The 57,671-nt window shown below is 66.8% G+C and carries 51 protein-coding genes and 2 pseudogenes (1 of these 53 running past the window's edge); 22 read left to right on the forward strand and 31 right to left on the reverse strand.

Annotation, left to right across the window (positions count from 1 at the left end; genetic code table 11):
• From EV192_RS54915 to EV192_RS30355, 3 genes are all read right to left on the reverse strand, one after another.
• A partial coding sequence (locus EV192_RS54915) for a hypothetical protein (RefSeq protein WP_424923400.1) occupies positions 1-284 on the reverse strand: 284 nt, incomplete at its 3' end.
• Between the two features lie 184 nt (positions 285-468).
• On the reverse strand, positions 469-597 hold the full coding sequence (locus EV192_RS56895; protein ID WP_279494505.1) for a hypothetical protein: 129 nt from the start codon (positions 595-597) through the stop codon (positions 469-471).
• Between the two features lie 55 nt (positions 598-652).
• Positions 653-958 carry an integrase core domain-containing protein gene (locus EV192_RS30355; RefSeq protein ID WP_165960678.1) on the reverse strand — a complete coding sequence of 102 codons (306 nt, stop codon included), beginning with the start codon at positions 956-958 and terminating at the stop codon, positions 653-655.
• A 388-nt stretch (positions 959-1,346) separates the two neighbouring features.
• On the opposite strand from EV192_RS30355, the gene EV192_RS30360 reads away from it, so the two are divergent.
• Both EV192_RS30360 and EV192_RS30365 read left to right on the forward strand, forming a co-directional pair.
• Positions 1,347-2,843 (forward strand): Fis family transcriptional regulator, encoded by a 1,497-nt coding sequence (locus EV192_RS30360; protein WP_207926291.1) that lies wholly within the window; start codon positions 1,347-1,349, stop codon positions 2,841-2,843.
• A gap of 109 nt (positions 2,844-2,952) precedes the next feature.
• Positions 2,953-3,111 (forward strand): DUF4118 domain-containing protein, encoded by a 159-nt coding sequence (locus EV192_RS30365; protein WP_132121564.1) that lies wholly within the window; start codon positions 2,953-2,955, stop codon positions 3,109-3,111.
• A gap of 21 nt (positions 3,112-3,132) precedes the next feature.
• On the opposite strand, the gene EV192_RS30370 is transcribed toward EV192_RS30365, so the two are convergent.
• The gene (locus EV192_RS30370; protein ID WP_132121566.1) at positions 3,133-3,450 is read right to left on the reverse strand and encodes a hypothetical protein; all 318 of its coding nucleotides are present in this window, start codon (positions 3,448-3,450) and stop codon (positions 3,133-3,135) included.
• Positions 3,451-3,469: 19 nt separating this feature from the next.
• On the opposite strand from EV192_RS30370, the gene EV192_RS30375 reads away from it, so the two are divergent.
• Entirely contained in the window at positions 3,470-4,825 is a 1,356-nt protein-coding gene (locus tag EV192_RS30375) for a hypothetical protein (RefSeq protein ID WP_132121568.1), read from the forward strand.
• A 237-nt stretch (positions 4,826-5,062) separates the two neighbouring features.
• Here the strand turns inward: EV192_RS30375 and EV192_RS54120 are convergent, their stop codons facing one another.
• From EV192_RS54120 to EV192_RS30435, 12 genes are all read right to left on the reverse strand, one after another.
• Complete coding sequence (locus EV192_RS54120; protein WP_243727171.1) at positions 5,063-5,527, reverse strand: transposase; 465 nt, start codon at positions 5,525-5,527, stop codon at positions 5,063-5,065.
• 298 nt (positions 5,528-5,825) lie between these two features.
• Positions 5,826-6,101 carry an integrase gene (locus EV192_RS54125; RefSeq protein WP_243727172.1) on the reverse strand — a complete coding sequence of 92 codons (276 nt, stop codon included), beginning with the start codon at positions 6,099-6,101 and terminating at the stop codon, positions 5,826-5,828.
• Positions 6,102-6,272: 171 nt separating this feature from the next.
• Positions 6,273-6,464, reverse strand: coding sequence for a hypothetical protein (locus EV192_RS30390; RefSeq protein ID WP_132121570.1), 192 nt, complete (start codon positions 6,462-6,464; stop codon positions 6,273-6,275).
• Between the two features lie 69 nt (positions 6,465-6,533).
• Positions 6,534-7,295 carry a hypothetical protein gene (locus EV192_RS30395; RefSeq protein ID WP_132121572.1) on the reverse strand — a complete coding sequence of 254 codons (762 nt, stop codon included), beginning with the start codon at positions 7,293-7,295 and terminating at the stop codon, positions 6,534-6,536.
• 1,031 nt (positions 7,296-8,326) lie between these two features.
• Positions 8,327-9,763 carry an alpha/beta fold hydrolase gene (locus tag EV192_RS30400; RefSeq protein WP_132121574.1) on the reverse strand — a complete coding sequence of 479 codons (1,437 nt, stop codon included), beginning with the start codon at positions 9,761-9,763 and terminating at the stop codon, positions 8,327-8,329.
• Positions 9,760-10,869, reverse strand: coding sequence for a M20/M25/M40 family metallo-hydrolase (locus EV192_RS30405; protein WP_132121576.1), 1,110 nt, complete (start codon positions 10,867-10,869; stop codon positions 9,760-9,762). Before EV192_RS30405 ends, EV192_RS30400 begins: the two co-directional genes overlap by 4 nt.
• Positions 10,866-11,705 (reverse strand): [LysW]-aminoadipate kinase, encoded by an 840-nt coding sequence (locus EV192_RS30410; RefSeq protein WP_132121578.1) that lies wholly within the window; start codon positions 11,703-11,705, stop codon positions 10,866-10,868. The genes EV192_RS30405 and EV192_RS30410 overlap by 4 nt, the downstream gene beginning before the upstream one ends.
• 12 nt (positions 11,706-11,717) lie before the next feature.
• Entirely contained in the window at positions 11,718-12,737 is a 1,020-nt protein-coding gene (gene argC, locus EV192_RS30415; protein WP_132121580.1) for an N-acetyl-gamma-glutamyl-phosphate reductase, read from the reverse strand.
• Positions 12,734-13,585, reverse strand: coding sequence for a RimK family alpha-L-glutamate ligase (locus tag EV192_RS30420; RefSeq protein ID WP_132121582.1), 852 nt, complete (start codon positions 13,583-13,585; stop codon positions 12,734-12,736). Before EV192_RS30420 ends, argC begins: the two co-directional genes overlap by 4 nt.
• Positions 13,582-14,883, reverse strand: a complete 1,302-nt coding sequence (locus EV192_RS30425) for a DegT/DnrJ/EryC1/StrS family aminotransferase (protein ID WP_132121584.1) — start codon at positions 14,881-14,883, stop codon at positions 13,582-13,584. The genes EV192_RS30420 and EV192_RS30425 overlap by 4 nt, the downstream gene beginning before the upstream one ends.
• Positions 14,880-15,899 carry a BtrH N-terminal domain-containing protein gene (locus EV192_RS30430; RefSeq protein WP_132121586.1) on the reverse strand — a complete coding sequence of 340 codons (1,020 nt, stop codon included), beginning with the start codon at positions 15,897-15,899 and terminating at the stop codon, positions 14,880-14,882. Before EV192_RS30430 ends, EV192_RS30425 begins: the two co-directional genes overlap by 4 nt.
• The gene (locus EV192_RS30435; RefSeq protein ID WP_132121587.1) at positions 15,896-16,468 is read right to left on the reverse strand and encodes a hypothetical protein; all 573 of its coding nucleotides are present in this window, start codon (positions 16,466-16,468) and stop codon (positions 15,896-15,898) included. The genes EV192_RS30430 and EV192_RS30435 overlap by 4 nt, the downstream gene beginning before the upstream one ends.
• 107 nt (positions 16,469-16,575) lie before the next feature.
• Here EV192_RS30435 and EV192_RS30440 point away from each other — a divergent pair, with 107 nt between their 5' ends.
• Together EV192_RS30440 and EV192_RS30445 are read left to right on the forward strand one after the other, a co-directional pair.
• Entirely contained in the window at positions 16,576-17,325 is a 750-nt protein-coding gene (locus EV192_RS30440) for a sulfotransferase-like domain-containing protein (RefSeq protein ID WP_132121589.1), read from the forward strand.
• Positions 17,318-18,193, forward strand: coding sequence for an arginase family protein (locus tag EV192_RS30445; protein ID WP_165960679.1), 876 nt, complete (start codon positions 17,318-17,320; stop codon positions 18,191-18,193). Before EV192_RS30440 ends, EV192_RS30445 begins: the two co-directional genes overlap by 8 nt.
• On the opposite strand, the gene EV192_RS30450 is transcribed toward EV192_RS30445, so the two are convergent.
• The 11 genes from EV192_RS30450 to cysC all read right to left on the reverse strand — a co-directional run bounded on the left by EV192_RS30450 (position 18,190) and on the right by cysC (position 36,559).
• Positions 18,190-18,816 (reverse strand): dienelactone hydrolase family protein, encoded by a 627-nt coding sequence (locus tag EV192_RS30450; protein WP_132121593.1) that lies wholly within the window; start codon positions 18,814-18,816, stop codon positions 18,190-18,192. The genes EV192_RS30445 and EV192_RS30450 overlap by 4 nt on opposite strands.
• Before the next feature lie 10 nt (positions 18,817-18,826).
• Positions 18,827-19,390: a GNAT family N-acetyltransferase gene (locus tag EV192_RS30455; protein WP_207926292.1), complete on the reverse strand. Its 564-nt coding sequence runs from the start codon at positions 19,388-19,390 to the stop codon at positions 18,827-18,829.
• Between the two features lie 11 nt (positions 19,391-19,401).
• A complete protein-coding gene (locus EV192_RS30460; protein ID WP_132121595.1) occupies positions 19,402-20,361 on the reverse strand; it encodes an aspartyl/asparaginyl beta-hydroxylase domain-containing protein in 960 nt (319 codons plus the stop codon).
• On the reverse strand, positions 20,358-21,311 hold the full coding sequence (locus EV192_RS30465; protein WP_132121597.1) for a transketolase family protein: 954 nt from the start codon (positions 21,309-21,311) through the stop codon (positions 20,358-20,360). Before EV192_RS30465 ends, EV192_RS30460 begins: the two co-directional genes overlap by 4 nt.
• Positions 21,308-22,099: a transketolase gene (locus EV192_RS30470; RefSeq protein ID WP_243727173.1), complete on the reverse strand. Its 792-nt coding sequence runs from the start codon at positions 22,097-22,099 to the stop codon at positions 21,308-21,310. Before EV192_RS30470 ends, EV192_RS30465 begins: the two co-directional genes overlap by 4 nt.
• Positions 22,096-25,944, reverse strand: a complete 3,849-nt coding sequence (locus tag EV192_RS30475) for a non-ribosomal peptide synthetase (protein ID WP_132121599.1) — start codon at positions 25,942-25,944, stop codon at positions 22,096-22,098. The genes EV192_RS30470 and EV192_RS30475 overlap by 4 nt, the downstream gene beginning before the upstream one ends.
• Positions 25,941-29,051, reverse strand: coding sequence for a non-ribosomal peptide synthetase (locus EV192_RS30480; protein ID WP_132121601.1), 3,111 nt, complete (start codon positions 29,049-29,051; stop codon positions 25,941-25,943). Before EV192_RS30480 ends, EV192_RS30475 begins: the two co-directional genes overlap by 4 nt.
• Positions 29,048-34,462 (reverse strand): non-ribosomal peptide synthetase, encoded by a 5,415-nt coding sequence (locus EV192_RS30485; protein ID WP_132121603.1) that lies wholly within the window; start codon positions 34,460-34,462, stop codon positions 29,048-29,050. The genes EV192_RS30480 and EV192_RS30485 overlap by 4 nt, the downstream gene beginning before the upstream one ends.
• Positions 34,459-35,721 (reverse strand): MFS transporter, encoded by a 1,263-nt coding sequence (locus EV192_RS30490; protein ID WP_132121605.1) that lies wholly within the window; start codon positions 35,719-35,721, stop codon positions 34,459-34,461. Before EV192_RS30490 ends, EV192_RS30485 begins: the two co-directional genes overlap by 4 nt.
• The gene (locus tag EV192_RS30495) at positions 35,718-35,882 is read right to left on the reverse strand and encodes a lysine biosynthesis protein LysW (protein WP_132121607.1); all 165 of its coding nucleotides are present in this window, start codon (positions 35,880-35,882) and stop codon (positions 35,718-35,720) included. Before EV192_RS30495 ends, EV192_RS30490 begins: the two co-directional genes overlap by 4 nt.
• Positions 35,883-36,016: 134 nt before the next feature.
• Positions 36,017-36,559, reverse strand: a complete 543-nt coding sequence (gene cysC, locus EV192_RS30500; RefSeq protein WP_132121609.1) for an adenylyl-sulfate kinase — start codon at positions 36,557-36,559, stop codon at positions 36,017-36,019.
• A gap of 419 nt (positions 36,560-36,978) precedes the next feature.
• On the opposite strand from cysC, the gene cysD reads away from it, so the two are divergent.
• The 4 genes from cysD to EV192_RS57180 all read left to right on the forward strand — a co-directional run bounded on the left by cysD (position 36,979) and on the right by EV192_RS57180 (position 40,255).
• Positions 36,979-37,890: a sulfate adenylyltransferase subunit CysD gene (gene cysD / locus EV192_RS30505; RefSeq protein WP_132121611.1), complete on the forward strand. Its 912-nt coding sequence runs from the start codon at positions 36,979-36,981 to the stop codon at positions 37,888-37,890.
• Positions 37,890-39,140, forward strand: coding sequence for a sulfate adenylyltransferase subunit 1 (locus EV192_RS30510; protein ID WP_132121613.1), 1,251 nt, complete (start codon positions 37,890-37,892; stop codon positions 39,138-39,140). The genes cysD and EV192_RS30510 overlap by 1 nt, the downstream gene beginning before the upstream one ends.
• A gap of 4 nt (positions 39,141-39,144) precedes the next feature.
• On the forward strand, positions 39,145-39,810 hold the full coding sequence (locus tag EV192_RS30515; RefSeq protein WP_132121615.1) for a response regulator: 666 nt from the start codon (positions 39,145-39,147) through the stop codon (positions 39,808-39,810).
• Positions 39,811-40,024: 214 nt separating this feature from the next.
• The gene (locus tag EV192_RS57180) at positions 40,025-40,255 is read left to right on the forward strand and encodes a hypothetical protein (protein ID WP_341770921.1); all 231 of its coding nucleotides are present in this window, start codon (positions 40,025-40,027) and stop codon (positions 40,253-40,255) included.
• 202 nt (positions 40,256-40,457) lie between these two features.
• Here the strand turns inward: EV192_RS57180 and EV192_RS30525 are convergent, their stop codons facing one another.
• Together EV192_RS30525 and EV192_RS56090 are read right to left on the reverse strand one after the other, a co-directional pair.
• Positions 40,458-41,231 (reverse strand): NUDIX hydrolase, encoded by a 774-nt coding sequence (locus EV192_RS30525; RefSeq protein WP_243727174.1) that lies wholly within the window; start codon positions 41,229-41,231, stop codon positions 40,458-40,460.
• A gap of 504 nt (positions 41,232-41,735) precedes the next feature.
• On the reverse strand, positions 41,736-42,557 hold the full coding sequence (locus EV192_RS56090) for a hypothetical protein (protein WP_243727175.1): 822 nt from the start codon (positions 42,555-42,557) through the stop codon (positions 41,736-41,738).
• A 191-nt stretch (positions 42,558-42,748) separates the two neighbouring features.
• On the opposite strand from EV192_RS56090, the gene EV192_RS54130 reads away from it, so the two are divergent.
• The 3 genes from EV192_RS54130 (at position 42,749) to EV192_RS30545 (ending at position 44,988) form a co-directional block, all read left to right on the forward strand.
• Entirely contained in the window at positions 42,749-43,357 is a 609-nt protein-coding gene (locus tag EV192_RS54130; protein WP_207926293.1) for a site-specific integrase, read from the forward strand.
• Positions 43,354-43,689: a helix-turn-helix domain-containing protein gene (locus EV192_RS30540; protein ID WP_243727176.1), complete on the forward strand. Its 336-nt coding sequence runs from the start codon at positions 43,354-43,356 to the stop codon at positions 43,687-43,689. The genes EV192_RS54130 and EV192_RS30540 overlap by 4 nt, the downstream gene beginning before the upstream one ends.
• A 78-nt stretch (positions 43,690-43,767) precedes the next feature.
• Entirely contained in the window at positions 43,768-44,988 is a 1,221-nt protein-coding gene (locus EV192_RS30545; protein ID WP_132121617.1) for a hypothetical protein, read from the forward strand.
• A gap of 245 nt (positions 44,989-45,233) precedes the next feature.
• Here the strand turns inward: EV192_RS30545 and EV192_RS30550 are convergent, their stop codons facing one another.
• The gene (locus EV192_RS30550; protein WP_132121619.1) at positions 45,234-45,908 is read right to left on the reverse strand and encodes a hypothetical protein; all 675 of its coding nucleotides are present in this window, start codon (positions 45,906-45,908) and stop codon (positions 45,234-45,236) included.
• A gap of 275 nt (positions 45,909-46,183) precedes the next feature.
• Here EV192_RS30550 and EV192_RS56095 point away from each other — a divergent pair.
• From EV192_RS56095 to EV192_RS56100, 9 genes and pseudogenes are all read left to right on the forward strand, one after another.
• Positions 46,184-46,522: pseudogene (locus EV192_RS56095) on the forward strand (dihydroxy-acid dehydratase); the annotation flags it as partial.
• A gap of 305 nt (positions 46,523-46,827) precedes the next feature.
• Entirely contained in the window at positions 46,828-47,481 is a 654-nt protein-coding gene (locus EV192_RS30560; protein ID WP_132121621.1) for a hypothetical protein, read from the forward strand.
• Between the two features lie 291 nt (positions 47,482-47,772).
• A complete protein-coding gene (locus tag EV192_RS30565) occupies positions 47,773-48,840 on the forward strand; it encodes a hypothetical protein (RefSeq protein ID WP_132121623.1) in 1,068 nt (355 codons plus the stop codon).
• Positions 48,841-49,232: 392 nt separating this feature from the next.
• Positions 49,233-50,024 (forward strand): hypothetical protein, encoded by a 792-nt coding sequence (locus tag EV192_RS30570; RefSeq protein WP_132121625.1) that lies wholly within the window; start codon positions 49,233-49,235, stop codon positions 50,022-50,024.
• Positions 50,025-50,802: 778 nt separating this feature from the next.
• Complete coding sequence (locus tag EV192_RS56900; protein ID WP_279494514.1) at positions 50,803-50,934, forward strand: hypothetical protein; 132 nt, start codon at positions 50,803-50,805, stop codon at positions 50,932-50,934.
• A 509-nt stretch (positions 50,935-51,443) separates the two neighbouring features.
• Positions 51,444-51,626 (forward strand): hypothetical protein, encoded by a 183-nt coding sequence (locus EV192_RS30580; RefSeq protein WP_132121629.1) that lies wholly within the window; start codon positions 51,444-51,446, stop codon positions 51,624-51,626.
• 315 nt (positions 51,627-51,941) lie between these two features.
• A complete protein-coding gene (locus tag EV192_RS30590) occupies positions 51,942-53,096 on the forward strand; it encodes a tyrosine-type recombinase/integrase (protein ID WP_243727177.1) in 1,155 nt (384 codons plus the stop codon).
• Positions 53,093-54,910 carry a transposase gene (locus EV192_RS54135; protein WP_165960680.1) on the forward strand — a complete coding sequence of 606 codons (1,818 nt, stop codon included), beginning with the start codon at positions 53,093-53,095 and terminating at the stop codon, positions 54,908-54,910. The genes EV192_RS30590 and EV192_RS54135 overlap by 4 nt, the downstream gene beginning before the upstream one ends.
• Before the next feature lie 587 nt (positions 54,911-55,497).
• Positions 55,498-55,821 (forward strand): annotated as a pseudogene (locus EV192_RS56100) (cupin domain-containing protein); the annotation flags it as partial.
• A gap of 74 nt (positions 55,822-55,895) precedes the next feature.
• On the opposite strand, the gene EV192_RS30605 reads toward EV192_RS56100, so the two are convergent.
• Complete coding sequence (locus tag EV192_RS30605) at positions 55,896-57,122, reverse strand: IS110 family RNA-guided transposase (RefSeq protein WP_243727179.1); 1,227 nt, start codon at positions 57,120-57,122, stop codon at positions 55,896-55,898.
• Between the two features lie 89 nt (positions 57,123-57,211).
• Here EV192_RS30605 and EV192_RS30610 point away from each other — a divergent pair, with 89 nt between their 5' ends.
• Positions 57,212-57,671, forward strand: partial view of an IS701 family transposase gene (locus EV192_RS30610; RefSeq protein ID WP_424923401.1) — the beginning only. 914 nt of this gene lie beyond the right edge of the window; the window shows 460 of its 1,374 coding nt (coding positions 1-460); the start codon lies at positions 57,212-57,214; its stop codon lies beyond the right edge, outside the window.

Below are 57,671 nucleotides of genomic sequence, written 5' to 3' on the forward strand. Positions count from 1 at the left end.
TCGTATGCAGCGGCCTCAGCAGCAGCTTCCTCATAAGCGCGGTTGAAGGCAACGAACGCCTCAACGCTGGAGTTCACCAGGTGAGGAACACCGCCCTCCGGCAGACACCACAGCGAGCCGTCATCACGCCGTAGGGCGAGCGCGCTCAGCCCTGGGTCGACCGCGACCAGGGCATACCGCGCACCGTCGACCGTGCGTTCCACAAAAGGGGAGTCCTGCCACACCCCGGGGTACGGGCACCGAGCACATCCGGCCAAGAGCGAGGCGACTTCAGCATCGTTCACGCCGAGAACATAGCCCGCCCCGCCGACGCCTCACCAAACCGGTGAACCTATGCGGTCACAGCACTAGCCGTAGACGCAGGTCTCGCCGAAGGGCGTTGCCTGGCCGGCCTGGCACGCCGGATCCGGACAAGGCCGAGACCGCCCGAGCAGGGAGGAGCTGGTCGCTGACGCGAACAGTCGCGCATCACCTGTCGGCGTAGCGGATGTCGTAACCAACCACGGCGAACCAGTCGCCCTTGGCCGATCGGAACCAGCCGCCGAGCTGACCTTTGACTTGGCCCTTCTTGCCCAACCCGTCCGGAACCGTGTACATGGCGGCGTCGGGATCGCGCCCGAGGTGTCAATCTCCTGGAACCGTGGAGACGGTCTTATGCCACTTCGGTCCTGACCTGCGCTGGTGGCGCTGCTCGGGCGTATGCCGTCTGATGCTCGAACGGGATCGGGGCCAGCCCATCGTTGGCGCTGTGTCGGCGTGCGGTGTTATAGAAGTCCGCGATCCAGGTCGCGACCGTGATCCAGGTCGCGACCGTGATCCGCGCCTCGGCGCGTGTAGAGAAGTGTTGTCGGTGTACGAACTCGACCTTGAGTGTGGAGTTGAATGCCTCGGCCGCGGCCACGATGCGCACCGCACCCGCCCGAAACTCCCGGTCAAAACCGGCGTCTTGTCTCTCCAACGACCTGATCATCTCGCTTAGTTCAGGTCTCCACGCTACGAGGGAAAGCACAGCCCCATTACGTCCCGCTGACCGCATCGGTGCTGATCAACTGGGCGCGATCTCCGACACGCATTCCCATCTTCGGTTCGCCGGTGGAGTTGCATTCACACTTTAAGGTCCACCCGCTCGGGTGAATTTACCACTCATCGCTAGCAACAAAGAAGAGAAATAACCCTCCACAGCAACAGGGTACACCTGAGGGTTACACGTTTGCCGATTGTTCACACTGGGTCAGAGACCGGGACTATTCGCAACTCGATCTTGTCGGTGGTTGCTTCTACGTTCGGTCTTGATCCAACCGGCCCGACCGAAAGACCGGTCAGCACGAACGGTATAGGAGACCGCAATGACCAAACAGCAACGTCCTACGACACAGCAAGACAGGCACCCAGCGCACTTTGACACTCTATGCGAGACGATCATCATCGAGCACATGACAATCCGCGACGCCGAGGTGATACGTGAGGCGCACCGATGGTCCACTGGCCAGCGAGGCCCACTGATCGACGACCCCAACCAACTCGCCGGCTCCGACCTCACGAATTACATCACCGAGGCCCTGCGGATCGGCGCACATGCACTGTCAGTGACTGGTCAAGCCCACGAAGCCAGGGCATTCGAACACATGCTGAATGACCTCGGTGACCGAACAGCAGACTCCGCGCGCCACGCAGCGCAGACGGCCGGCCGAGCAGCCACCGATGCCGCCAACGCCGTCATCAGGGCAACCAACGACGCAAAGAAGGCGATCATGGAAGCCGACGCGCAGAGCAGGAGGGAGTTCACCACAGCCGTAACCAGGGCAAGGAGAGAGTTGAGCGCCGTGGTACGCACGATCTTCGGAGGTGAAAACCCCGAACTCCTCGAACGTCTCCAACCTGTGCTGGACAAGTTCGGCACTCACGTCCATCACCAGTTCATCGCAAGCACCCACGAGTTGTTGACGAAGGCTGCAAAGCAGTTCGATCCGACCGACCCCACGTCGCCGATGGCCAAGCACACTGCCGAACTACGCGTCCGTCAGGAGAAGCTCGCCGCGCAGTTGACCAAGAACCACATCGAGATCGCTACCAAGGTCGACGACCTCTCGACGAGGCTCAAGGTCCATGAGGCGAAGACCTTGGTGGCGAAGATTACTCCCATCAAAGGTGGCTCCTATGCGGAACAGATCCATGTACTGATGCGCGGCATCGCAGCGGGCCTCGGCGCAGAATACGCTGACACCAGCGCTATAACAGGCCATCTGCCTCGCTGCAAGAAGGGCGACGGCGTACTCACCGTCGACTCAGGGACGGTACGCGTCGTCATCGAAGCAACCGACTCTGCGCGTACTGGGTGGAGCGACTACCTTGACGAAGCCGAACGTAACCGTGATGCCAGTTGCTCCCTCGGGCTTGTCCGGACACTGGCCCAGAACGGAGACCAGACCATCCGGGGGATCGGCCTCGGACGGATCGTGATGGCCTTCGATCCAGACAACGATGATCCAGAGTTCCTGCGGACCACCATAGTGCTGCTGCGTGCAGTCGCTCTCATTGCCGCAGCACCGAAGGGAAGTCATCAAATCGCTGTGGCGGAAGAAAATATCCAGGAAGCACTTGGCCATCTCCGCGAGATCGACTCCGTCAAGAAACTGGCCGGTGTCATCCACAAAAACGCCGAGAAGATTGACAGTGGATGTGTGAACCTCAACTCCAGCATCCGCAGATTGCTCGATCAAGCGCTTGCCGCCTTGGCAGGTGCGGAGCCTATCAACGCAACTACATCCTCGGTAAATGGCTCACACAAAGGAATTAAGCAGCGGAAAGAAGGTCGTCCCATGACGGTCCCGCGCCCACGGTAAGCCCACGATGGAAGCTACCAGCAACTGACCACGTCAGTGAGTACTCCGCACTCCGCTGCGTGTCCACAATTGCCACATCCAAACCAAAAATGTAGGGGACGAGACCCACATGGTCTCGTCCCCCGCATGCGACGCGCTGATGTTCAACTACTACTTCGTGCCGCCGATCTACTCATTGACCATCGAGGAACCGGAGAACCTGGTCACGGTGATCATCATGGTGATCGTGGCCGTGCTGGTGTCGCTCGTGGTCGACAAGGCGCTTTGACGGTCCGTGGGTCGTTGCCGATCAGGGCGCTAGTCGTCGGGTGCGTGTCGACGTCGTCGGGATGCTCATGACGGCCTCGGCCGTGCCTGGCCGGTACAGGGAGGTACCGAGCCGGGACGCGAGGAATTCTGCGAACGGCGCGAACGGGACATAGGCCAGCCCGGTGAGGACGCCGATCAGGAGGTTCGTGGTCCAGTCAGTGACCGTGATGGTGATACACAGGCCGTAGAACGCCTGGAATGCGCGGGCGATCCACCAGCGCAGTTTCTCCCAGCTTGAGCGGAATACCCGATCGTGTGATGTATTTCTCGAAATCCGGTCGCTAGCATCGCCTAACATGCGAGGTAATATCGTGAGGATGCGACGGTGGAAACTTCCCGTCGTCGTCGCGGTGCTGACCCTGGTGGCCCCGCTCCTACCAGCGATACCGGCCCACGCCGTCCCGCTCCGGGACGACCACCCGTCACCCGAGTGGGTGGTGCAGAATTTCATCGCGTCCCTCGGCGCCAGCGACCAGGAACTGAACCAGACCGAGGAAATTCACTGTATCGAGGCAGGCACTGCTGACTGCGGCATGACGGCGGCCGAGGTTCAGAGATTCCAGAGCGACCTTCAGGGTACTGAGCGGGAGCTGCACGACCTGGCTGAGACAATCCCGGAAGCGCAGACGCTGCGTACGGACCGCAGCGTGCGGAACATCGCGAACGTTCTGTCCAAGATCACCCGGGCCAGCAAGAACCCGGCGGTGCAGAAACTCGGTGACAAGACCGGCCAGTTCGCCGACCTGGAAGGCCGGTTGGAGACCGGGGGCGGTGCGCTGTCGGAGAACACCGCCCTGGACTACGCCAAGGGAGTGGTCTCGCTGGCGGCGAGCTTCGTGCCACCGGTCGGCGACATACTCTCGCTGGCCGACTCCATCGCCAACGGCGACATCGAGAGCGGCATCGTCGCTGTGGTCAGCCTCACCGCCACCGCCGTCGCCCTGGCGTTTCCACCAGCTGGCGGGATCATCGCCGCCGGTCTGGCCATCTACTCGCTCGGCAAGTTGATCTGGGACTTCTTCCGGGGGCGGCCCCGGGACTGGATCCAGCAGCCTCCAGCGAACCCGCAGGAGCTCTTCGAGTCCGGCGCTGACATCAAATGGGACCAGCGTAAGATCGGCGACCAAACGGCCGACCTGGTCTTCTCCGTGGAAGGTGAGCACGTCGTCGGCAGGCAGACACTGCTCCTCGATTCGACATGGACTCCAGAGAACCACGACCGTCAACCGGTCACCTACCTCGTCACCGAATACAGGAACTCATTCCCCCCGGTGTACATATTTGGCGGCTCCAATGAGCTGCCCGACCCGCCGACTGTCACGACGACCGTCTACCAAAAGGGCCTGTTCCCGGAGCCGGAACAATGCGTTACGACGATGGAAAAGTTCGGGAACGCGGAGTGGCCGAAGGTCAAATGCTCCCCAACGCCGTTCACCATAGAGTCGGGGTCGCCCGCTGTCCTCGAATTGACGTACACCTATCCGCGCAGTAAGGACATCGTGGAAGTTTGCGGCGATCCGCCATGCGTGTTCCCAAGGGATACCTTCGACAGCGTGCTGCAAGTGTATTCCGAGAACCAGGTCCCGGTTCCCATCCTGTTGCCGTTCGTGTTCGGCGCGCAAGCTCCAGCCAACAACCCACCCCGTGGCTTGAATCAGGCGTCGAATCCATGAGGGACCAGCACGGCCGCCGACAATCCTGATTCAACCGCGGCTCAACGCCCGCAGCATCCCCAGCACCGCGTCTTGAACATGATCGGGGAGCAGGTCCGCGGACGCAGGAACCCGCGCGGCGAACCTGCTGCTGGCTACCGCGATCCCGAACTGGCTGGCGAAAGCCTGTGGGGTTTCAGAAGTCGGCCCTGTGGCTTTGACCTGCGCGTTAAGCTGCCGCAGGCTCGTACTCGTTGATCAAGTCGCCGAGGATCGGCCGGCGGCGAATCTGCGTGACGCCCTCGTGTGGAATGGGCCGGTCCGGTCGTGGCGGCACGAGTTGCACGCTCGATGAGGACGGCGTTGGTTGTAGCGAGTGACATACCCCGCCAACACGGTGCGCAGGTGAAGCTCACCAATGATCAGTAGCCGGTCAGTGACCTCGCGCTGTACCGTGCCAACAAACCTCTCCGCGTAACAGTTCGCTCTCGGACACCCTGGCGGGATCTTCACGATCTTGATGCCGGCGCAGGCGAACACGGCGTCGAATGACGCCGTGAACTGGCCGGCGCGGTCGCGGATCAGGAACCGGAAGCCGCCAGCTCGCTCGCCCAAATCCATCAGGAGATTGCGCGCCTGTTGGGTGGTCCAGGCCCCGTCGGGGTGAGTGGTGGTGCCAAGGATGCGGACGTAACGGGTAGCGACTTCGAGCACGAAGAACACGTAGACGCGCTTGAGCGTGACCGCGCAGTCGATATGGAAGAAGTCGCAAACCAGCAGTGTCGTGGCCTGAGTGCGCGGGAATCGCCGCCACGAGGTGTCCGAGTCCCGGATCGGGGCTGGCGGGATCCGCACACGCTAAGCACGCGTCGAACGCTCGACGCGGACACCCGATGACCGACCTTGAGCAGCTCGCCCTGAATCCGGAATACCCCCAACCAGTGTTCTCGCGCGCCATCCGCTCGATCAACGCGACAGTAGTGTGGTCGAACGAAGGGCGGCCTGTTCGAGTCGAGCAGGTTCACCTGCGGGCCACCAAGCGACGATGCCATCGCAGGATCGCGCCCGGCGTGACCAACCGATATCCGCGCAACAGGGCAGGCAGTCGCCGGACCAGCGCGGCCAGCAGTGCACGATCGGCCCAGTCCAGCCGTGGACGTGGATTCGTGCGACGCGACACAGCAACCTCATGCCGCAGCACCAGCAACTCCACATCCTTGGACGCCGACGAACGGCCAAGCAGGACCAGCCAACCACCGAGACGAACGAAGATCAGATACACCAGTCGCAAGCTCACGCTCCACCATCATGCCTCAGCATCGAAGCCTGGATCGCCGCACGGATCGACTTCAACGCCGCCAGGGTGTTGGTGATGCCTTTTGCGCTGATGGTTGACACCCCCACAAGGTGTCATCACCGATCGAGTAACAGCCGTGGAAGTAGGTGGCACCGTCGGTGCGGTGGTAGGTCACCCGGTCGGGCCGACCGCGTTCGGCCCGCCGATGGCGCTGATTGCCGTCGGCATCAGGCTGGTGGTGAGGAACAGGTTGATCGCCTGCAACGCCACCCCACCGACCAGGACGATCGACGTGGCGATCCGGCCAGGCCCGAGCAGTTCCCGGAACGTGCCCATGGCCTGGCCGGTGGCAGTCGTAGTCATCACCTGAAGGGTGGAATCACATGTTACCTTGGGGTCAATGGCCTCGCCGGCACCTGCGATGAGGGTCGGTCAGCTGCTGTCCTCGTCGGTTTCGTCGGCCGGGCTTGATGGGCCGGTGGCCCACTCCACGCGGTACTCCTCGACATGGGACTTCTTGAGTATCGCCTCGACACTTACCCTGACCTGCTCGCCCAGCGGTTTGTTGGCCTGGAAAACCTCGGCCGTCACTTGTCCGAGCAGCGACTGCCAGACCACGTGGAAGGGAACCCGCTCCAGGGCGGTCACCATGGCACGCTCGACTATCTTGACGGCCTCTTCCAGGTCGTCGCCTGAGTAGTCGACGAGTGCGCAGACGTTCTTCACGAAGATTCCCTGGTCTCGCGCCGTGATGTCGCTTGCGGCGGGGACATCCCTGTCGAAGCGCTCGTAGTACTTCACGGCCAGCAGGTCCAACTGTTTCAGGGCCTCTCGTTCGCCGCCGCCACCCGAGGTCTTGCCCGCCTTTCGCGGGAACGCCGTATAGGCACGTTTGTTGGCGGCCCTGATGTAGTCCTGGATGAGATCCTCAAGCAGCCGGTTCTGTTCTTCACCACTTTTGGCGCCGAAGCCCATGTAGTGGACCTTGTTCGCTTGGACGATACGGTCGGCCGTGCTGGCCAACAGGGAGCTGTTTATCACCAAGTCCAGAACGACGAGAAACGCATCCTCCCTCTTCTGGTTGACAACCTTGTGTATCACCCGACGGAGCAGTCCCTCCGCGACCGTATGATCACCTTGGCCACCGGAGACATTGGTAGGCATCCGACCGGAGAACAGCAGCTCTTCGATCACTCGATCCGAGCTACTGGGTCCCGTTTGTTTCGTCCGCACTCGCGCGATCATCATATGACCAGTCAAGCACCCTCCCCCACATTTGTCTGTCGGGCGAACAGGTGCCCGTCAACAGTTCGGCTATTGACGAAAAGCGGAATAGATCGCTACTGCATGAGCGTACCGGACCGCACGACGTGGGCGATATGTGCCAGGTCGGCAAGAACACCGATATCGACCACCGAGTCCCCGTCGGGTACAAGCAGATCGGCATACGCGCCAACGTCCGCCGTGCCGATCCCACCGGCCGTGCCCAGCGGGTCGGCGGCCGTGCCGGTGACGGCGGTGGCGACCCACGAACACCGTGGCCGCCATGACCGACCAGGACGTGCCGGTGGCCGTGAGCTTCTGGCGGCTGAACGAGAGCGCGGTGGTCGCCGCCGAGCAGGCACGTACGCACGGCGCCAAAGTCTTCGTCATCACCGACACCGCCCAGACGAAGGCCGCGATCGAGGCTCAAAGGGCTGCCGTGCACTCTCATTCAACCAGCTGGACACGGCTTTGGGAGCTCGCTTCTGCAGCTCAAGTCAGCCGTGTGCCACCGGCATCGCGCGGGAGGCACACGACGACCAACATCACGGCATCGACAACGACGACTCCTCGGAGTCAGCCTGCCCGAACTTCACGACGCGGGCGTCCTCGGTGACCACGTTCTGCTTGGACAACGCGATCATCCACCGGCCGGCACACGGCCGCAGGACCGGTCTGAATGGGACGGACTTGCTCCGGATAGGAACAACCGACGGTCACGACACTACACATTCGAACTTGACACGCACAGTTCCGGCCACCGACATACCACCTACAGAGGGGAACAGGGAAGGGATCCGTTTGTAATCCCTCATTTCGAGGATGCCCTGCGGCGTACACGGTCAGTACCGTCGCTTTTGCTGGCCCAGCCGGCGGCACCTCGCCTGTGGCACCACCTTCCCAAATCGATGATTGGTCGGTGATCAATTCAGTAGCTGGCCACCGACCAAGCACCGGCGGACTCAGTCGTTGAGGAAGTGGTCCAGTGCGTCGCGGCCGACGTGGCCACGTTCGCGGTTCTGGACGGAGTGTGCGGCACCCTTGACGGTGACGAGTGTTCCGTGGGGCGCCAGGGCTACTTCTAGGCGGGCCCATTCGATGGGGGTGGACAGGTCGTGGTCGCCGTTGAGGAGCAGGACGGGGACGTTCGGGAGTTTCTCGGCGGGGTTCGGGGTGGTGCGGCCGGTTGGCCAGGGCAGGCAGGACTGGATGAAGCCTTGGGAGATGGCGATGTTCGGGGTGTAGGGCCAGACATCGCTCTGGTTGAGGGAATTCTTGGTCACGTCGAGTAGGAATGGACGTACCGGCCGTGGGGTGGCGGAGCTGCCCCAGGGGAACCGCATGTCCGTGCACAGGGTGGCGGCGTGCAGGCCGGCGCTGAACTCTGTGACCGGGTCGCCGCCGGAGGGAAGGTTGGTCACCAGTGCGTTCAGCCGGGCCGGGTCGCCGTTGCGGGCGGTGTGCAGCGCGCCGATCAGGTCGCCGCCGCCTGGTGGCAGATCGGCTGGGTTCGGGTCGCGGTAGGTGGGATCCACGAACTCGTAGCTCACGATCATGTCGAGGATGTGCACGCCGTCCGCAGTGCTTCGGTCGCGGATGACCTGTGCCAGATCGTCGGCTGGGTCGAAACCGCAGGTGGGTGGCGCCGCGCATGCGTCTCGCAACACTGTGGCCTCGGCCCGCATTGCCGACAGGTACAGCGAATCGGCGGCGGTGAAGTGGTGCGGGACCACTGAGTCGAGCACGACCGAGCGCACGTTGTGGGGATGTGCGATGGCGTATCGTTCGGCCACGAACGAGCCGTAGGACGTTCCGTCCACTGTGATCTTGTCGGCGCCGAGCGCCTGGCGGAGCATGTCCAGGTCCGCGACCGTCTGATCGGTGCCGTAGAGGCCGGCTTTGTCGCCGAGGACGCCGGCGCATTCGCCGACCGCGTCCGGAGTGGGTGTGACAATGTCCGAGCTGCCCATCTGGGCTTGGAGTTTCGGGCAGGTGATCGCGCCGAACTCGCCGGTGCCGCGCTGGTCGATCATGGCGAACCGGTAGTTCTTGGCGATCTCCGGCAGACGGTCGTGGGTGATGTGGGTGATGAATGGCGCGCCCGGCTGGCCGGGGCCGCCGGAAAGGAAGAACAGCACACCCTTGCGCGCGTCGGTGTTGTCGGCCACCGCGACCTGCAGCTTCAACGATCCCGGCCGAGTGCCCCGATGGTCGAGCGGCACGGTCAACGTCGAACAGGTGAAACCAGGCTGGCCCGCGCACGGATGGGAGTCAGTCAGTCCAGGACGTGTCCCCCGCGGTGCGGCGACCGCGGTGGCGCCACCACACAGGCCCACGATCGTTGCCACGGCGAGGGTTCTCAGTAAGGGGGTGCGAATACGTCCTTTATGGCCGTTCATGTCAACTCCTTCATGGGCAGAACTCTGATGTGGCGTGCGGGTCTGGAAGGCCGCCACGCCGTCGCGATGTCCTCCAACGCGGCCGACAGCACAGCGATGCCGTGCAGGTACTCCGCGATCACGATGTGCTCGTCGTCGGCATGGTCGAGAGTGCTGTCGCCAGGCCCGTAGGCCGCCATGGGCACGTCCCAGACCTCCGCGAGAGTGTTCATGTCCGACGTCGCGGTCTTGACCTTCATGGTCGGTTCGCCGTCCTGGGCACGGATCGCGGCGGTCAACGCGCGCACCACCGGATCCGACCGGCCCGACCGGCAGGCTGCGACCGCGTTCACCACAGCCAATTCTCCCTTGGTGACACGGTCGCCGAGCCGTGCGAGGAAGGCGTCGGTGCTGAAGCCGACGGGGGTGCGGATGCTGAACTCGGCTTCGGCGACAGTGGTGTCCCCCGTGATCGAACAGAGCGTGGCGCCGGGACGGTCGAAGGCGCCGTGGCCCGCGTCCGGACCTAGTTCGTCCAGCAGTGCCGTCCAGGCCGCCACCGCCGACTCGGACGCCTTCTCCACCGGGTTGCTCGGATGCGTCGGCGGGCAGGTCACCCGGTAGCTCAGGTCCAGCTTTCCCTTGTAGCCCAGCACGACCGACGACCAGCCGCTGGGTTCGCCGACGATCACGGCGTCCGGTCGCGCATGGGTGGCCCGGATCTCCATCGCGCCTCGGGACTTCGGGGTCTCCTCCTCGACCGCGCCGACCACGACGATCCGCCCGCGGAACCGGCTCGTTCCCAGGGCGGCACAGATCATGGCCGCCAGCGACCCTTTCGCGTCGACCGCGCCACGGCCGTAGAGACGCCCGTCCCGGGAAAACACCGGCAGGTCTCCGGGCACGGTGTCCAGGTGGCTGATCAGCATCACCGTGGGTCCGTCGCCGTTCTCGACGCTCGCGACCAGATTGCCCACGCGGTCGATGTGCGCGGCCATCCCCAGCTTCCGCACGACATCCACCAGGTACGCGGCAAGTTCGGCCTCGTGGTACGACGGGGACGGGATCTCAAGCGCACCGCGCAACAGACCGACCGCCGTGGTCTCGTCCACCGGTCCTCGTGTCATCGAGCCGCCTCCACCCGCTGCTGGGAGATCCTGATCTCGGTCGCGGCGCCGGACAATGCCGCCTGAACTGGTCGCGGCACGCGCCCGTCTCCGACCACGACATTCGGCACGCCACCCAGCAACGCCTCGCGGGCAGCGACGAGCTTGGTGCCCATACCGCCGCCGGTGATCGGTGGCGAACCGGTCTCGGGCACCTCGCATACCGTCAGCACCGAGTCCTCGTCGGCGCTGTCCGCGAGTACTCCGGGCGCCCCGGTGAGCAGCACCAGAGCCGCCGCGTCCAAGGCGGCGGCGATCGCGGCCGCGGCCCGGTCGGCGTCGACGTTGACCGGTGCGTTGTCCTCGGCCAACGCGGGCGGCGACACGACGGGCACGATCCCGGTCGCCAGCAACGTCGTCAGCACATCCGTGCTGACCGAAGCAATGCGTCCACTGTGGTCATCACGGATGATGGTCAGCCGGCCGTCGATCACCGCGCGATGAGCCGTCTTCCGGCGGGCGCGCAACAAGCCCGCGTCCAGACCGGTCAGGCCGACCGCGCGCACACCCGCTGCGGCCAGCTTGACTACCAGCCGCGGTTTGACCGCGCCGGCCAAGGCGAGCTGCACCACTTCGAGCATCGCGGCGTCGGTGTGCCGAGTGCTGACCCCGTCCGGTGCGACCAAGCGCGTGCTCGGCACCCGCAGTCGCGTCGCGAGCGCATCGATATCGGCCGACCCGCCATGGACCAGCACCACCGGTACGCCCGTGCCGGCTAGCGCGGCAACGTCCGAGCACACGTACTGCAGGTCGACCGCGGCATTTCCGCCGCACTTGACCACGACCACCCTGCGCATACCGGATCCTCCTCAGACGGGGTGCAGGCCGGGGAATTCCAGGCCGAGCCGCTCCGGCCAGCCCTGCCGGACGTTCATGGCCTGCACCGCACCGCCGGCTCCGCCTTTGACCAGGTTGTCCAACGCGCCGACGAGCAGCGCACGCGACCCGTCGACGGCGAACCCGACATCGCAGAAGTTCGAGCCGACCAGGATCTTCGGCTCCGGAAGGCGATAGTGCCCACGGCGTTGCGCCACCACCCGGACGAACGGTTCGTCCGTGTAATGCCGCTGATAGCAGGCTCGGACCGCACGCTCGTCGACGCCGTCGGCCAGACGTACCCGACACAACACCTGTACGCCGCGCACCGCGTCGATCCCAGTGGCGGTCATCCGGACAGGCATGCCCGTAGCCTGGCTGATCTCCGCCTCATGCCGATGGCCGTACGGCGCGTACACCCGCAGTACGCCACTGCGTTCGGCGTGCAGATTCCCTTGCACCGCGGACGTTCCGGACCCGCTGGAGCCGGTTCGCGCGTCTACCGAGACCTCGCCGGTGATCAGCCCGTCGACGGCAAGCGGCCACACGGCGAGGATCGCTGCGGTCGCCATGCAGCCCGGCACACTGATCCGGTCGGCGCCGCGCAACTCCTCCCGGTGGCTCTCCGGAAGACCACGGACGAACGTGCCGAGCTGGTCGGGAGCCGAGTGCGGCACGCCATAGTAGCGCTCGAACACCTCGGGGTCGGCCAGCCGGAAGTCGCCGGTGAGGTCGACCAGCAGCTTGGCCAGCTGCGCGTAGTGCGCCAGCCGACCCATGCTTTCCTTGTGCGGCACGGCAAGGAAGAGCACATCGTACTGGTCGAGTCGCTCGGGCGGGATGAACACGAGGTCCGTGAGCGACCGCAGGTTCGGGTGCACGCCGTCGACACGCTTGCCCGCCAGCCGGGTCGAGGTGGCCGCGGCCACCTCGACCTCGGGATGGCCGAGCAGCAGCCGCAGCAGCTCGCCGCCGATGTAGCCGGACGCGCCGACGATCGCCGCCCGGCTCATCCGTCCGCCCTGGCCAGCAGGTAGTCGACCAGCTGCCCGGCCACGTCGACCCGGTCGCCCAGGGCGTGTTGCAGGCCGCTGAACTCCAGGCCGTGGTTGACCTCCAGGATGAGCAGGCCGCCGTCGGTGTCCTCGATCACGTCGACACCGGCGATGTCCGCCTGGACAGCGCCCGCCGCCGCGACCGCGAGCTTGCTCAACTCCGCGGTGAGTTCGCAGTACTCCGTGGCCGCGCCTCGGGAGACGTTGGTACGCCAGTGGTCCGCGCGGCGGTAGCCGGCGCCGACGGCCTCCCCGCCGAGCACCGCGACACGGATGTCCCGGCCGGGCTTGGCCACCATCTTCTGCGCGTATACCACGTGTGACTGAGGTCCGGGCAGGGCGGCAACGTACTCCAGCACCGTCTCCGCGACCGCTCGGTCGGGCACCGCTGACACGAGCCGGCCCCACGAGCCGACGAGCGGTTTGACCACCGCGGGGTAACCGATCTCGTCCAACGCGTCGAGCGCCGACTCCGGAGTGAGGGCGAGTGCTGTCGGTGGTACGGGCAGACCAGCCTCGGTGAGGGCCAACGTGGTGCGCCACTTGTCGCCGCACAGTTCAGTTGCCGCGGCGGTGTTGACCACTGCCATTCCGTGCGCTTCCAGCGTTCGAGCGGCGTAGAGGGCACGGGTGAACGAGATCTCGCGGTTGAGCACAAGCGTGCCGGTGTTGTCCGTGCGGTCCGGGAATCCCCAGAACCTCCGCGGGTCCACGTGCGTGAACCGAACGCCACGCCGTTCCAACGTCTCGAAGATCCGCAGTTCGTCGGCTCGCAGCCGGGATGCCAGCACGATCAGCCTGGTCATGCCGCCGCCAGCCGTGCGACGACGTCGAGATGGGCCCAGACCTTCTCGAACCCGTCCGCGTAGCGGGCGAGTGCGCTGCCCGCGGCCGGGTTGAGGTGCCGTTTCTGGATCGTGAGCGAGTCGTCGAGGATCCGGCGCGTGACGGGGATGTCGGCGTCGGGCATCGGCGTTCCCGCCGCCCACGGATATCCCTTGCCGAAGCCGACCCGGTCGGTGAACACCCGCTGGTCTGGCAGCGGCATCAACTGGTAGCGCGAGACCGGAACGCCTTCCGCGCGTAGCAACCGGTGCAACGCCCGACGGAATGCCTCGGGCGTGAGGCCGGGCAGTCCGGCGGCGTCCGGGTCGAAGCGGAACCGGAGGATGTGCCAGGCATGCGTGCTGCCATCGGCCACCGTCGGCACCGTCAGGCCCGGCAATTCCGACAGGCGATCCAGGAATGTGGTCACGTTGCGCTCGCGGGCGGCCTGATAGCCGTCGAACCGGTCGAGTTGGGACGTGGTGAACGCGGCCTGCACGGAACTCAGCTTGTGGTTCCAGCCCAGGCGGTAGGAGATGTAGTCGCGGTCGCGACCGGGTTCGATGACCTCGCCGAACTCCCGTGCCATCCGGGCCTTGCCGGCCAGGTCCGCGTCGTCGGTGGTGAGAAGTCCGCCTTCGCCGCAGGTCGGCAGGTTCTTCGTGACCTGCAGGCTGAACGCGCCCATGGCGCCGATCCCGCCGACTGGCCGGCCGTGGTATGTCGCGCCGTGTGCCTGCGCGGCGTCCTCCAGGACGGCCAAGCCGTGGCGATGGGCGATGTCGAGCAACGGGTCCATGTCGGCGGGGTGTCCGTGCAGGTGCACCGGGAGGATCGCGGTGGTGGCCGGTGTGATCGCCGCGGCCACGGCCGCCGGATCGAGGGTGAAGGTGACCGGGTCGACGTCGGCGAACACCGGGATCGCCATCTGGTGCACCGGGGCGAGTCCGCTGGCGATGAAGCTCAACGCCGGCACGATCACCTCGTCGCCAGGGCCGATTCCCATCGCGGCCAGGGCGACGGTGAGTGCTGTGGTGCCGTTGGAGGTGCCGACGCAGTACGCGGTCGCGCAGCGCTCCGCCCAGCGCTTCTCCAGGACCGTGACCGGGCTCTCGCCATCCACGTTGGACACCAACGGTCCGCCGTCGAGTGTTTGGAGCACAGCTGCTCTGTCCTCGTCGGTGATCACCGGCCAGACGAGTGTGCGCAGTGGCCGCGGCACAGCCGGTTCACCGCCGAAGGCCGCGAGCGTGTCCTTCGACTTGGTCGGGGCGCTCACAGCGCACTCCGGGCTTCGGCGAGGCCGTCCACTGCGGACTCATAGGCCTGGCGGAGCGCGTTGGCGTGCCTGGCGAGTTCCTTCGCCGCGGCTTCCGGCTCCGGATGGCCATGGGCCGCACAGACACGCAGTCCGGTCCACTTGTGCGCCACGGTCTCCACCAAGCGACCGGCCTCACGTACCGCGGGAACGTCCTCCCGCAAGCCCCAGGTGCGCAGCAGTTCGCCGTGCAGCCCGGACTGGGCCTGCATCCCCCAGCCGAACGGATAGACGTCCCGGACCGTGGCCGAATCGGCGGTCTCGGCGGCCTTGAGCACCTCGTCCAAGAACTCCCCCAGGCCGGCCAGTCCGGTGCGGTCACCGTGGCTCGGCCCATGGAACAGTTCGAGGCTGTGGTCGAGTGCCTTGGCCAGCAGGGCGCGGTCCAGCGTGGGGAATTCCGCGCCGACGTCGACTGTGAGGTAGCGCCGGTCGATGCGTGAGTCGCTGAAGAACGCGTCCTGCACGTCGGTCGGGTTGGCGGAGCTCCACGAACGCAGGAAGTCGGCGACCGGGATGGGACCGGCGAAGTCGGGCGGCATCGCGTCGGACACGTGCACGTTGTGCTCGTCGATGCCGTACACCACGAGCAGGTGCGCGGCGTGGACGTCGCCGAACGCCGGCCGGAAGGGCAGGTGGAAGTTGTCCACGGCGGCGATCACCAACCGGCCACGGGATAGTTCGTCGGCGAGCGCGTCGAGTGGCCGGTCGAGTTCGTCGGCCTGGTGCCAGGCCGAACTGACCGGGTGGTGCGGTGCGAGGCTGGCGGCGAGGTCGCCGGGTGTCGCGCAGGGGTAGTAGAACTCCTCTGACCGGACGTCACCCGGCTTGTGCCGGAACTCCCAGTGCAGGCCGAGGACGTCAAGCGGATCGTGTCCTGCGTGCCGCAGGACCGAGCCGAACGTGGCCTGCAGGCAGCTGATCACGTCGCGGCACCACAGCTCCACCACGGGCAGGGCGGACGGACTGGCTGTCATGTCGACTCCTGTAGCGTCAGCGCGAAGATGTGCAGCGCACGGTTGTTCGGCAGTCGCAGGCCGGTGAGCGTCGCGTCGCGGGTGACCGGGACACGTTGGCTCCACAGCATCGCCTCCACCCGGGGCTGCACGTGGTGCGGGTAGTGCATCACCGGCGTGCGGTAGGCGAGGGTCTCGCCGAAGCACGCGGGCGCCGCCCAGAAGTCGGACACCCGGATGGCTTCGAAGTCCACCTGGCCGTCCGCGAAGTGCAGGGCCACGGTGTCCTCCACGCGCCGCTCGGCCGAGGCCAGCAGCCGGATCCAGTCGAAATGGCCGGGCGGCAGCGTGACGAACTGCCCCGCGCAGCGCGCGTTGTCGCCCGCCGAGGTGGCCGGCGGGAAGTCGAAGGGCACGCCGCCGACGGTGACCCGCTCGCCAGGCCGCGGCAGGTGCTCGGCGGGAAACGAGTTGCGCCAGACGTTGAACCGGCCGTCGCCCTTGTCATCCACAGTGGACATCGAGCGGTTGTTCCAGTGCTCGGTGATTTCCACCGGCCGGAACGTGTTCGCTGTCGTTGAAACGCTCACGCGGCCAACGCTAGGCGCCGGCTCACAGTGCCACATCCACTCACCATTGAGCGGACGTCATCACTGTGACTACCCCGAACCGGCCGCGTTTCTTCTACGGTGGAGTCATGACGCCTCCACTGCTGGCACTCTGGAGCGCGCCGCGTTCGCGGTCGACCGCGTTCCTGCGGATGATGACCGAACGCGGCGACTACACGGTCGTGCATGAACCCTTCTCACACGTGGTCGATTTCGGTGTCACCACCGTCGGCGACCGCGAGGTGCGCACCGAGGCCGACCTGACCGCCGCGCTACGCGCACTGTCGGCGCAGGAGCCGGTGTTCTTCAAAGACACCACGGACTTCCACTACCCCGGCCTGTTGGCCGACCGCCAGTTCCTGGCCGAGGCCACGCACACCTTCATCATCCGCCACCCCAGCGAGGCCATCGCGTCCCATTTCGCGTTGAACGCCCAGTTGCAGCGGGACGAGATTGGGTTCGCACGGCTGGCCGAGATCCACGACGCCGTGGTGGCGACCGGGGCCGAGCCGGTCGTGGTCGATTCCGACGACCTGGTGGCCCGGCCTGTCGAGACCGTCCGACAGTACTGTGCGTTGGTGGGCATCCCGTTCCGGCCCGAGGCGCTGTCGTGGGCGCCGGGGATCCGGTCCGAGTGGGAGAAGACCCGGCCGTGGCACGAGAACACGGGCCGTACCAACGGGTTCACTCGGACCGAGTCGACCTACCAGGCCACGACGGAGAACCATCCGCTGCTCGCCGACTACCTGCGGTACCACCTTCCGTTCTACGAGAAGTTGCGCGCCCGGCGGATGACAGTGCCGGCGGTGGATCCGCTACCATCCAGCGATCGTGGATGACCGAGGGATAGCCCTGCTCGGAGTGCCGTCGAGCGCCGGAACGCACGGACCTGGCCAGGAGAAGGCGCCCGCCGCGCTGCGGGCCGCGGGCCTGGTGGATCGGCTGGAGGCGGCCGGGATACCCGTCACTGACCACGGTGACCTGCCGGTCGAGCCGTTCCGGGCGGATCGCGAACGTCGTAACCGGCAGAACGTCGACCGGGTGGCCGCCGTCGTGCGGTCGGTCTCCGTGGCGCTGCGGCCGTTGCTGGACGCGCCCGCGCTTCCGGTCCTGATCGGCGGGGACTGCACGATCACCCTGGGCGCGATGGCGGCGTTGGTCGACAAGTGGCCGGACGCCGGCCTGCTGTACTTCGACGGCGACCTTGACCTGTCCACACCGGACTCCACGGTGTCCGGTGTGCTGGACACCATGGTGCTCGCCCATCTGCTGGGCGAGGGCACGCCGGAGCTGGAGGCGCCGGTGCTGGCGGTGGACCGGATCGAGGCGTTCGGCCACGACCCGCGCGAGCTGGGACCGGCGAGCCGGGAACGCCTGGCCCGGCATGGGTTGCGCACGACCGCGTGCACCGAGGTGACGGAGGCGAACGCGCGGGAACTGGCCGCGCGAGCCTGGACCCGGCTGGGTAGCGGCCAGGTGCTGCTGCACTTCGACGTGGACGTGGTCGACTCGGTCGACTTCCCGCTGGCGAACTTCCCGCATTTCAACGAGTGCCTGCCGGAGCGGGTCGCGATGGACTGCCTGGCCGAGTTCTGCTCCTCGCCTGGGCTGGCCGCGCTCGTCGTCACCGAGGTCAACCCGGACCGCGACCCGGACGGCGTGCTGGTGGACCGGCTCGTCGGCCACCTGGTGAACGCGCTGACCTAAGACAGCGTGCGGCCCAAGAAGTCCACTGTACGGCGCCACGCGGTCTCGGCCGCGTCGGCGTCGTACGCCTCCGGGCGGCTGGTGTTGAAGAACGCGTGCTTGGCGCCTGGATAGCTGTACAGCTCGACGGACTTGCCCAACGCCACCAGGTGCTGGGTGAACTCGCCGACCTCCTCGGCGGTGGCGAACTCGTCCTCGGTGGCCACGTGTGCCTGGATCGGCGCGGTGATCTCGGCGAGGTTCGGCGGCACGCACACGCCGTAGAACGCCACCGCCGCCGAGATCCGGTCGCGCAGTTCGGCGGCGATCTTGATGCCCAGTTCCGCCCCGAAACTGAACCCGACCACACCCACAGGACGCCCGTCGGCGAGCTCGGATGCCTGATCGACCGCGCCGAGTGCCCGGGTTCGGGCGTCCTCGTCGCTGAGGGCGAGACGCAACTCGCGGGCGCGCACCGGATCGTCAGTGTGCGCACCGCGGTACAGGTCGGCGGCGACCGTCGTGAAGCCCGAGTCGGCGAATCTGCGGGCGAGCGTGCGGAAGTGGTCGGTCAGTCCCCACCAGGAGTGCAGCAGGACCACGACCGGTCCGCTGCTCTCGGCCTGCTCCACCAGGTCGGCCATAGTCAATCCTTCAGGTCGCGAGCCGCATGACCGGTCGCGTCGGGCTGCGCCGGGCCACCTCGGCGAATCCTTCCGACCGCAGCAACGTGACGAGCCCGTGGTACGCCGCGTCCGCGGCCACCGGCCCGAGCGTGTCGTCGACCGGATACGCCTCGACCAGCTCGGCACCCTGCGAACGGGCGTACTCGACCGCGCCACGGACCAGCGCGCGGGCGACACCGGCGCCGCGATGCGGCTTGGGCACGTACAGGCAGACCAACGCCCACACCGGCTTCTGGTCGACCGGCTTGCTGATCGGTGACCGGTCCAGCCGCGAGTACTCCGTTCGGGGAGCGATCGACACCCAGCCGACCGCGGCGCCGTCGCGATACGCCACGAGGCCCGGCCGGCTGTCCGCGTCGACCAGCCGCTTGAGCGCTTTCCGGTTGCCGTCACCCCATTGTGTCTTGCGTTCCTGTGGGGTCTGCCGGAAGAACATGCACCAACAGCCGTTCACCGAGCCGCGTTGGCCGAGCATGCCCTGCACGTCGTCCCAGTCGTCGCCGGTGACCGGACGGACCGTGACGTTCTCCACAGGAGGCGATACTACCGGTTCAGTTTGAGGGGGAAGCGTTGCTCCGGGATGATCGGGCCCTGCTGGAACCCGAGCTGGGCGGCGTACAGGTCCTCCGGCACGCCTCGCACGATCACCTCGGCCTTCTCGGGGTCGTCCGCCGAGGAGAACTCCACCTCGATGCCGGGTGGCTGGCCGATGATCGAGAACGAGCGCTCGCCGACGCGTTCCATCGCGAAGGCCCGTGCGCCGTCCAGGGTGACCACGAGACGACCGTTCTCCGGGTGGCATTGGGCGACCCCGTCGCGGGCGAGTTCTTGCAAGCTGGTGCCGTGCCCGAACAGTGGCATCAGTGTCGCGGGCAGCGTGAAGTCGCACGCGAACGGGGCCAGCGTGGTGTCCGTTCGTTCGGCCTCGGCGACCAGTGGCCGGTGCGTCGAGATTCCCGTCTGTCGCTTCTCGGCCACCAGCTCGGGCGGGAACAGCCCGAGGACGAAGTCGTTGATTTGCACGTCGATGACCATGTGCACGCGGGTCACGTCGCTGTCGTTGCGCAGCCAGTGCCTGCGGGAGAAGTCTCCCCACCACAGTTCGCCCGGCTGCCAGAACACGCGTTCGCCGTCGATCACCATGATCACGTCCGGGTGCGTGACGATCGGCACGTGCAGCCGTAGCGAGCCGAACTGGAAGTTCGACCCGGCGTCGTTGTGCTCGCCGATGTCCGAGCCGGGCGGCAGGGTGAGCAGTCGGACCAGCAGCTTCGGGCAGTCCAGCTCGGCGAGGATCCGGGCGAGGTACGGCGCGTGGTCCAGCGCCGGCGTCGGGCCGAAGTGGTGCAGCCGGTCGGGCAGTTGCGCGTAGAGCTCCAGGCCGGTCCAGTCACCGTCGTGGTACGGGCCGGGCTGCGGGGCCTGCGGCAGTGCGCGCAGGCTGTCGAGGTCACGGCGCAGCAGCTCGGGGTCGTAGTCGCGGGGCAGCCGTGCGCAGATCATGATGGGATCAACTCCTCACTCGGGCGGTCGGCGAGCAGCTCAAGCGCGGCTTCGGCGACCGCTTTCCCTGTGATGCCATAGGTGTCCAGCAGATGTTCCGGCGTGCCCACCTGCGCACAGAACCGGTCGGGCATGCCGATCCGGCGCAGCCGGGCGGGTGCGTGCTCGGCGAGCACCTCGGCGACCGCACTGCCCAGACCGCCGATGACGCTGTGCTCCTCCACGGTGACCAGGCCGCCGGTCTCGATCGACGCATCCACAATGGATTCCACGTCGAACGGTTTGAGCGTGCTGACGTCCAGCACGCGGGCACTGACTCCGCTCGCCACGAGCTGTTCATGCGCGGCCAGCGCGGCGAGGACGGGATGCGGCCCGCACGCCACCAGAGTCACATCGGTGCCGGCACGCAACCTCGCCGCTCGGCCGAGCACGAACCGGGCGCCAGGTGGATGCACGTCCGGGGTCGCCTTACGGCCCAGTCGAAGGTAGCTGGGGCCGGGCAGCCCGGCCTGCACAGCCACCGCCTGGGCGATCATGGCCGCGTCACTGGGGACGATCACGGTCATGTTCGGCAGCGCGCGCATCACCGCGATGTCTTCGAGCGACTGATGGGTCGGGCCGAAATGCCCGCCGGACAGGCCGGCGTGGCTGGCCGCGATGTGCACCGGCAGCGCGTTGTACGCGATGTCGATCTTCACCTGTTCCCCCGCGCGCAGGCAGGCGAACGAGGCCATGGTGTTGACGAACGGGATCTTGCCGGACGCGGCCAGCCCGGCGGCGACGCTCATCATGTTCGCCTCGGCGATCCCGAGGTCGACGTAGCGCCGCGGGAACTGGCGGCCGAAGCCGTCCTCCAGGCCGCCCATGTCCGAGTCGCAGCACCAGATCCGTTCGTCGCGTGCGGCGAGTTCGGCCAGTGCGGCGCGGTAGGCGTCTCGGGGCGCGGTCATCCGAGTGCCGCCAGTGCCCGTTGCCGCGCCTGCGGGGTGAACGTCACGTAGTGCCCCTTCTTCCGGTTCTCCAGGAACGGGATTCCCTTGCCCTTGACGGTGTCCGCGAGCACCACTCGCGGCTTGCCGTCAGCCGGGCGCTCGGCCAGCACATCCGCCAGCGCGGACGGGTCATGGCCGTCTACTTCGGACACGTCCCAGCCGAATCCGGCCCATCGTGTGGCCAGTAGATCCAGGCCGGTGCGTCGCGCGGTGCTGCCGCTGATCTGCAGGCCGTTTCGGTCGACGATCGCGGTGAGGGTGTCCAGGCCGAGGAACGCGGCCGAGCCAGCCGCCTCCCAGACGCTGCCTTCCTGCAGTTCGCCGTCGCCGAGCAGGACGAACGTGCGGTTGTCGCGGCCGTCGCGCTGCGCGGCCAGGGCAAGGCCGACACCGAGCGACAGACCGTGGCCCAGCGAACCGGTGGGCAGCTCCACCCCGGGCACCGCCCGGGTCGGGTGGCCGCCGAGCCGGCTGCCGGCCTGGGCATAGCCACCCAACTCTCCCACTGGGAAGAAGCCGCGTTCGGCCAGCACGGCGTACAGCCCGACGGCCGCGTGCCCTTTGCTGAGCAGAAAGTAGTCGCGGTCCGGCCAGTCCGGCTGCTCCGGGCGAACCCGCATGACGTCGAAGTACAGGACGGTCAGGATGTCCGCAGCGGACAGTGCGCCGCCGACGTGTGCGCCCTCCGGCCCGGCTGCCATCTCGACGATGTGCCTGCGTACCCGCGATGCCAGTGCTGTGGTCAACGTACGGTCTCCTCGGTCAGCAGGTGGTCGAGCGCGGCGGCCAGGTGCTCGACGTGCGGCGGGCGCATCATCGAGTAGTGATCGCCTGGTACCTTCTCGATCGACAGACCAGCTCCCGCCAAGGGTTCCCACCGGTTGACCGGGCTGGTGTCCGGCGGTTCGTCGGCGGCCTGGAAGGCCACCACCCGCCCGGGGAACGGTTTCGGCTCGTAGTCGCGGACAGCGCGGACACTGGCGTCGAACGTGGCCAGCAGCCGCGCGAGCTGCTCCAGGTCGGTGCCCGGTGGCAGCACATCGTGGGCAATCGCTTGCGCCAGGACGGTTTTCGCAACCGGAGTGCCCTGGCGCAGGTCGGTCGGGTCGATCACCAGGTCACGGTTGGCCGCGCGGCCCAGCTCCCAGGCGAACCACGCGGCGATGTCGGCCTCGTAGGCCTGTTCGAAGCCGTTGTCCAGGTTCGGCGGCCCGCCGTCGAGCACTGCCAGCATCTCGACGTCTTCGCCTTCGGTGAGCAACTGGTGGGCGACGGCGAGCGCGGTGACACTGCCGACGCAGTAGCCGGCCAGCCGATACGGTCCCGGTTGGACTGTCCGAATGGCGTCGGCATACCGTTTGGCGGCGGCTTCGAGTGACCGTTCAGGCTGTTGGCCCGCGTCGAGCCCGATCGCCTGCAACCCGTAGACCGGCTGGTCGGCGGGTAGGTGCCGGGCCAGGTCGACGTAGCTCAGCGCGTTGCCTACCGCCGGCGGTAGGCAGAACAACGGCGGCCGGTCGCCCGTCTCGCGGATCGCCACAACCGGCGACCAGATTCGTGGCTCGTCGCCGCGGCGCAGTTCCCGCGCGAGGCGTTCGACGGTGGCACCGCCGGAGAACATCACCGACACCGGCAAGTCGTGGCCGTAGCGTTGCTTGATCCGGCCAAGCATCCGGATGACGCGCAGCGAGTTGCCGCCGAGGTCGAAAAAGTCATCGGTCACGCCTACCGGCCGGACCGCCAGCAGCTCCTCCCAGAGCGCGACAAGTTCCAGCTCCAGCCCGTCCCGCGCGGGCACAACCGCCGTAGGCACAGCACCAGCGGGTTCAGGCAGCGAGTTGCGGTCGACTTTCCCGTTGGCGGACAGCGGGATCTCGCCCAGCGGCACGACCACCGCGGGCACCATGTACTCGGGCAGCACCCGGGCAAGCCGCTCGCGCACGTCGGTGTCGCCGACGACGTACGCCACGAGCTGGTCCGCCCGTGCCACCACCACGGCGTCCCGCACGCCGTCCTGCGCCCGGATCGCGGTCTCGACCTCGCCCAGCTCGATCCGGAACCCGCGCAGCTTCACCTGGTGGTCGAGCCGGCCGAGGTACTCGATCGCGCCGTCCGGCCGCCATCGGGCCAGGTCGCCGGTGCGGTACATCGTGCCGCCGTGGAACGGGTTCGGCACGAACCGTTCGGCCGTTAGCTCGGGTCGGTTCACGTAGCCGGTGGCCACCTGGACGCCGCCGATGAACAATTCGCCCGGCACCCCGACCGGCGTTGGTTCGCCCACCGCGTCCAGGACGTAAAGCCGCGTGTTGGCGATCGGCCGGCCGATGGGCACTGTGTTCCCAGGGTCGCCGGGCGCACACCGCCAGTGGCTCACGTCGATCGCGGCTTCCGTCGGTCCGTACAGGTTGTGCAACTCCGCTGACGTGCCGGTGCCATGGAACCGGCGGACGAGCGCGGCAGGGAGCGCCTCGCCACTGCAGAGCACACGCCGCAGCGACGGGCACTGAGCGATGTCGGTGGCTTCCAGGAACACTTGCAGCATCGATGGAACAAAGTGGACAGTGGTCACGTTCTCCGCGCGGATCAGCTCGGCCAGATAACCGGGATCCTTATGACCGCCCGGCCGGGCGAGCACCAGGCGCGCGCCCGCGACCAGCGGCCACAGGAACTCCCACACCGAGACGTCGAAGCTGTACGGCGTCTTCTGCAGGACTACGTCTGTGCCGTCGAGCTGGAACTCGCGCTGCGTCCAGACCAGCCGGTTCACCAGCCCGCGGTGTATGTTCGCCACACCTTTGGGCTGCCCGGTCGAACCGGATGTGTAGATGACGTACGCGCAGTCGTCAGGCCCGACCGACCGTGGCAGTGGAGTCGTCGGCGCCTGGAGGTCATCCAGGTCGACCACGGTCCGTACACCGGACGGCACACTGTCGCGTGCCCGGCCGTGCGTCAGCACGATGTCGAGTCCGGCGTCCTCGGCCATGAACGCCAGCCGCTCCGCCGGATAGCCCGGATCCAGCGGCAGGTAAGCACATCCCGCTTCGAGCACGCCGAGCAGCCCGGCGACCAACTCGACGGAACGCTCCAGGCACAGCCCGATCCGACGCCCAGCGCCGAGTTCACTCAGCACGTGCGCGACCTGGTTGGCGCGCTCACCCAGCTCGCGGTACGTCAGTCGTTGCTCGCCGCAGACGAGCGCGACCGCGTCCGGGGTGGCCGCCATCTGCCGCCGGATCAACGTGGTCACGGGGATGCCGGACGGGAACTCGACGGCCGTGTCATTCCAGGCGTTCAGCACCAGGTTCCGTTCCGCGGCCGGCAGCAACGGCAGTTCGGTGACCGGACGCTCCGGGTCGTCGACGACGGCGGCGAGCAGCGTCCGGTAGTGGCTGAGGAATCGGTCGAGCCAGGTGTCGCCGAACAGGTCGGTCCGGTACTCCACGGCGATCGCCAGCTCGTCACCGGCGCGGCTGACCGTGATGTTCAGGTCGTACTTGACGCGATCGCGGTACGGTGGCAGGAATTCGAACCGCAGCTGACCACCGGACGTGCCCGGCGACGGCGTGTTGTCCACAGTGAACATCACCTGGAAGATCGGCGTCCGCGCGACCGTCCGGTCCGGTTGGACGGCGTCCACGATGTGCTCGAACGACAGGCTTTGGTGCTCGTATCCGGCGAGCGTGGCGGCGCGTATCCGACCGAGCAGCTCACGGAAGCCGAGAGCGCCGGTGAGATCCGTCCGCAGGGGGAGGGTGTTGATGAAGCAGCCGACGAGCGGTTCGAGTTCCGGACGCGGCCGGCCGGCGGTGGGCGTACCGACCACGACGTCCGGCTGGCCCGTGTAGCGGCTCAGCAACACCTGGAACGCGCCGACCAAGGTCATGTACAACGTCACGCCTTCAGCCTCGGCCAACGTGTCGAGATCGTCGGTCAGATCGGCGGACAACCGTGCCGTGGCGATCGCACCCGCGCCGGACGGGCTCTTGCCGCGCGGGAACTCGGTGGGCAACTCCAGGACTGCGGGTGCACCCGCCAAGGTGTTCCGCCAGTACTCCACGTCCTCGCCGAGCGCCTCCGCAGCGAGATTCTCCCGTTGCCAGACGGCGAAATCCCGGTACTGGACGGCCAGTTCCGGCAGTTCTTCACCGGCGTACAGCGCGGCCAGGTCGCGGAACAGCACACCGAGCGACCAGCCGTCGATGACGATGTGATGCGCGGTCAGCAGCAGGACATGGTCGGTTCCGGTGTCCAGGAGCGCACAGCGCAGCAACGGACCTGTCGCCAGGTCGAACGCGCCGGCCGCTTCCCGGCGGATCGCGGCGTCCACATCGGACGTCTCGTATACCGGCAGTGGCACGTCCGTGGGCTCGCCGATCACCTGCATGGGTTCGCCGTCGACCTCGCGAAACGTCGTGCGCAGAGCCTCGTGCCGGGCCACGAGCGCGGTCAAGGCTCTGCGCAGCGCGGCCACATCGAGATCGCCGTGCAGCCGGACGGCGACCGGCACGTTGTACGCCGAACTGCCTGGTTCGAGGCGATCGAGGAACCACAGCCGTCGCTGCGCGAACGAGGTGGGCACCATCGTCGTCATGAGCGACCACCGGCGTCCGTCACGGCTTCGGCGATGCCGCCGACGGTCGGGTTCTCGAAGATCACCCGCAACGGCAACGTCACCCCGAACGCTTTGGTCAACCGGGACACGAGCTGCATCGCCATCAGCGACTGGCCGCCGAGCGTGAAGAAGCTGTCGTTCACGCCGACCCGGTCGCGGCGCAGCAACGTCCCGATGATCTCGGCGACGCCGCGTTCGATGTCCGTGCGTGGCGCCACGAACTCCTCTTCCCGTATGCTCGCCACCTCGACGGGCGGCAGCGCGCGCCAGTCGACTTTTCCGTTGGCGGTGAACGGGATCCGGTCGACGAACACCATCGCCGCGGGCACCATGACCTGCGGCAGCCGCTTGCCGATGTAACTCCGCAGCTGGGTTTCGGTGGCAGCGGTGCGCGTGGGTGCCACCAGGTAGGCCACCAGCATCGGATGCCCTTGGGTGTCCGGGGCGGTGGTGACGGCCGCCTGGGTCACTGTGGGGTGCCGGGTGGCGATCGCGGCCACTTCGTCGGTCTCGATCCGCACACCGCGGATCTTCACCTGCCGGTCGGCCCGGCCGAGGATGGCGATCCGGTCGTCCGGCCGCAGTCTGCCCAGGTCACCGGTGTGGTACAGCCGGTCGTCCTGGTCGCCGGTACCCGGGTTCACCGGCCAGGAATCGGGCGCGTTGGCGTAGCCGAGGCTGCGGTACGGCGTACGGATGACGATTTCGCCGACCTCACCGACACCCGCCGGGTTCCCCGTGGAGGTGACGACCAGCGCCTGCGCGCCGGGCATCGGTGTGCCTACCGGCTGGACGCCGGGAGCACAGTCCGCCGGCACGACGTAGGCGAGCTTCGCGAGCGTCGTCTCTGTCGGGCCGTACAGGTTCACTACCGTGCCGTCGCCGGTCGCTGATCGCCACGCGCGCACGAGGTCGGCGGTGAGCGGCTCACCGGCGAAGAACGTCACACGCAGCCGCGGGTTGTGCTGTCCGGCTTCGGCGAGCCATGCCTCGGCGAGAGTGGGCACGGTGTGCGTGATCGTGACACGTTGCTCCGCGAGCCACCCGAAGACCTGCGACAGGTCACCGCCTGCCGCCGGCACGCACAAGGTGGCGCCGCTGACCAGCGGCAGAAAGACATCCCGCAGCACCACGTCGAACGACAACCCGGTCAGCTGCGCGCAGCGGTCCGCCGGGCCGACGTCGAACGTGTCTCGTTGCCACCGCAAGAAATGCGCGAGGCCCGCGTGCCTGCCAAGGACGGCCTTCGGCACCCCGGTGGTGCCTGACGTGAAGAACAGGTAGGCGGCTTCCGGGTTCGTCTCGCCGGGCTGTGCCTCGGTCCGCTCGATCGAGCCCGTGTCGGTGTCCAGAACGTGCGTCGCGGCCGACTCGGTAAGCATCGCCCGCCGCCGCAACCTGGGCAGCCCCGGGTCCAGGGTGAGCAGCACCCCCTCGGCCAGCAGGACACCCAGCATTCCCGCGACCAGCGCCGGTGTCCGCCCACCCGACACAGCCACCACGGCACCCCGAGTGAGTCGTTGTGCGGCAAGGGATTCCTTGACGGCGGTGGCCTGTCGCCACAGATCGGCGTACGTCCATCGCACATCGCCGGACTCGACCGCGACCGAGTCAGGGGTCGTGCGTACGTGCTTCTCGATCATTGCCGGCACTGTCGGCTGTGGGTCACGGGTCAACGCGGCGGACAAGTCGGGCAACGGCGTTCCCCTGGCGACCAGGGAACAGCTCGTCACCGGCCGGTCCGGGTCGGCGGTCACCTGCTCCAGCAAGAGCACCACCTGGTCGAGCATCCCGGCGACCCGCTCGCGGCTGAACCGCGCCGCCTGGAACAACGCGTCCAGGCCGAGCCGGCCTCCGTCCTCCCGGATGTAGAGCGTCAGCGGGAATTTCGACGGCGGATCCCGCAACTCCAGGGAATCCATCGCCATCCCGCCGAACCGGTCCGGCAACGGCACGGTCGACGTGTGGTTCACCATGACCTGGAACACCGGCGTGTGAGTCGTGCCGCGCTCCGGCTGGATCGCCTCGACGAGCTGCTCGAACGGCACCTGCCGCTGATACGCGTCCACTGTGGACTCGCGAACCCTGGTCAGCAGCTCGCGGAACGACGGGTCACCGGACAGGTCAGTCCTCAGGGCGACGGTGTTGAGGAAACAGCCGACCAGCGATTCGACCTGCGGATGCGGCCGGGTGGCGATCGGCGCGCCGAGCACCAGGTCGTCGGTGCCGGCGAGCCGCCCGAGCAGCCCGGCGAACGCGGCCAGCAGCACCATGAAGACGGTCGCGTCGGCGGAACCGGCCAGCTCTCGGACGCGCACAGCCAGTTCCAGAGTCATGTCGAGGCTCGCCGACGAGCCGGCGAACGTCCCGTCGGCCGGCGAACTGGTCTCCCCCGGCAGCTCCAGCACCGGCGGTGCGCCGTCGAGCCTGGTACGCCAGTAGTCCAGGTCTCCGGCGGGCTGCTCACGCTGCCACACCGCGAAATCCGCGTACTGGACAGGTAGAGGAACGAGCGCGGGCGAGGCGCCGGCAGTGAACGATCGGTAACATTCGTCCAGCTCGTGGAACAGCACACCGAACGACCAGCCGTCCACCACGGTGTGGTGCGCGACGACCAACAGGACATGCCGGTCGGGCCCCTCGCTGACCAGGCCGCAACGCATCAACGGGCCGGTACGCAGGTCGAACGGCCGGAACGACTCGCGCGCGATCCACCCAGCCACGTCATCCCCGGCGTCCGCCCGCTCCAGCCGTACCTGGCTCTCCGTGGCGATGACCTGCACCGGTTCGCCGTCCACATCCTCGAACGTCGTCCGTAGCGCCTCATGCCGCTGTACGACGGTCTGAATGGCGCGGTCAAGCGCGTCGACGTCGAGGACGCCACGCAACCGTACGGCGACAGGCACGTTGTAGGCAGCGTTGCCCGGGTCGAGCCGGTCGAGAAACCACAGGCGCCGCTGGACGAACGAGGCGAGCGCAGGCTGGTCCGCTGGCCGCCGTGGGATTCCTCCGCTGCCGGCCGACGCGGCCAGCCTGTCCTGCAACGCGTCGAGCAGCCGCTCGCGTTCGGCCAGTGAGTCGGTCATCGCGTGCCTTTCTCGGGTAGTCCTGGCTCGGCCAGCAGCGCGAGCATCGCGTCCTCGACCACGACGGCCAGCGACGCGACGGTCGGCCGGTCGAACACGTCCCGGATGGAGACGTCCACCCCCATCCGGCGGTGGATCTCCCAGACCAGCTGGATGCCGAGGATCGACTGGCCGCCCAGTTCGAAGAAGTTGTCGTGCACGCCGACCCGGGGAACGCCCAGCAGCTCGGCCCAGATCTCGGCGAGTGCCCGCTCCCTCCGGTTGCGCGGCTCGACGACGTCCTTGACCGCAGCGATGTCGGCGGCGTCCGGCGCGGGCAGCGCCTTTCGGTCGATCTTGCCGCTGGCGTTGAGCGGGAACCTGGCCACGCCGACCAACGCGCTGGGCACCATGTACGACGGCATCCGTTCAGCCAGGAACGCGCTCAACTCGGCGGGCGCGGCGTCGGCGGGCGTGTAGTACCCGACGAGCCGTTTGCGACCGGGCTGGTCCTCGCGCAGCACCACGGCGGCTTCGACGACCTCCGGGTGGGCGCGCAAGCCGGTCTCGACCTCGCCCAGCTCGATCCGGAACCCGCGCAGCTTCACCTGGTCGTCGATCCGGCCGAGGAAGTCCAGCCGGCCGTCCGGCAGGTAACGCACCAGGTCGCCGGTCTTGTACAGCCGCTCCGCCGGGTCGAACGGCGCCCGGACGAACCGCTCCGCGGTCAACTCGGGCCGGTTGAGATAGCCGCGCGCCAGACCGATCCCGCCGATGTGCAGCTCGCCGGGCACACCGACCGGTACGAGCTGGCCGTGCCGGTCGAGCGCGTACGCCGTCATGTTCGGCATCGGCCGGCCGATCGGCGGCGACTGCTGCCAGTCCGTGCCGGAGCACTCCTCGACGATCACCGTCACCGTGCCCTCGGTCGGGCCATAACCGTTGAAGAATCGCCTGCCCGGCACCGCCCAGCGGTTGACCAGGCCGCCGGAGAACGCCTCGCCGCCGACGAACGCGATCCGGAGCTTGGGGAACGCGCCGCCGTCCAACAGGCTCATCACGGGTGGCGGCATGTCCATCACGGAGACTTCGTGGCGTCGCATGAACGCGGTCAGGTCCTTGACTGACAACAGCGTGTCCTGCCTGGCGAGGCACAGTCGCGCCCCGCAGGTCAGCGCACTGAAGATCTCGAACACCGACACGTCGAAGCCGAGCGACGCGAACTGCAGGACGTTGTCGTGCGACCCCATCTCGAACAGGCCGTGCACGGTGGCCATGAAGTTGCACACCGACCGGTGCTCGATCATCACGCCTTTGGGTTTCCCTGTGGAACCCGACGTGTAGATGACGTAGGCGAGGTCGTGTGCGTGGTTGACCTTGCCCGGACGCGTGACCGGACAGTCGCCCCAGTCGGCGTCGAGTTCGACGATCACCGCGTCGCCGGTCAGCCGGTCGCGGACGTCGTGCTGGGTGAGCACCACGTGCGCGCCGGCGTCCTGGGTGATGAACTCCAGCCGGTCCGGCGGATTGGTCGGGTCCAGCGGCAGGTACCCGCCGCCGGCCTTGAGCACGCCGAGCATGCCGACCACCATCTCCGGCGACCGGTGCACGCAGATGCCGACTCGGCTCTCCGGGCCGACGCCGAGCGCGCGCAGGTGGTGGGCGAGCTGGTTGGCCCGCTCGTCCAGCTCCCGATACGTCAGCTGGATCTCGTCCTCGAACACGACGGCCACCGCGTCCGGGGTCTGGTCGACCTGACGTTCGAACAGCTCGTGCACCACGGCCCCGTCGGCGAACGGCGACGCGGTGTCGTTCCACTCGTGCAGCATTCGGTGGCGTTGCGCCTCGCTCAGTACTGGCAAGGTGGTGATCGGCTCGTCCGGTACGGCCAGGGCGCCCGCCAGTACTGTGCTGAAGGACTCAAGCAGACGGTCGATGGTGTCTGACGTGTACAGCTCGGTGCGGTACTCCGCGCAGACCCGCAGGCAGCCGTCGACCTCGGTGACCGACAGTCCCAGCTCCGAGCGTGTGCTGCCGAAGTCCACCTCGGTCACGGTCGCCCGCACATCGCCCAACGTGAACTGCGCGTCGTGCGCGTCCTCTAGGACGAACATCACCTGGAAGATCGGTGACTGCGCGGTAGTGCGATCCGGACGGACGGCCTCGACGATCTCGGCGAAGGTGAGATCCTGGTGTGCCTGCGCGGCGAGGGATACCGCACGGACGCGGCGAAGCAGCTCGCGGAATCCGGGCGCGCCGGACATGTCTGTCCGCAGCGGCAGCGTGTTCATGAAGCAGCCGATCGGCGCTTCCAGTTCCGGACGCACCCGTCCGGCCACCGGGCTGCCGATGACGATGTCCGTCGCGCCGGAATACCGTGACAGCACCACGTTGAACGCCGCGAGCAGCGTCATGAACACCGTGACGCCCTCGGCGCGGGAGAACTGCGCAAGGCGGGCGGCCAGCTCGGCGTCCAGCGTTTGGACTCGCCTGGCGCCCGCGTTCGTCGGGTTCGTCCGCCTGGCGAAATCAGTTGGCAGTTCGAATATCGGTGGCGCGCCCGCGAGTGCCTTGCGCCAGAACTCCCGGTCGGATGCCTGTGACGTGCGGTGTGTGGCTTGCCAGACCGCGAGATCCGCGTTCTGGATGTCGATGTCGGGGAGGCTTCCGCCCTCGTACAGGGCGGCGAGGTCGCGGCAGAACACCCCGAGCGACCAGCCGTCGAACACGATGTGGTGCACCACGACCAGCAGGACGTGGTGGTCGGGCGCGAGCCGTACCAGCGATGCGCGCATCAGCGGTCCCTTGGCCAGATCGAACGGCCGCCGGGACTCAGTCGTGATCCACTCGTCGGCCGGCTCGTCGACGATCACCAGGTTGACGCCGGCCGAGCCGATCTCCTGCACCGGCTCGCCGTCCACGGTGGGAAAGGTCGTGCGCAACGCCTCATGCCTGGCGACCACGCCACGCAACGCGTGCGCGAGCTTCTCCGTCTGAAGTGGACCAATCAGGTCCATCGTCAACGGAATATTGTAGGTGATCCCTTGTGGGTCGAGCCGATCCAGCAGCCACATCTGCCGTTGCCCGGCTGTCAGGGGCAGCCGATCGTGGCGTTCCACTCGCGTGAGCGGCGCCTGCTTCTCGCCGTGGCGGTCCAGTTCGACGGCCATTTCCCGCACAGTCCGTGCGGCCAACACCGACGACGGCGGCAACGCCACCGGCAGCCGGGCGACAATCTGACCGGATAGCAAGGAGTTGCCGCCCAAGGCGAGGAAGTCGTCGAGCGCGCCGACCCGCTCGACACCGAGGACATCGGCCCAGAGCGAGGCCAGTTCGGCCTCCGTCCCCGGCGCGGGCTCAACGTGGTCGTGACTGTCCGGAACGGGTAGCGCCTTGCGGTCGACCTTGCCGTTCCTGGTCAGTGGCAACGATTCAAGCTCGATGAACACCGTCGGAACCATGTGCTCGGGCAGGCGCGCGGCCAGCCAGTCCCGCAACAACGCCTCGTTCACCTTGCCGTCCTGGGCCACGAAATACGCCGCCAGTACGGGAGTGTCCGTGCGCAGGACGACCGCAATACTGTCGATACCAGGGTGAGTGGCGGCCACGGCTTCGATCTCGCCGAGTTCGACCCGGAACCCGCGCAGCTGCACCTGGTCGTCGGCCCGGCCGAGGAAGTTGATCTCGCCGTCCAGTCGCCAGCTGGCCAGATCGCCGGTCCGGTACAGCTTGCCGGTGCCGAACGGGTTGGGCACGAACCGCTCGGCGGTCAACTCGGGCCGGTTGAGGTAGCCGCGTGCCACCCCGGCGCCACCGACATACAGCTCGCCAGGCACACCGACGGGCACCGGCCGCATGCGTTCGTCCACAAGGTACACTTGGACGTTCGTGATCGGCCGCCCGATCGACGGCTCTTGACGGCCAGTCGTGTCCTGCGACGACACTACACCGGCGGTGGCCACGACGGAGTTCTCCGTCGGCCCGTAGTGGTTGACGAACGTGAAGGGCAGCCCGGCGGGCGGCCGGACGTGCAGCGTGTCACCGCCGGTCAACAGATACCGCAGCGAACAGTCCGCGGGCCACGATTCCTTGAGTGCCAACTCGGCCAGCGGGGTCGGCAGGAAGGAGACGGTGATCCGCTGGTCGGCAAGCCATCGCACGACCTCGGCCGGCGAGGAGCGTACGTTCTCGTCAACGAGGTGGAGTGTGGCGCCCGCGGTAAGAGTCGGCCAGATCTCCCACACCGTGGCGTCGAACGCCGTCCCAGCGATCTGCGTGGTGTGGTCGTCGGCGGTGAGCCGGTACGTCTCGCGATGCCAGCGGATCAGATTGTCCAGGCCACCGGCGGAGATCTCGACGCCCTTGGGCTGACCGGTGGAACCCGACGTGTAGATGACGTACGCCAGAGTGTCCACTGTGGTGCCTGCAGGAGGCGCCGTCACCGGACGGTCAGGCCACTCGTCATCCAGGTCGATACGCACGTCGGCCGCGGGAAGTTCGATGTCTCGTTCTGCCAGTACCACGACCGGGGCGGCGTCGTCGAGCATGAAGGCCAGGCGTACCGACGGATACCCAGGATCCATCGGCAGGTAAGCAGCTCCCGCGCGGGCCGCTGCCAACATGCCCATGACCATTTCGGGTGTGCGGGAGACACACAACGCCACAATGCTTCCCGGCCCCGCACCGGCTTCGATGAGTCGGTGGGCGAGTTGGTTCGACCGCTCGTTGAGTTCGCCATACGTAACGTGGCGCTGTCCGCACACGATCGCGATGGATTCCGGCGCCTGCTCTGCTATCTGTTCGTGCGCGGACACGAACTCCTGCGGGGTTGTGGCCGGGCCCGCCAGCTCAGTCAGAATCCTCGTACGCTCGGCTGGCGACGTCAGCGGCAGGTCGGTGAGTTCGATGTCCGGCGCAAGCTCGGTCACGAGCGCGGTCAGACTGTCCAGCAACGACGTCGCCTCGATCTCGCCGTCGATGGTGACCGTGCCGGTCGTCGGGTCGTAGGTGAACAGCAGTTCCACGTCCGGCGTGACGTCATGAGCGAACGCGAATCCTGCTGTGGGCAGGCCACTCGTATCAACGCCGCTGTGCTCGTACATAGTCGTCACACGTTCGGCGAGCGCGGTCAGCGCCATGTCCACCCGGCTACGGCCGTCGTAGCGAACGCGCATTGGCAACGCCGACTCGTTCAGCACCGGCAGCTGCGCGATGTCGCTGATGACGGACTGCGACACCCACAGCACGAAGTCGTCGATCGAGCAGTACCGGGCAAGCAGGACCTCCACCGCCGTCAGCACTTCGGCGACAGCGGGAGTCCCAGACAGCGTGACGCGCTGCTGTTCCCGGTCGGTGCGGCGCGGGATGCCGGTCGGCAACACTACGCCGGTGAGTTCCGCGTGCCAGAGATCCTCGGTCCGGCCCGTCATCATGAGACTGCCACTCCTTCAGCGTCCGAGGCCGGTGCCGCCGGCATCTCCCGCAGTGAGCGGATGGGCGAGCAGACGATCCACAGCGCTGCCGCGAAGATGCCTGCCGCGCCGACGAATAGTGTGGGGCGCAAGCCGATCAGCTCGCCGAGCGCGCCGCCGAGCAACGACCCGAGCGGCACTGTGCCCCACGCGACAAAGCGGTAGCTGGCGTTCATCCGGCCGAGCATCGCGCTCGGCGTCAGCGTCTGCCGCAGGCTGACCACCTGGATGTTGGCCACGGTGGTGCCTGCCCCGCCGATGAAGAACGACAGCGCGAGCAGCACGAAGATCACTGGCTGCGGCCCGGTGGCCAGCGGGACCAGCACAGGCGCCGCGCACCCGGTGACCATGGCGAGGCTGATCGTCGGACCGGTTCCCAGCCGCGTGGAGATCCGCTTGGCCACCAACGAACCGATCAACGCGCCGACCGCGCCCGCGCCGAGCACCAGCCCGATCTCGCCGGCCGACATACCCAGCCGCCGGACCGCGTACAGGACGAAGATGCTCTCCAGCACCAGCCAGAACATGTTGTACGTGCCGGCTTCCAGGACACAGGCACGCAACCAGCGATTGGTGAAGGTGAACCGCAGGCCCGTGCCGATGTCACGGAGGACCGGCCGCCGTTCGCCGGACCGCTCCGGCTTGGGTTCCTTCGTCCGCACGGCCAGCAGGCCACCGGCGGAGAACAGGAACGACACCGCGTCCACTAGCAACGCGCCCGGCGCGCTGAACACGTGCACCAGCCAGCCACCGAGAGCGGGGCCGCCGACCTGTGCCGCCGAGGCGCTCACCTGAAGCTTGCTGTTGCCCTCCACAAGATCCTCGGAGCGGACCACTGTGGGCAAGTACGATTGGTAGGCCACTTCGAACAACACGGTCAGCACGCCAAGAACAAGGCTCGCCATCGCCAAGTAGCCGAAGCCGAGGAGGCCGCCAGCGGCCAGCACTGGCACGCTCCCGAGCACTACCCCACGGCCCAGCGCGCTCACCACCATCACCGGACGGCGGCGCACCCGGTCGAGCCAGACTCCAGCGAACAGCGTCAGCACCAGGAACGGCAAGTACGACGCTGCGCTGAGCACGCCCATCTCGAACGGTGTCGCCGCGAGCGTCAACACCGCCGTCAACGGCAGCGCCAGCACTGTGACCTGGCTGCCGAACTGGGAAACGGTGTCCCCGCCCCAGAACTTCACGAAGTCGGGGTTGCGCCACAGGCTCATTCGCCCCAGTCCTCCTCGATCTCCGGCGCCAGCGCGACCATCAGCGGCAAGACCGTGAGGACCTCCAGCTCGCTGCGGCAAGATCCACACTCCAGGATCTGGCTCGGCCGCGGGTCGCCCTGGATCTCCACCGCGCCGCTACATTCCGGGCAGCTCACCACGGGAGTCTCCTTGCGTTCGCATTGTGATTGCCCCGCAAGGCTTCCACCGGGTGGCGTCGGCCACATCCATGGCCTGGATGACTCGCTCGTCGACGTCAGAACGCCGTTGGTAACCACCACGATGACATCCCCGGCTACCCGGCGACCATCGCGAACCGACGGTCCAGGGCGGCGAGAATCTCGCCGGCCGACTCAGCCACTGTCCGGCCGACCGTGACCACGTGGATGTCCGGAGCTTCGGGCGGTTCGTACGGATCGTCCACACCGGTCAGACCTCTGATCTCGCCGGCGCGCTGCCGTGCGTACAGGCCCTTCACATCGCGCCCGGCACACACGTCGAGCGGTGTGTCGACAAAGGCCTCCAGGTACGACGTGCCGGCGCGCAGATGGTGCGCCCGCACCTCTTCCCGGCTGCCCGCGTAGGGCGCGATCACCGGCACCAACGCGGTGATCCCATTGCGTGCGAGCAACTCGGCCACGAACCCGACACGACGCACGTTGGTCTCCCGGTCAACGCGGGAAAAACCCAGGTCGGCGCACAACTGTTCGCGTAGTTCGTCGCCGTCCAGGATCTGCGAACGCGTACCACGCTCAGCCAACCGCGCCGCGACCTCGTGGGCGATTGTCGTCTTACCCGAACTCGGCAGACCGGTCAACCACACGGTCACGCCCGTCATCTTCTCGCCATACATAATGATCCCCAAACGTCCGAGGTGGACGTCCACTTTATGTCGCACGCCACAGTGTCCGCGTCATCACCAGTGATTACCCCCGGTGTACAGTCCTGATTACCAAGGTCGAGAGGAAGATGATCACCGTGGATCGACTCGATCCGCCCGGGCCGGCAGTGAGATCGCCCTGACATGATCGGCCGTCGGTCGATCAAAAAGTCTTCCTTGCATCGTCGCGACATCGCGAGCTAGACTTTCTTCGTTTCGCCAACAAAGCCAGAACTGTCCAGTGCCGCTTTGACGCGCACTGATGTGATTTTTATTCACGACAGTTGTCGAACGAATTCTCCGCAGGACGGAAACAGCCCGGCCCACGCAGGCAGGCCGACGCTGTCATGCCGCGACGGGCGAAGGCAGGGAGACGAATGACGGTCGCCACACACCGGCTCACACACCTGGAGACCTTGGAAGCGCAGTCGATCCACATCCTGCGGGAGGTGGCCGCCGAGACGCGGAACGCGGCGTTGCTCTTCTCCGGCGGCAAGGACTCGATCGCCATGGCATGGCTGGCACACGCCGCGTTCCACCCGGCCGCCATTCCGTTCACCGCGCTGCATGTGGACACCGGGCACAACTTTCCGGAAGCCCTCGAACTGCGCGACCGGCTGATCCCCGAACTCGGAATGCAGCTGAAAGTCGCCGCATTGCCGGAAATGATCGCGTCTGGGCGGATAACCGAACCGGCCGGCACGGTGAGCCGCAACCGGCTGCAAAGTGTGGCCCTGCTCACAGCGGCTACCGAGCATCATTTCGACGCGCTGATCGGCGGCGGCCGACGGGACGAGGACAAGGCCAGAGCGAAGGAGCGGGTCTTCTCGTTTCGCGACGAGTTCGGCCAGTGGAACCCCCGCCATCAGCGACCGGAACTCTGGCATCTTTACAACGCCCGTATCGCACCCGGCCAGAACATGCGGGTGTTCCCACTCTCCAACTGGACCGAGCTGGATGTCTGGCAATACATCGCGGAGCGACATATCGAGCTGCCGTCCCTGTACTACTCGCATCGGCGGCCGGTGTTCGAACGGGACGGAATGCTGTTCGCCGTGAACCCGTTCCTGCCGATGCGGGACGACGAGCGGCCGCGCGAGGCGCTCGTCCGATTCCGCACTGTCGGCGACATGACCTGTACCGGCGCCATCCTGTCGGCCGCGACGACCCCCGCCGAGGTCATCACCGAGATCGCCGGCACCCGGGTCAGCGAGCGCGGTGCCACCCGCGCCGACGACCGGTTCAACGACTCCGCGATGGAGGATCGCAAGCGGGAAGGTTATTTCTGATGGACCTGCTCACCTTCGCCACGGCCGGTTCGGTCGACGACGGCAAGAGCACGCTGATCGGGCGGCTGCTGTACGACACGAAGTCGATCGCCGAGGACCAGCTCGACGCCGTCGAACGCACCAGCCGGCGGCTCGGCCTGGACGAGACGAACTTGGCTCTGCTCGCCGACGGCCTGCGGGCCGAGCGCGAGCAAGGCATCACGATCGATGTGGCTTACCGTTACCTGCAAGGGAAACGTCGAAAGTTCATCATCGCCGACTCCCCCGGTCACATCCAGTACACCCGCAACATGGTGTGTGCCGCGTCGTTGGCCGACGTCGCGCTGGTCGTGGTGGACGCGCGGCACGGCGTCACCGAACAGACCCGGCGGCACGCCTTCCTGCTCTCGTTGTTCGGTGTCCGGCACATCGCGCTCGTGGTGAACAAAATGGACATTGTCGGCTACGCCCGGCAGGCCTTCGAGGACATCCGGGACGAGGGCACGGCAATGCTCACCGAGCTTGGTGTCCAAGGGATGGCGGCCATCCCGATCTCCGCGTTGCGGGGTGACAACATGGTGGCGCCGTCCGCGCACATGCCCTGGTACGACGGGCCGGTCCTGTTCGATCATCTGGAGAACGTGCATGTGGCGGACGAGCCTGATTCGCCCGCACGGTTTCCGGTCCAGTACGTGCTGCGGCCGCGCAGCGACGAGTTCCACGACTACCGCGGCTACGCCGGGCAGGTCGCTGGCGGTGTGTTCCGCCCCGGTGATGACGTCGTGGTGCTGCCGTCCCGTGAGTACACAAAGATCGTCGCGATCGACGGGCCGACCGGACCGCTCACCGAGGCAGGCGTATCCCGTTCGGTCGTCTTTCGGTTCGCGGACAACGTTGACATCTCACGCGGCGACCTCGTCTGCCATCCGGACTCGGCGCCCGCGCAGGTACGGGAGTTGGACGCCACCATCTGCTGGATGACGCGGGAGCCCGTGCGGCCGGGAACGCGGCTGTTGGTCAAGTACGCGACCCAGTGCGTGCCGGCCCTGCTCGACCAAATCGACCATCGCATCGACATCAGGACATTCGACCACCAGGCGGCGGATGTCCTGGAACTGAACGACATCGCGCGCGTACGGCTGCGCACGACAGAACCGGTGATGTGCGACGCATTCCACGACAACCGCACCACAGGCGGGTTCGTGCTGATCGATCCGGCGACCGACAACACGGTCGCAGGCGGCGTCGTCGCGACAACAGTGGGGAGCTAGAAGGATGCCACTACGGGTCTTGGTATGCGATCGTCTGCCGATCATCCGCGACGGCCTGTGCACACTGCTTGAGGCCGAGCCGGACATCGAGGTCGTGGACGCGGCGGACAGCGGTATCCAGGCGATCATGACCGTGCGCGCCAAGCACCCGGACGTGGTCCTCACCGGACTGGACCTGCGCGGCATCTCCGGTCTGGAGATGGTCGACCGGCTGGCCCGCGAACCGCTGAACCCGAAGCCGCGCTTCGTCGTCCTCGCCATGAGCGACAACGACGAGGTCATCGACCGAGTGTTGCACGCCAACGTCAACGGCCTACTCGTCAAAGAAGCCACCCGAGCGGAACTCAGCTCAGCCGTCCGAGCCGCCGCCCAAGGCCAGACAATGCTGGCACCCCAAGTGGCACAACGTCTCGTCGACCGCTTCCGCCGCCTCGACGCCGCCCCCGACCAAGGACTGCGGCCCGCCCTCGCCGAACTGACACCACGAGAGCGGGAAGTACTCGCCTCCATCGCCCGAGGGATGTCGGCAGAAGAAGTCGCCCACGAACTGACGATCGGCGTGACCACGGTCCGAACCCACCTCTACCGGCTCCGCACAAAGCTCCACCTCCGGGACAGAGCCCAACTGGTGTCGTTCGCCTACCGCGCCGGACTGATGCGGACCGCATGAGCAGTCCGCCGGCGGCGCCGAGGTGCCGGCTTTCGACTCAACCAGGCCGAAAATGGTGGTTGCACAGCGAGACGGTGCAGCGGTTGCACCGGGTGAGCTCCACTGAGCTGGGAGAGTTTTTCGTGCGCCTCGTGCTCGGCTGACTCCGGAAGGCGTCGGGAATGTCAGCTCTGGTCGGCGCCGGGTCGCCGGGCTACGCCGGGAAGAGGTCTAAGTGGCGGCGGGCGTCAGCGTCGACTACTACGCGCGGTTGGAACAGGGGCGGGAGCGTAACCCGTCTGGACAGGTCATTGACGCGATCGGGTGGGCGCTGCGGCTCGGTCCGGACGAGGTGTGGCACGCCTACCGGCTCGCCAATCTCCTGCCCCGAGTCTCCGCCGGGTCCGGTGCCGACGTCGACCCGGCGCTGTCGCGGCCGCTGCAGCGGCCTGCAGAGGAGTGTTGACCGCACCACCGTCGGCTGGAACCAGCGACGGTGAGACCAAGTACTGCGACCACGCCGCGGTCAGAGTGCTCATCTCCTCACCGGCCGGGCTGCTGGTCTTCCAACGGGCGAGGCCGCCGATCGGGATCGCCCCAGTCACCGGTCACATCGACAAGCACGGAGGACCCCACCAAGGAGGTCACCAAGGAAGTCGGCCTGACCATCACCTCTCGTCACTTGCTGACGACCACCTGGCAGCCCAACCGGTGCCGTCGAACCACCAGCGACAGCGTCGGCCACTACTGGTCGGTCTGCTGAGTCGAGGTGTCTGTAGAAGCCAGCTGAGTGAGGAACAGTTCGCGGCGAAGCCCAGCCTGGAGCAGGTGTGGGTCCAACTTCTTACGAACTCCAGCTTGTGATGATGACCGACGACGCCCTGAGCCTGATCGAGACGAACCTCTGACTGCGCACGGCAGTGGGCCTCAATGCGCCCCGACCACCCGTCCCGACGCCAACCGCCGCAAGTAGGTGCGGATACGCTGGCGATCGTCGGGAAAACGCTCTGCCATGCCTCGTCCAGGTCAACCCACTTCGACGGTTGGCCACTCTCCCCACCGAGCGGAACCTCGCGGCCGATGACGGCGCCATACGACAGGCCCAACGTCCGTGCCCAGTCCGCGCGGAAGGAACGAACAGCGACCGCAGCCGGCACCGACAGCAGATCACCCACGACGCCGGCCACCTCCATGAGCTCACGAGCCGCAGCGCCCCGCGGCGTCTCGGCTGACTCGACCGTGCCACCCGGCGGTACCCACCCACGCACGCGATGCCGCACCAGCAGGACGTGGCTATAGGCTGGTTCGATGGCCCAGACCTCGGCCGCGAGCGGCTCGATCAGCGTCGGCCGGGCGCGAAGCCACGCCTGAGCGCCATCGAACTCCATCGCGGCAAGGCGAGCATCGGCGACCGCCGCGTCTACGGTCATCTGGTCAATCACTTGGCCCAGACTATGCCGACGCCGCGGCCACTCTTGGCATTCCCTAAGGGGCACGTCGACCGAAGTGGTCGACCAGGTCGCGGTGCGCTGGGACATGGACGCGATCAATGACGGTCTGCAGCGAGCCGAAGGCCGACCAACAGATAGTTCGCCTAGCCAATCATGCCGGCAGGGCAACGAGTGGAGTGAACGAAAACCGCCATGACGTACGCTAAAGTTGCAGGTCAAATAGTGTCGTTCCCGCCCAGGCGGGGATCGTTCCAACGGACCGAGGTCAACAACGACACACAGGGAGTCGTTCCCGCCCAGGCGGGGATCGTTCCCGGTCTGCCAGCCCGGACAGGGTCCACCCGCCGTCGTTCCCGCCCAGGCGGGGATCGTTCGAGGGATGGCCGGGCCCGCGAACTCCGCCCGGCGTCGTTCCCGCGCGCACGGGGATCATTCCGCGGCGACCTTCCTGGTGGCGGCGTTGTTGGTGTCGCTCCCGCTTATGCGGAGATCGTTTCAAATGCCGGGATCATGCCGTCTGAATCGCCGCGCTGCCTGTCTCGCCAGCCACACCGCCGTCCAGTCGCGGGACATCGGCCCGCGCTTCGAACTCAGATCGAACGACCGCGACGAGTCGTCGCGCCCGCGCGGCACCGACTCCCAGCCGAATCCGCAGCGAATCAGCCGATATCGCTTCTGGTGTGCCTTGCGATGAGCAGCATCCTCCAAGCGCGCCAGCGCCAACAGCACCTCCGGCAACCGCCCGTCAGCCTCCCGCCGGCCACCCCGCCGCACAACGACATCCTCGTCAAACTGAAGCTGCACCTCTCCAACTCCGTCATCCGGCTTCACAAGAACGCCCAACCCCAGGCGATCGACGTCGCACCCCGCCACATTCGGACTTGCCGTGCCGATCCCTTGCAGCAGGCCGGGGCCGACTTCCGACCACCCGATCAGCAGGAGTGGCCCGACCGCGTCGAACGCCGCCTTCCCGTACTCCCCCGCGACAAGCGGCTCGGCCACGTTCAACGCGCGACTGACGAGACTCGCGAAGATCAACAGTCGGCGAGCGGGCCGCAGTACCTCTGCGCACGCACCGGTCAGCGCCAGGTGCCGCGTGGCCAGCAGAAGCCCAACAATCGACAGATCAACCGCGGGCGCAACCAGTGGCGCAACCCACCCCGGCACGCCCAGTCGAAGAGCGAGGTTCAGAACGTTGCCAAAGCCGAACAGGAAAGTGAGGCCAACAACCGTTCCCAGAATCACGGTGACCGCCTGGACGATTCCGACCGGCGCGGTCGACGACCGGGATACCGAGCTGCGATGGCCGGTGACCATCAGGCACCACCGCCGGGGCTGTCCACTTGGAGACTGCCCTCGATCACCAGCATGCCACCGGAAACCTGCTGGTTGGACAGGAGACCGTCTGCATGTGGCCCTGCCCAGCAGCACCCGAACCCGCGACCACAAGTGATCATGACCCGACCACCGGTTTCCGCCGCTCCATCACCAACGGCAACCTAGCCTCAATGACCAGCGGCTTCGCCACCAGCGAGACACCATATCCCCAGGTCAGCCCGCCATCCTGTGCGGATCGCGAATCCGTGTGCATCCCGTGCGAGCCGCTCCGGCGAGATCATCGCGCTGCTTGTGATCGCCCCGTCCAAGAGCGACCGCGAGCGCGTCATCCCTATGTCCGCCGAGCTGTTCAGCGTCGTCGCCGCGATCATCCGCCGTCACACCCGAGACGGCCAGGCTATCCCGTTGCTGTCGCGGTACGACCCGCACGAACGCCAGGCCAGCCCCGCGATGCCGTTCCTGTCCAGCGCAAGATCGGCACCAATCAGGAGGTCATCTCACCCGCCACCGTGGTGAACATGCTCCGACGCCGCTGCGAAGAGCTCGCCGAGCGCCATCCAAGCTTCCACACGGCCTGTTTCACCCCGCACGATTTCCGGACTTACGTCAGCCACCTCATAGAAGCAGGTTACGACGAGCTATTCGTCCAGCAGCAGGTCGGCCACGAACATGCGAGTACCACGTCGATCTACACCCACGTCTCGCCTGACTACCGGGCCCCAACAGTCCGGGCCGCACTGGACCGCGTCGCCGCCCAGATCAAGGGGAAGAACTCGTGAGCCGCAAGAAGGTCACCTACTCGTGGCGACTGCGGGAGATCATGGCTGCCCGCGGCCTCAACAACATCTCCGACCTCATCCCGCTGCTCACCGAGCGCGGCATCGGGCTGTCGGCCTCACAGATCTACCGGCTGGTCGGCGACAAGCCGGAACGGATCTCCCTGACTGTCCTGGGCGCCCTGGTCGACGCGCTCGATTGCACCGTCGAAGACCTCTGCGCCTTCCGTGTCGAAGCCGCCGCGACTCCCAAAGCGGTCAACGCCGGCCCGTCCGTTGTCGACTTGAACCAGACCATCCGACCCAAGCGGGCGCGGGTGCGCCGGACCGACTGACCCGTGCCCGACCTGACCTGTCCCCGCTGCGGCCACCAAGGAACACGGCACCGCTGGTGGGGACACCGACCCGACGGTGTGATCTGTCCGCGCTGCCGTCTGATTGAGCAGACGACCGAGATCCTGGACGACGGCAGCGGCCAGGTCGCCCCCGCATTGCGCCCCCTGCACCAGGCCATCTGTTCCCAACCCAACCCCGGCACAGGCCTGGTCTGGCTCCACTACAACCCGCACGTCGTCGCGCTGATGGCCGACCTGGCTACCGGCCGGCTCCCGCTCAGCCACACCACGCTGGACGAGCACGCCTCACGGCAGGCCGTCATCCATCTGCGTGACCTGCTCGTCCAACTCCAGCTCCTGCCCTACCGGGACCGCTACCTGGCACTGTTTGAGAACTGGCTGCGCCGCACCCTCGACGCCATCGAACCCGCTGAGGACCAGCAACTCGTCCGCCGCTTCGCCACCTGGCACAGCCTGCGCCAACTCCGCCAACGAGCCGCCCGGGAAGCCTTGCGTCCCGGCCTGACCAATCGACCTCGACACGAGATCAACACAGCCACCGTCTTCCTGGCCTGGCTCCGTGATCACGGCGTGGCTCCGGAGACCTGCACCCAGACGCACCTCGACACCTGGATCACCACCGGAAACACCAGCCGCCAGGGCAGCCGGCCTTTCGTCGTCTGGGCCACCAAGAACGGCACCATGCCCCGCCACCTGCACTTGCCCTACCACCAGCGCACACCCCACGAGACACTCACCCAGGACGAACGCCTCCAACTCCTGCGCGACCTGATCGACCCCGACAAGCCCTTCGTTCTGCGCGATCGCGCGGCCGGGCTGCTGCTGGCGTTGTTCGCACAGCCGTTGACCCGCGTCGTCACGCTCGCCATGAACGACCTCGACCTCACTGGCGACGAAGTCCAGATCACCCTCGGTCCTCACGGCCCGGTCCCGGTTCCCGAGCCCTTCGGCCAGATACTTCTTGATCACGCGGCCAACCGCGGTCCCCGCAACATCGAGGCCAACCGAAGCAGCACCTGGCTGTTCCCCGGAAACCAACCAGGGCAACACATGCACTCGACAAAGCTGATGAACCGGCTGTCCAAGACCGGGATCAACCTGCTCGGCGCCCGACTGGCTGCCATCCGCACCCTGGTGTCGGAGATGCCGCCCGCCGTCGTGGCCCAGGCGCTCGGCTACACCGCCGAATGCGCCGAAGACCACGCCACCACGGCCGGAGCGGCTTGGTCCAGCTACGCGTCCCACCGACGGCAACGCGGGGAACTCACGACACCGTGATACGCGATGCCATCAGTAGAATGAGTCCTCTGTGGATACCCGATCGGGTGACTGGGCCTGCCGACGTCGGCCAGGGCGAGCACGCTGGTCCGCATGGCAACACAAGACAGCCGGAGTAGGTTCAGATAGTCTGCGGATCTCGACCACCCTTCGTTGACCTGCGTATGCCGCCGCAGCCGCGCTGGTCCCAGGTGTATCCCCGGCCGCGAGGCTTTCGCTAGGAACTCGCCGTAGCCGGATGGGCGTCAGTGAGGTTGTCGATCCTGCCCGCCACGACGGGGCAGTTCAAGGATCTCGGCGAGGTCGTCCGGGAGCATCTCGGAGGTGACGCCCTTCTCGGTCAGGATGTGCTGGACGTGGCCAGGGTCGGTGCGGGGCAACAAGTCCAGGATGCCGCCGCGCAGCCGCGCGAGCCGCCGCACGAACCGGGACACGCCGGAGACACCGCCGATCGCGCGCGTGCGCGTGTAGGAGAACGCGTACTTCCCCGCCCAGTCCGCGAGGTGCTCGGACTCCCAGGGCTCGGCGCGCGGCGGGGCGGGTTCGTTGCCGCGCCCGTGGACATCTCGGGTGCTCATGGGCCGGTTCCGGTGGTGATCGGCCGCGGACGTGGTGTGGAAGGCCCAGACGAACGCCTGGTCAGCGGTGCCCGTGCGGCTTTCCTCGACCACGACGGCGTCGCGCGGCGTCCCGTAGGCCGACTCGATGGCGGGTGCCGCCTCCTGAACGTCTCGGATGGAGTGCCTGCCCGGCACCAACTGCACCTGTCCGCACCAGCCGATTGGCAACGGGGCAGGATCCAGGATCGCACCCGCGAGTGGACCCGAGGGACCGGCCAGCTGCAGCGACCACAACTCCACGATCCGGTCGCGTTCGTCGCGGTAGCGCTGGTGCCTGGCGTGCTCGTCGTGCCATGCCATTGACTGCCTCCTGATCCCGTGACCTGAGATTCCGAAACTAGCGGGGAGGGGCTTCGGCGGAACACCCTGTGCCCGTCTGAACCCCCGTCGACTCCCCGCGACTGATGGCCCTCCACTCGCCGCTCCGGAGGCGGAGGCCCGCGGGGTCAGCGCACCGGCAGTCCGGCGGCGCGGCAGTCCAGGCATTTCCAGGCGGTGGGCATGTGCGCTGGTCCGCTTGCTGAGCCCAACCACCCCTGGGAACGGTTCGACAGAGCCGATGTCCGCGACCTCTCGCCGGCGACGTAGTCGTCGTTCGTCACGAAGGCCCCAGGGGTGGGCCGGGGATGCGTGAAATGCTCGCCAGCACCGGCGCCATCACAGGCGCGGGCCTGGGCGAAGACGTTCTGTTGCTGACCGACGGCCGCTCCGGCGGCACCACCGGCCTGTGCGCTGGCCACGTCGCTCCCCGAAGCTGCCAACGGCGGCCCCCTCGCCCTGGTCCACGACGGCGACCCGGCCGAACTGGACCGCCGCCGACAGAAGTGGACCGCGTCCGACCCTGCCCGCCGCACCGTTTCCTGGCGAAATACGCTCGGCTTGCCGGTTCGGCGGCCAAGGGCGCAATCTGCTCAGTGAATTTTCCGATGTCATCGACGAGCCTTGTTGGGCGCCATAGGCTCCACTGGTACCAAGGGACGTCACCATGGGCACTTAAGGCAATCTTCGCGCCATGTGTGAATTCCCTTAGTACAAGCACAAAAGGGCGCGGACGCCGCGGGCCGGACAAGTGAACGGCCCCCTGCTGGCACAGGAGGCCGTTCGTGCCCAACGATCACTCAGGTGAGGGACAGGGGCCAGTGATTAGACTAAATCACCGTCCAGCGTTGGTACTGGCCATTCCCGGTACTTTTCGCGCGCACACCGGTGCGTGGTGCCGATGAGCACCGAACTTCGCGACGGCTCGCGGGCGAAGCTGTCCGACTGGATCCCGTGGCATCGCCGACGCCAGTACGCCGCGGCCGTCCGGCTGTGTGTGGCTGTGGACATCGAGCGGTTCAGTCGATTCACCACGGTGCAGGCCGGGCGAGCACAGCAACGCCTGCTGTGGGTGGTCCGCAGGGCTCGACAGCAGGCGGGGATCCGGGAAGGACACGTGGTCCTGCAGCAGGCCGGGGACGGCCAGTTGGCGATCCTGCCGCCCGCCCTGGACGGGGCGGCGGTGATCCCCCAGTTGCAGGAAGGCATCTGGGCCGCGCTGCGGGACATCAACAGCGAACTGTCCGATCATGCCCGGATCCGGCTCCGGGTGGCGCTCTACCAGGGCCATGTCAGCCCCGGCGACAACGGCTGGGTGGGACACGCGACGACCGCGGTCCACCGCCTGCTGGACTCCACGCCGGCCCGCGAGGCGTTGCGGGCCCAGCCGTCGGCTGATTTCGTGCTGATCGTCGGCGCGGACATCTACCGCGACTACCTCCTCGATCACCCAAGCCGCATCGGGCCAGATGTCTTCCATCGGGTCGAGGTCGACATACCCGCCAAGGACTTTGCCGAACCGGCCTGGATGTACCTGCCAGCCAGCCGACAGTAGGAGACCGCTCCTGACAGGCCCACGATGTCCCTGGTCGCGGGGCTCACGACGGTGGGCGCCGCGTATTGCTGTCCACCACGTAGGGCAACAGTCTCGGCAGCTTCGCCCAGTCCGTCGAGGGTGTCTGCCGATCCGGTCAGCGGCATCTCCCGGTCGCTGCGGCTGGATCGGAAAACCGTGCGGCGGTTCGCTCGCGCGGGGAGCGTTGAGGAGTTGCTGGTCATATCCGCTGCGCTGTCAAGATCACCTGGTTAACCTGGGGCACCCGCACGACGGCACAGGGGAGAGTCGATGACAAGATCAGATGGCGGGGATCACGCCGACAACGGCGAGCAAATTCCTGCGCGAGGGGTGCACTATGAAGTGGTGGCCGAGACGGTGTCAACGGTCATTATGGCTAACAGCGTCACCGGCGGCATCCACCACCATTCCGACCGCGGCGACTCACACCTCGAACTGTCCGCAGTCACCCTCGCGAACACTGACCCACCTGATGCCTCCAGCGTTATGCTGGATCTGAAGCTGCGCAACACCGGAGGCCAACCGGCCATCCTCCACCGCGCCACCGTCCATATCCACGACGCCGTCGCCCTTTCTTCCTACGCCATGGTCGGATTCATGCCCTTCGAGGTGTGGTGGGCCCGTGGCGTGCTCCAGGTCAGCCACACGTATGACATCAATCTGCCCCTCCCACGACACGCTGCCGGCAGCCGCCACAACCTGGATCTCTCACAAGCCATCGAACCTGCCGGCACCGACCGCTTCCGCATCCGGCTCGGCATCCCCGGTCCCCTAGACACCATCCTCTACCTGTTGCACTTCGACATTCATTTCAACAAAGACCGCACGATCACCTCACCCGCCATCGCGATCGCGCACCCACCTGGCAGCACACTCGCAACCCCCGACGCGATCCGCGCCGATCTCCAACGCTTCCGCCGGGCCGTACGCGTGGTCCGTGATGCCGTCGACCGAGAGATGACCGCCCGCGGCCTGCCCGCACCCGATTGGGACAACCACCCACCCGCCAGCCGCGCCGAGCTACCACCAAAACTGCGCTCCGTCGACGGTGTACTGCCCAACGCCGACGGTGTGAGGGCAGGGAGCCTCGACGAAGTCTTTGGGGAGGACGGTCGTACCTATAGTGTCTACGACGAATTTTGGAACCCTGACAATTCCGTCGCTCAACGTCTGGCTGACATCCACGCCTACTGTAACCGTATCGTCAACATCATTAACGGCGCCAGCATCCGCCACGACTCAATGCCGCAGATCCTGACCCAGGCGCAGACGGTCCTCGATCAGATTCCTGTGCTGCGCGCCGACCTCGTGAGGCCGGAGAACGGCGATCACAATTGAGGAGCCGCGAGCGGTAAGCCGGGCGCCACCGACGAACTTGACCGACCGGTGGGCGCGGAACACCTCGATGGGGTCGATGGGGGTGTCCTCCCCGGGCTGACCGCTCAGGGGCAAACAGCGTAGATGGCCTGCGGTGATCGGAGTTACGCGACCGCGCACTCGCCGGGCCGGATCGCCGGGCGACGTCGACGGGGCCGTTGGCGGGTCAGCCGCCTGGTCATCAAGGTGATTCTCTGCACTAATTGATCAGGACTGACCTGAGAGGCGAAATGCTGCTTCTCTGAACTTGAGAAGTCCATGCGGCCAGGCCAGCCTGGATGCGTGGGCTACGGGACGAGTCGGACCGTCGCCAAGAGTGTCCGCGGGCGCAGTCCGGTGCCATGCTTGGGCCCATGGGACCCATGCAAGAACGCAATGGCCGCACGACCCCGCGTGTGTTGAACCCACTGTGGATCATTTCCCTGTTCTTGGGGATCTCCGAGACGACCGTGGGGATCGCGGCGACGCAGGTCACCGGGTGGATCCAGGGCTTGTTCGCGGTGTCGGCCACTGCTTTTCCCTTGCTGGTATCGGGGGCCTTCTTCGCCACCCTCTGGAAGAAGCCAGAGGTGCTCTACGCACCTGGCGATTTTCCTGAGCATGTCCCGGTTCCTGAGTTCGTCCACGGCATACACCGAAGCGTCTCCAGCAGTCTCGATGAGGTCAGTTCGGTTGTCCGTGACACGCTGGAGTCCATACTGCCAGCCATCCTCGCTCCCCGGGTGCCTCCAGACGCGGTCCAGGACGTTGTGGGTGAGGCGGTCGCGAGCGCACAGGCCAGTCTTGAGAGCCGCGCCATCAAGATTGACATCCCCCGCGTAGGAGCTAGTGCGGAGCGGGTTGAATGGATCATTGACCAGAATATGACCGTCTCCAACTTGCTTGACTCCCTGTGGCTTACTCATCTCCGCGAGTTGGTGAAGCCTTACACCTATCCCAAGCAATGGGTACTGATGGATCGGCAGACAGGGAAAATGTTCGAAAAAGTGGCGCAGCTCTCCTTGAACGACGACGATCGACTGCTCGAAGAAATCGGCATCGTCCCTGGAATGGAGCTTGCGGTGGTGCTCAAGGGAGCGCCATCTGGGCAGAATCGGAAGTCGCGTCCCTCGGTCGATCCTGGAATGAAAGCATCGCAACAATGACAGCTGCCTTCTGCATGGTCGCGCAGGGTGTTGGCCAAGTTGTTGGGCGGAGTCATGGGTGGTCCTTGCCGAGTGTGGTGGTACAGCCGGCAGTTTCGCGGAAGACGAGGATGCCGAGGTGGATGGTCCTGGCGCGGCGAGCCCGGTCGTCGAGTTGGGCGAGTTGGCTGGCTGCCGAATTACTGAGGCGGTCGCAACGTGGGTAGTCCGAGTTGGACTCGGCGTGTGAAGCGCTGTGTGTGGGCGCGTTTGTACCGTAGGAAGCCCAGGGTCAGGTTGATGCCCTCGATCTCCCCGAGCCATCCCTCTACTTCGGCTCGTTGCCGTCGGGCGATAAGGTCGGCCTCGATCTCATCAAGTCGCGCCAGCATTCTCGGATCTACTTGAAGGACTGGGCATCGGATACAGGCTTAACCGAAATGATCTTGATTCGATGGGTTTCGTACCGGCCTGGCCCATTGGTTACGGACGGTGACTAGCGTGGAGTCTGCGGCAGGATTCCCGGGCGTGTCGGGCGGGAAAACGGTTGTGGCGATCTGGGTCGCCTGACCGGCCAGCCAGGGAGCGGACATCGCGACTAGAGAGGTCACGGCCGTTGAGCCTCAACCCATTTGGCCTTCCACTTCTCCGCATCTTCTCGGTCACCGGTGATCGCGACGACGACTTCCATGACGAGCTCCAGGGCCGGCATCCTCTTCCTGTTACCCCTTAGTAGGTCCGAGAGTGTGGCTTTACCGACTCGCCTCATGCCTCGTTTTTCGATCCGGCGGGAGAGTTCGTGCAACGTGGGGGCGCCATGTTCTGTGTGGAGCTGGCGAAGGTCTTGCGCAAAGTCCTGGACGCGGCGGCGCTGCGCATCCGAGTCCTGGGTTTCCGGTTCACCGGAAAGATCACCCCAGGTGACGCCTGATTGTTGGAGTTCGCCCCAAGTGGTACCCGTTCGACGACGAGGTTCCGAAGCGGCATGTGCCTGTTGTCGGACTTGACGTGCAATCGCGAGGGCGTTCTCGAGTGCTGTTCGTTTCGCCATCCATTCGGCTTGGTTGCCACCCCAGGCGTGCACGATCGCGGAGAGGACATCCCTGGTCGGCACCCTCTTGCCTTGTAGCGCGGCATAGATCGTCCCGCGGTGGATGCTCTCCTTATCGCTGATCTCGTCGGGAGTCGGCGCAGTCGGCCCCCTGCTGTCGCGGAGCGCCCGTAACTCCAGTGCAAAGACAGCCAGCGGTCCGTCGTCGGGACTCAGAGGACTTGCGTGGCGAGGCATCCGACCTCCGTTGTCGCGCGTAACCGGCGCATTGTCGCGCATAGTCGCGTCCAGGTTGAACAACGGCAAGTATGCCTGTTCCCTGAGGTTGTCGGGCTCAGACGGGGACCGAACAACGAATCAGCGCCAGTTCGCGGCAGAAGGAGCAGGTCATGAAGGTCAAGGGTGGGAACCAGCGGTCGACCAATGACGACCGGCTCCCGCTGCGCTGGGGGGTAATTCTGGCAACTGCCGCCGGGGTGGGCGTCCTCGCTGGCGTCCTCGGCGGTCCCCTGGCAGGTCTGGGTGCGGGTCTCGCCGTCACTGGTCTGCTCAGCCAGATTCTGGGCCACTGAGTTGGCCAAGGAACCCCGATGTGGTGGTCAGCCCGCGCTCGACCGTCCTGTCGATGAGCGAATGTCGGGCATGCCGAGGTGGACGGTCGCGTTGCGAGCGGCACGCATAGCATCAAGTTTCTGGGCTGCAGCAACCATTGTGGTTTCGATCGCGGCGACCTCGCCTAGCCAGCCCTGTTCCTGGGCTTCTCCGGGATTCGTCAGTCTGTCGTGTGATGTTGCATTGACCGCCCGCGCGGCCGGTCCTGCGACGGTTCTTTGGGGGTGTAGCTCTGTGGCTCCTTGTTGCTGATCAAGAAGGAGCAGAGGTACAGAGTGCGAGCGTTTCGAGTGCGGATGCCCTCGGGCAGCCGGTATTGGACAGTGATCGACGACGGGCTGAACGTCGAGCCGGTGGCCGATAGGTTCCTGCGGGAGCTGCGGTTCGGTCGGGATCGGGCCGAGTCGACGACCAAGGCGTACGCGGGCGGGATCGCGTTGTTCCTCCGCTGGTGCGTACGCACCGGTCGGGATTGGACGACAGCGGCTGCGGACATGGGTTTGTTCATGATCTGGCTGAAGTACACCCCGGTCGACGGCGGCCAGGTGGTGCCGGGTCCCGGTTCCAAGCCGGTTCGCGGCGATGGCCGGATTAACCGGGTGCTGGTGGCGGTGCGGGGATTCCTGTCGTTCGCGGTGGTCAACAAGGAAGCGCCGCAGTGGGTGCTCGGGGCGATCTATGAGCTGGCCGACACGCGTGACCTGCCGTTGGAGGCCCAGAGCGAGGACGGCGGGCTATTCTATCGGATGCGCGCCCGGCACCACCTCCAGGAGCCCGAGACCGCAGTGGATCGGGCCAGCGACGAGGAGATCGTCGCCCTGTTCGCGGCCTGTTTGTCGGCCCGGGACCGGCTGATCGTCCTGCTGCTGTCCCGCGCCGGGCTCCGCCGCAGTGAGGCGGCCGGGTTGCGCCGCAGCGACCTGCACCTGTTGCCGGACAACCGGTCTCTGAGCTGCGATGTCGAGGGCGCGCACGTACACGTGATCCGGCGCGAGAACGTCAACGGCGCTTGGGCGAAGTCCCGGCACTCCCGCGCGGTCCCCGTGGACTTCCTGGTGATTCAGGCCATCGACCAGTACCTCGTCGAACGCCAGCAGTGTGCGGCCGCCGCCCGGAGCGACTTCCTTCTGGTCAACTTGTTCCGGTCGCCGTTGGGCAACCCGATACCCCCGGACGCGATCAACGAACTGTTCGAGGCGTTGTGCGTCCGGGCCGGCCTGGGCCGGGCGGTCGCTCCGCACATGTGTCGCCACGCCTTCGGCAGCAACCTCGCCGACTCCGGCGCGCTGCTGGACGAGATCCAACGGCTGTTGGGTCACGCCAATGTGTCGTCCTCTCAGCCCTACCTGCACCCCAGCGCGTCTCGGCTGCGAGCCGCAGTGGACCGGGTGCCCACGCCCCGCGCCCTGATCGAAGGAGTCTCCCAGTGAGGGCGGTGACCCTGGCGGTCGAGCCGACGACCGAGCAGGACGACGCGATCACCACCGGGCTTTGGTCGGCGATCGAGCCGGAGTTTCTGACGTTGCTGCACTGGGATCCTGCGGTGAAGGTTCTGACATTGCCTCAGGAGCATCCCTTGCTGGGGTGGAAGGTGTGTGCCGTCCAGGAGTGCCGCAAAGCCGCTCGATCGATCGACGATCTGTGCTCCACCTGCCGCAAGCGCCGCACGGCCATTTCGGAACTGTCGTGGGAAGAGTTCCTGTCCACCACGAAACCCCACCGACGCTCGATCGACCTCGGCCACTGCACGGTGTCCCAGTGTCCTCGTCCACGGCAGAGCTCACGGCAGCCGCTGTGCTCCGCCCATCTCTATCAACAGCGGGAGATCCTGCGCCTGCCGCTGAACACGTTCCTGGCACACTCGGAAGTGGTTCCGCTTCCCAGATTCGGCCCGTGTCTGGTGGCCGCCTGCACGCGCGACCGCGTCGGCAAGGACCCGTACTGCCTGGCCCACCGGAAACGGTGGCGGGACGCCCGACTGCGCGACGCGGTCACCGACGAGGATCACTGGCGACGGACGACGCCGGGAATCACAGAGGACAACAAGGTCAGCCTCCGCGGGCTGCCATCGCGTGTAGCAGCCGAGGTGGTCTACGGCCTGCAGGAGCGCACCAAGGATGGGATCAAGAACATCCTGTGGCGACTGCGGCCGTTGTGTGATCTGGCTCGTGCCCGGCGAGTCGGCTCGTTGAGCGATCTTGAAACCGTGACCCTGTCAAGGGCGAACCGAGTGCTGCGCGACAGCCTCGTCACCTACGCCCGGAGGCGAGGGCGAAACCCGGAAACCGAACGGCACGAGGACACCTGGGATCTGGCCATCTTCGGGGTGAACGGCACGCTGCCCTTCACCGAGATCAGCCAACCATGGCTGCGCGAGGCCACCAAGCGGTGGGCATTCGACGACCTCCCGCGACGCCGAGGGCACTCGATCGCAGGAGCCCTCCAGACCCGAGTCAACTCGATCGCGCAACTGTCGGCGAGCCTACGGCTGCAACGCGAGGACCACGGCGACATCCCCGCCTTCCTCACCCACACCGACATCACCTCCTTCTGCAACCGGCTGGCCTACCTCACGCAGAACGGCACCATCAGCGCCCATCGCAGAACCGCCTGCTGCCGCGACGTCCGCCACCTCCTGTCGCGGATGCGCGCGCTGGGGTTGACCCGGTCCGGGGAGCCCTTGGCCGGGCTCGCCGACGAGTTCACACTGGGGCCGGACGACATCCCCGACGAGCCCGAGGACGCCGAAGCCGGCAAGGACCTCCCCATCGAAGTCATGCGGCACCTGCGCGCCCACCTGGATGCCTTGGAGGAGACCAACTGCGTCGAGATGCGGGTCGCCGTCGAGCTGACGATCGACACCGGCCGCCGGCCGGACGAGCTCTGCCACCTCCACCTCGACTGCCTGGACCGCGACCAGGACGGCAAGCCGGTCCTCGTCTACGACAACATCAAGGCCCACCGGCAAGGCCGGAGGCTGCCGATCTCGGAGACAACCGCAGCAGTGATCACGGCGCAGCAGCAGCGTGTCCGTAAGCGGTTCCCCGACGAGCCCGTCGATAAGCTCATGCTCCTGCCCTCGCCATCTCTCGATGGTCGACCAGAACAGTCCGGCCAGCCCTTGGGCCAAGGCATCGGTGGTGGTGTAGTCGATGCTGGCCGAGCGGCGGGTCACGTAGTTGACCAGCAAGTCACGTACGTCACGGTTGGCGATCTGGTGTCGGTCGACCATCTCGGCGACTGAGCGTTGCCCGCTGTAGGCGGCGGCCTGCATCTTCGCTGGGACAGCGGCTGGGAAGTGTCCCATCGTGTGCAGGAAGTGCCACGCTTGTCGGCCGGGAAGGCGGGTGCCCGCGGACATCAGGACGCGGCTCTCCAGGCCGTAGTGGAGCAGTCCCTCGGCGGTCAGGTCGGGCAGGCTGACCCCGAACACCGTCATTGCTGCGGTCACGTCGAATTTGGCGGCCAGCTTGGCGATGTGGCTCTCCTTGCTGGCCTCCACGAGGTGGAAGAGTGTCGCGCCGTCGTCGATGAGGGTGGCCACCCGGGCGCCGATCGCGCAGGACACGTCCCCGATGGCCCGCGGTGGCGGTGCGGCCAGGGGTTCGGCGACCTCGATGGCGTAGTCGACTTCCTCCACAGCCAGTACCGCGTCACCGTAGGTGTACGGCATGTGCGGGTTGGTCTGGGCGATGACCAGGCCACCGCGGGCACGAACGGCTTCGATCGCCGCCGGCAGGATGTTGACCTCGGTGCCCAGCGACACCGTGCCGTCCACTGGCGTCGACGTGTGGATCAGCACGATATCCGGCGGCAGGATATGTTTGAACAGCTCAGGGACCAACGACAGACGCGACGGGAAGTATCTACCGGGGGAAGAAACACTTCCTCGACGGGGGCGAGGTGGCGGCGGAGGCCCAACGGACTCTGGCACCCCGCACCTATGGCGACGGTCTGCCCGGGGCCACGATCATGCTCCGGGGCGCCTACCAACTCCGCGGCGACGTGGGCGACCGCCTGCTGGACATGCTTCCGCCGCTGGCGGTCGTGCCCGCCGGGCCGCGGACCCAGGCGGCACTGGATCTGCTCGCCACCGAGGTCGCCCGCGATGAACCCGGCCAGGACGCCGTCCTCGCCCGGCTGCTGGATCTGATCCGAAAATCGATGGTGAGTGGGCAGGCCGAAGGCGCCCGGCGCCGCGGAGCGGTGCCGGGTAGGTGGGGTGGTGGTCAGGCCACGGGTTCGAGGGTGACGCGGTAGCCCAGAGCGGCCAGTTGGCTGATGTGGTTGCGGATCTTGCGTTGGGTGTTGGTGTGTCGAGCGAAGTAGTCGGCGCCGAGGTCACGGAACCGGGCATCGGGGTCGGATAACAGGTGCCACATGATCACGAGGAGGGACCGGCCGACCGCGACGATGGCTTTCTTGGCGCCGCTGCGCCGCGCGATGCGCCGGTAGCGTTCGCCGAGGAAGGTGTTGGTCCGGCTGGCCGCGACCGCGGCCTCGCCCAGCACCCGGGCCAGGTAGGGGTTACCGTGACCGGTGGCGCCTCTGCCCTTCTTCTTGCCGGCCGACTCCGACACCCCCGGCGCGAACTTGGCCCAGGAGCACAGGTGGCCCGCGGTCGGGAAGCGTGCCATGTCCAGACCGATCTCGGCGATGGCCACCAGTGCGGCGATCCGCCCGACACCGGTGATCTCATCGAGCCGGTCGACCGTCGGGGCGAAAGGGGCGACCAGCTCCTCGATCTTGGCATCCACTCGGGCGATGTCGGTGGTTGCGGCATCCACCCGTGCCAGCATGGTGGACAGCAGAAACGCGTGGTGATCGGTGAAGTGCCCGGTGAACGCCTCCTCCAGTCTGCTGATCTTGCGTCGCATCGACGTGCGGGCCAGCTGCGCGAGCACCTTCGGATCTCGCTCACCGGCGGCCAGCGCGGCCAGCATGGCCCGCCCGGACACCCCGAAGATGTCCGAGACCACCACCGACAGCTTGATCTGGGCATCCTCCAGTAGTTTTTCCACCCGCTGTTTCTCCGCGGTGCACACCTCGACCAGATCACGCCGATACCGGGTCAAGTCCCGCAGCCGGCGAATCGGTGGCGGTGGCACGAAACTGGGCCGGATCATTTGCCGCTCGGCCACTTTGCACAACCACACCGCGTCCAACCGGTCGGTCTTCGGCCGGCCGGGCAGGTGCTTGACGTCGCGGGCGTTGACCAGCCAGGTCTCGAACCCGTGCGCTTCCAGCAGGTAGAATACCGGCTTCCAATAGTCCGAGGTGGATTCCATGACCACCCGGGTGACGCCCAGCCCGGCCAGCCGGTCCGCGAGCACCAGCAGCGACCGGGTCATCGTCGAGTATGGCCGGACCTCCTGCAGCCGCTTGCCTGGACGCTCCTGGTCGGGCACCCGGACACAACACATCACCTCGGCCTTACCGATATCCAACGCGGCCACCCGCGCGATGATCTCCTCACTATCCTGCGTCTTCGCGGCTGTCGTGTCGTTGCTCGGGTAGGTTGACCGACTGGGCGGGTGGGGTGCTGGTGGCTCGGGTGGCGTGCCCAGAGGCTGCGGGTCCGTTGGAGGATTACGCGGCCCGGTTTGACGAGCTGTTTTCCCGGCTGGCGCAGCGGCGTGGGTTTCGCGAGTATCTGACCGGGTTGTTGGCGCCGCGTGACCGCAACAAGACGCTGACTGGCCTGGCTGGGGCTGAACCGGTCGAGGGCGCGCAACACGCGGCTGTGCAACGGTTGCAGTACTTCCTGTCAGAATCCAGATGGGACAGTGAACGAGTCAACAGCAGGCGGCTGGAGTTACTGCTGTCCGATCCGGCCACCGCGCCGCACGCTGATGGGGTGCTGGTCATCGACGATTCCGGTGACCGCAAGGATGGCCGTGCGACAGCGCATGTCGGGCGGCAGTGGCTGGGCCGCTATGGCAAGACTGACAGCGGTATCGTCACGGTGACTACGCTGTGGGCCGATGAGCGCGTCTACTATCCGC

The sequence above is a fragment of the Actinocrispum wychmicini genome, from assembly GCF_004345645.1.
Taxonomy (GTDB): domain Bacteria; phylum Actinomycetota; class Actinomycetes; order Mycobacteriales; family Pseudonocardiaceae; genus Kibdelosporangium; species Kibdelosporangium wychmicini.

Coding starts and splice junctions, on each gene's coding strand:
- EV192_RS56895 (WP_279494505.1), bottom strand. CDS start 597: ATGTACACGGTTCCGGACGGGTTGGGCAAGAAGGGCCAAGTCAAAGGT.
- EV192_RS30360 (WP_207926291.1), top strand. CDS start 1,347: ATGACCAAACAGCAACGTCCTACGACACAGCAAGACAGGCACCCAGCG.
- EV192_RS30365 (WP_132121564.1), top strand. CDS start 2,953: ATGGTCTCGTCCCCCGCATGCGACGCGCTGATGTTCAACTACTACTTC.
- EV192_RS30370 (WP_132121566.1), bottom strand. CDS start 3,450: ATGTTAGGCGATGCTAGCGACCGGATTTCGAGAAATACATCACACGAT.
- EV192_RS30375 (WP_132121568.1), top strand. CDS start 3,470: ATGCGACGGTGGAAACTTCCCGTCGTCGTCGCGGTGCTGACCCTGGTG.
- EV192_RS30390 (WP_132121570.1), bottom strand. CDS start 6,464: ATGACTACGACTGCCACCGGCCAGGCCATGGGCACGTTCCGGGAACTG.
- EV192_RS30400 (WP_132121574.1), bottom strand. CDS start 9,763: ATGAACGGCCATAAAGGACGTATTCGCACCCCCTTACTGAGAACCCTC.
- EV192_RS30405 (WP_132121576.1), bottom strand. CDS start 10,869: ATGACACGAGGACCGGTGGACGAGACCACGGCGGTCGGTCTGTTGCGC.
- EV192_RS30410 (WP_132121578.1), bottom strand. CDS start 11,705: ATGCGCAGGGTGGTCGTGGTCAAGTGCGGCGGAAATGCCGCGGTCGAC.
- argC (WP_132121580.1), bottom strand. CDS start 12,737: ATGAGCCGGGCGGCGATCGTCGGCGCGTCCGGCTACATCGGCGGCGAG.
- EV192_RS30420 (WP_132121582.1), bottom strand. CDS start 13,585: ATGACCAGGCTGATCGTGCTGGCATCCCGGCTGCGAGCCGACGAACTG.
- EV192_RS30430 (WP_132121586.1), bottom strand. CDS start 15,899: ATGACAGCCAGTCCGTCCGCCCTGCCCGTGGTGGAGCTGTGGTGCCGC.
- EV192_RS30440 (WP_132121589.1), top strand. CDS start 16,576: ATGACGCCTCCACTGCTGGCACTCTGGAGCGCGCCGCGTTCGCGGTCG.
- EV192_RS30450 (WP_132121593.1), bottom strand. CDS start 18,816: ATGGCCGACCTGGTGGAGCAGGCCGAGAGCAGCGGACCGGTCGTGGTC.
- EV192_RS30460 (WP_132121595.1), bottom strand. CDS start 20,361: ATGATCTGCGCACGGCTGCCCCGCGACTACGACCCCGAGCTGCTGCGC.
- EV192_RS30465 (WP_132121597.1), bottom strand. CDS start 21,311: ATGACCGCGCCCCGAGACGCCTACCGCGCCGCACTGGCCGAACTCGCC.
- EV192_RS30475 (WP_132121599.1), bottom strand. CDS start 25,944: ATGACGACGATGGTGCCCACCTCGTTCGCGCAGCGACGGCTGTGGTTC.
- EV192_RS30480 (WP_132121601.1), bottom strand. CDS start 29,051: ATGACCGACTCACTGGCCGAACGCGAGCGGCTGCTCGACGCGTTGCAG.
- EV192_RS30485 (WP_132121603.1), bottom strand. CDS start 34,462: ATGATGACGGGCCGGACCGAGGATCTCTGGCACGCGGAACTCACCGGC.
- EV192_RS30490 (WP_132121605.1), bottom strand. CDS start 35,721: ATGAGCCTGTGGCGCAACCCCGACTTCGTGAAGTTCTGGGGCGGGGAC.
- cysC (WP_132121609.1), bottom strand. CDS start 36,559: ATGACGGGCGTGACCGTGTGGTTGACCGGTCTGCCGAGTTCGGGTAAG.
- cysD (WP_132121611.1), top strand. CDS start 36,979: ATGACGGTCGCCACACACCGGCTCACACACCTGGAGACCTTGGAAGCG.
- EV192_RS30510 (WP_132121613.1), top strand. CDS start 37,890: ATGGACCTGCTCACCTTCGCCACGGCCGGTTCGGTCGACGACGGCAAG.
- EV192_RS30515 (WP_132121615.1), top strand. CDS start 39,145: ATGCCACTACGGGTCTTGGTATGCGATCGTCTGCCGATCATCCGCGAC.
- EV192_RS56090 (WP_243727175.1), bottom strand. CDS start 42,557: ATGGTCACCGGCCATCGCAGCTCGGTATCCCGGTCGTCGACCGCGCCG.
- EV192_RS54130 (WP_207926293.1), top strand. CDS start 42,749: ATGACCAGCGGCTTCGCCACCAGCGAGACACCATATCCCCAGGTCAGC.
- EV192_RS30550 (WP_132121619.1), bottom strand. CDS start 45,908: ATGGCATGGCACGACGAGCACGCCAGGCACCAGCGCTACCGCGACGAA.
- EV192_RS30560 (WP_132121621.1), top strand. CDS start 46,828: ATGAGCACCGAACTTCGCGACGGCTCGCGGGCGAAGCTGTCCGACTGG.
- EV192_RS30565 (WP_132121623.1), top strand. CDS start 47,773: ATGACAAGATCAGATGGCGGGGATCACGCCGACAACGGCGAGCAAATT.
- EV192_RS30570 (WP_132121625.1), top strand. CDS start 49,233: ATGGGACCCATGCAAGAACGCAATGGCCGCACGACCCCGCGTGTGTTG.
- EV192_RS30580 (WP_132121629.1), top strand. CDS start 51,444: ATGAAGGTCAAGGGTGGGAACCAGCGGTCGACCAATGACGACCGGCTC.